Here is a 56,198-nt window from a genome sequence, read left to right as displayed (position 1 = left end):
ATAGCGAACGCCGGCCTGGGCGGCCAGGTGGATAACTTCTGTGAAGTCGTGCTTCTGGAACAATGCCAATAGCGCAGGCTTGTCGACGATATCCAGCGTCTGGAACTGAAAGCCCGACAAGGCACGCAGCTCCTTGAGCCGGGCGTGTTTGAGTTCCACGCTGTAGTAGTCGTTGAGATTATCGATGCCGACCACTTCAAGACCTTGCTCACACAAGCGCTTGACCGTATGAAAACCGATGAAACCGGCGGCGCCGGTGACCAGCACGGTCATGGCAGGCACGCGCTGATCAGCGCATTATTACGGGTCGTTCCCAATGTCAGCGTCATGCCTTGCTCCAGGTTGCAGTCAGTAAGGCCAGTGACGTCGTCGATACGTTCTGACGCCGCGCCTGTCAGGCGCAGCCGTCATTTCGCGGCCCTGCATACGGTGCCCGCCGGAATGTAAAAATAGCGTTATGGATTGATGTAGCTTTTATGACCATTGTCGGGTGGCGCGACGAATTCATTTGCCATTGGCGCGCGCCAATCTAAAGTGCATGCCAGCAGGAGAAGACTATGAACCGGGGTAAGGACGCAGCATCATGAGCACTGAGCAAGAAACGACTTTCGACGAACCACGCCTGAACAGCACGGAAATCCGCATTCTCGGTTCGTTGATCGAGAAACAGGCCACCAGCCCGGAAACCTATCCGCTGACCCTCAATGCCCTGGTGATTGCCTGCAACCAGAAAACCAGCCGCGAACCGGTGATGAACCTCACCCAGGGCCAGGTCGGCCAGAGCCTGCGCGCCCTCGAAGGTCGCGGGTTTACCAGACTGGTGATGGGCAGCCGGGCCGATCGCTGGGAACACAAGGTCGACAAGGCCCTGGAGCTGGTGCCGGCACAGGTGATTCTGACGGGACTGCTGTTTCTGCGAGGTCCGCAGACGGTCAACGAACTGCTGACCCGCAGCGGCCGCATGCATGAGTTCGAAGATGCCGAACAGGTCGTGCATCAACTTGAACGGTTGATTGCTCGCGGTCTGGCGTTGCTGATTCCGCGGCAGGCCGGGCAGCGGGAGGATCGCTATATGCATGCGCTGGGTGATCCGGCGGATATCGAAGCGATCCTCGCGGCGCGGCAAAATCCGGTCGAGCGTGGGGCCGGCAGCGGTGTTTCCGTGGAGCGGATCGAAGAGCTGGAGGCGCGCATTGCGGCGCTGGAAGAGCGGCTGGCACGGCTCGAATAAACCGACGGCACATTTGGCGAGTGGCGTACCTACTCGCCGTCCCAGTAATCCACGCCGTCAGACGGCCGGGCAATGGCGACGAAGCCCGACGCATTGCCCTCGGCATCGACCTTGAAGTCGTCCATCACCGCGTATTTGCCAGAATCAGGGTACTCGCAGATTTCCGGCGATTGCTGGGTGCTGACCGCCAGGTAGCGCAGCTCGCCGGTGCTGGTGTTGATGATCTGGTGTGCCGCTTCCGGACCGCCCGGCGGGCAGGCGATCACGTCACCCGCACGGATGGGAAAACGCTCGGCCCCGAGACGGATCTCCCCTTCCCCGGCCACCACATAAAACATTTCCTCATTGACCCGATGACTGTGAAACGGACTGCCACGCATCCCCGGTTCCAGCACGTACAAGCGATAGCCAAGCTTTTGCGCACCCAGTTGCTGACCGACGCGGGCCATCCGCTGCCGATAGCGCCCGGCCGTTTCACCGGTCGGCGCAAGAGCTTCGGGCAGCGGTTCAAGGTCGACCTGATTCAGGTTGAGAATGGCGGGATGCATGAAAACCTCGGGGCACGGTGTTTGTTGTCTGGATGGGCAAGTCTTTGCTTGCTGGCGAGCAGTATAGGCCGGGAAAAGTACTGCGACCGGCTCGAATCCGGGTCGCGGCAATCATGGGCAAGCCGCTCGTGTCTTGAGCCGGAATCAGACTGGGGGTGAAAGCGGTGAGAGGCAAGCTGGGTGCCCGCAGTCATCGACTTCCAGAGGATACGGCTCAATTATTCTCGTCATGGAATCAACGCCGCTTGAAACCCGGTGAATCGTGAGGCGACCGGAGAGGTCATCCGGTCGCTTGAGCTCAACCCGCCAATACCCGCGCCAATGTGGATTTGACCTTGCCCATGCCGTCATGCAGCGCCTGCTCGATCTCCGCCATGGTGATCACCGCTGTCGACTTGCCCGCTGCCGGGTTCACCACCAATGCCAGACAGGCGTAATCCAGTTCCAGCTCGCGTGCCAACGCTGCTTCCGGCATGCCGGTCATGCCGACGATGTCGCAGCCGTCACGCTCCAGGCGCGCAATCTCCGCCACTGTTTCCAGACGCGGGCCCTGGGTGCACGCATACACGCCATGGCTGCTGTAGCCGACGCCTTCAGCCGCCAGCGCCGCGATCAATTGCTGACGCAGCGATTCGCTGTAGGGATAGCTGAAGTCGATATGGGTGACCTGCTCCAGGTCATCGGCAAAATAGGTGTGTTCGCGGCCGCTGGTGTAGTCGATCAGTTGGTGCGGCACGCAGAAATGTCCGGTGCCCATGGCGGCATGAATCCCCCCTACTGCATTGACTGCAAGGATCGCCTCGGCACCGGCCTGCTTCAATGCCCAGAGGTTGGCGCGGTAGTTCACCTGATGCGGTGGAAAACGGTGCGGGTGCCCGTGACGTGCGAGGAACAACACTTCCTTGCCGGCATACTCACCGATCTGCACTTCGGCCGAAGGTGCGCCATAAGGAGTGTCCACCGCCAACGACTGACGAATGCTCAGGCCTTCGAGTTGAGTCAGGCCGGTGCCACCAATAATCGCGTAAACCGTCATAACGTGAAGTCCTTATTCAATCAGTTGAGCGTCTTTGAGCGCGCCAATGGCTGTCAGCCATCGCGGATCCTGACGGTATTCAGTGCTGGCGTACGACTGGCCACGCATGCGCGCGATGCGCTCGGACGGCTTGACCTTCAAACGCTGGGCGGCGCTCAGGGCGAGTTCCGCAGCGGCGCGGTCGTTGCACACCAGGCCCATGTCACAACCGGCAGACAATGCGGCTTCGATTCGGCTGGCAGCATCACCGACCACATGGGCGCCGGCCATCGACAGATCGTCGCTGAAGATCACGCCATCGAACTGCAATTCGCCGCGCAGGATGTCCTGCAACCAGCGACGGGAGAAGCCGGCGGGTTGGGAATCGACTTGCGGGTAAATGACATGGGCCGGCATGACGGCGGCCAATTGCTTGCTCAACCGGGCGAACGGCACCAGGTCGTTGGCGCGGATCTCGTCGAGGCTGCGTTCGTCATTCGGGATCGCGACGTGGGAATCCGCCTCGGCCCAGCCGTGTCCGGGGAAGTGCTTGCCGGTGGCCGCCATTCCCGCGCTGTTCATCCCACGGATAAATGCACCGGCCAACAGCGCCGCGCGCTCCGGATCACCTTCAAACGAACGGGTGCCGACCACGGCGCTGCGCTGGTAATCGAGATCCAGCACCGGGGCAAAGCTCAGGTCGAGGCCCACGGCCAACACTTCGGTAGCCATGATCCAGCCGCACTGTTCCGCCAGGTATTCGGCGTTCGGATTGTCGGCAATGGCGCGCATGGCCGGCAGTCGCACGAAGCCCTGGCGCAGGCGTTGCACACGACCGCCCTCCTGATCCACTGCCAGCAGCAGATCGGGGCGAATGGCACGAATCGAGGCGCTCAGTTCGCGCACCTGACGCGGGTGCTCGATGTTGCGGGCAAAAATGATCAGGCCACCCACTTCGGGCTGGCGCAACAATTGGCGATCCTCGGCCGTCAGCCAGGTACCGGCGACGTCCACCATCAACGAGCCTTGCAGGCCAGCAGTCATAGAGATTCCTTGATAACGATAAACCTGGCTCGCACGCATTCGCCGCCCTGGGCTGTGCCCTGCAGGTCGGCGATAAAAATGGGGAGCGGGTTCAGAACGAGAGTCGGCATGGGCGGCTAGCTTAGCGGATGTCAGCTGCCGCGCCCACCCGTGTGCGGTTAAACCTTGGCGGCAACCTGTGTCGATTTGCTGCGCGGACGCAACTGCGCAGTGGCCATGGCCGTGTCGGTCACCCCGGTTTCAGCACGCATGCCGGCCGCCAGGAACGGCACCATCAGGCGCATCACTTGCTCGATGGAGGTGTTGACGCCGAAATCGGTTTCGGCAATCGCACGCAAGGCCTTGATACCGGACATGCTGAACGCCGCAGCACCCAGCATGAAGTGCACACGCCAGAACAGTTCGATCGGCGGAATGCGCGGTGCGGCTTCGTTGACCAGCGTCATGTAGCGGCGGAATACCTTGCCGTACATGTCTTCGAGATACCGACGCAAGTGACCCTGGCTCTGGCTGAATGCCAGTCCCAGCAATCGCATGAAGATGGAGAGATCGTTGCCGCTGCGTGGCTGCACCACCAGGGCTTGCTCGACGAGGATTTCCAGCAGTTCTTCAAGTGTCGGCTTGTTCTCGGGCTTGGCCTGGCGTCGCTCCAGCTCTTTATCGAGGCTCAGGCAGAACGGTCCGAGAAAACGCGAGAATACGGCCTGAATCAGCGCCTTCTTCGAGCCGAAGTGATAATTCACAGCCGCCAGATTGACCCCGGCCTTGCTGGTGATTAAACGCAGTGAGGTTTCAGCAAAACCTTTTTCCGCGAACAACTGCTCCGCAGCATCGAGAATGCGTTCAACGGTTTCCGACTGGGCCATGGCTACTCCGCCTGACAAACACTTGTTTGAAACATACGTTTCAACCCTGGCCTTGTCAAGCCTGCCGGTTCGTTTCGGGAATGCTCGGTCAGCTATTTAACCATACATCTGCGCCGTGTTAATCAGCACGCTGAATGACCGTCCGGCGGCCGGAAAAAAATGGGGCATTGCCAAGATGCTTTCACTGTATATAATCCCAGTCACTGTATAAAAAGACAGAGCGATCAATATGCTAAAGCTGACGCCACGCCAAGCCGAGATTCTGGCCTTCATCAAACGCTGCCTGGAAGACAACGGCTACCCGCCGACCCGCGCGGAAATCGCTCAGGAACTGGGTTTCAAGTCGCCCAATGCGGCAGAAGAACACCTCAAGGCACTGGCTCGCAAAGGCGCCATCGAGATGACGCCAGGCGCCTCCCGCGGCATCCGCATCCCCGGCTTCGAAGCCAAGGCAGACGAGTCCACCCTGCCAATCATTGGCCGGGTCGCTGCCGGTGCGCCGATCCTTGCCCAGCAGCACATCGAAGAGTCCTGCAACATCAATCCTGCGTTCTTCCATCCTCGTGCTGACTATTTACTGCGCGTTCATGGCATGAGCATGAAGGATGTGGGAATTTTCGATGGCGACCTTTTAGCCGTCCATACCACCCGCGAAGCCCGCAACGGCCAGATCGTGGTGGCGCGTATCGGTGACGAAGTGACAGTCAAACGCTTCAAGCGTGACGGCAGCAAAGTCTGGCTGATTGCCGAGAACCCTGAATTCGCCCCTATCGAAGTGAACCTGAAAGATCAGGAGCTGGTGATCGAAGGCTTGAGTGTCGGCGTCATTCGCCGCTAAAGGAGGCTTTATGCAGTTCCAACACACATCACAGCAAGCCCAACTGCCGTTGTTCGAGGCTTTCATGGTGCAGCCGATGGCACCGATTCTGAAAGACGTGGTCGAGTCGCCCTGGAGCGCCGAACCCGAAGTTTTCAGTGAGCTGTCACTGCGTGGTGCGGCCGGGAACTGCCTGAGCCTTCTGGCACCGATCCTCAGGGAGTTGAGCGAGGATCAGGATGCGCGCTGGCTGACACTGATCGCCCCGCCCGCCAGCCTGACACAAACCTGGCTGCGAGAAGCCGGCCTGAATCGTGAACGTATTTTGCTACTGCAACCGCGCGGCACCCAAAGCGCACAACAGCTGACCTGCGAAGCCTTGCGCCTGGGTCGCAGCCACACCGTCGTCAGTTGGCTCAACCCGTTGAGCACCACGTCACGCCAACAGTTGATCAGCGCCGCCCGGACCGGTGACGCACAAAGCCTGAATATTCGACTGGGCTGAACGAAGAGTGAGCTGAGCAATGCGGGGCTTCTCCAGGGACAGAGAAGCCGATCAATAGCGGTATCAGTTAAATGCGACGAACGGGGATCAATGAAGAACCCGAGCACCCTCATTGGTATTGAAATCGCCTTCAACCAGGCGACCAGCCATCTGAACACCCACGCTCAACATCGCCTTGGCGACTTCTACGTGCTGGCCTTGCAGGAACGCCTTGGCATCCTCGGAGAAATCCAAAGTAACCAGAGAACCCTCGTCCTCAGCCCTGCGCAGCTCGATTCGGCCGTCTGGTAACTCGACAATTTCTAGAAAGGACGTTGGCATAAAGGTCTGTTCTCCACGAAAGGCGGGGATTATATAGGCATCGGCCAGGCTTCGCTCGGGATCTTGACCAGATGCCACCAGGAAGAGAAATTTCTGACAGCACGCTCATCCCTGAACGGACAGTCTCTCGCATCCGTCCATCGAACACTCAATCCCTCAGCACTCGTTCAAGCCTTCGCGAAACCGGATCGCCAGACCTTTGAGGTTCTGACGCCAACCCTCCAGTTCTTCCCGGCTCAACTCTTCGGGCGCGTCCTCTTCATCCAGATTAACGGCCAGGATCAACGGCTGTGTTACGTCGCCTTTGGGTTTGTGCGGAGCGCGGGGCGGCTGAAACAGCGCCGCATGCGCTGACAGTAGCTTGGCCAGCCAGGTTTCGGGGTTCTGCGCCAACTCGACCATCTCGGCCATTTCAGGAATGGCGATGGCCTCAAGCACTTCCCGGGTCAGCAGCATTTCCGCCCGAGGCGCATTGGCCTGCGGCAAGCGATAGAAACCAGCGATTTCATGGCACAGCCCCAGCAACGCGCCGTACAAGTGAAACAATGCCGATTCGCGCCCGGCCTGAATCAGCGCCAGGGAATTCATCGCCCGCCCCTCTTCGGCCTTCGCAAGCGCCTCAAGCGACAGGCCGGCGAAATAAATCTTCTGGTTGGTACGGGTATAGAGTTCGTGGGCCATGACGGCAGCCTCCACAACGAAATAATTGCTTCACGCAGGTCAGACAGTGTCGTGGATCACCCAAGCTCACCGCAAGCCCAAAACAAAAAGGCCGCATGAAAACCCGAGGGTTGTCATGCGGCCTTTTTGTGCCTGTGGCTTTTATGCTTTGGCTGCTGGACGCTTGTCTTCAACTGTCCACTTGCCGCCATCGTAGTACGCCTTCCACCCGGTCGGCTTACCGTCGACTTCGGTCTGAACGTACTGCTCTTTGGTTTTGCGGCTGTAACGGATTACTGCCGGGAGGCCGTCCGGGTCTTTCTTCGGCGCTTCACAGAGGAAATGATACTTCGGATCGATCTCATCCTTGTGCGGCACGATTTCCATGACCAGCGGAGCACGGGTCTCGCGGTTTTTCGGGAACTGGCTCGCCGCCAGGAACAGCCCGGAAGCACCGTCGCGCAGGATGTAGGTGTCGTTGACCTTTTCGCATTTCAGCTCAGGCATCTTCACCGGGTCCATCTTCGGCGGCGCCGCGTCACCGCTTTTCAGCAGTTTGCGGGTGTTCTTGCACGTCGGGTTGGTGCAACCGAAGAACTTGCCGAAACGGCCAGTCTTGAGTTGCATCTCGCTGCCACACTTGTCGCATTCCAGGCTCGGACCTTCATAGCCCTTGATGCGATAGGTGCCCTCTTCGATTTCGTAGCCGTCGCAATCCGGGTTGTTGCCGCAGATGTGCAACTTGCGCTTCTCGTCGAGCAAGTAAGCGTCCATCGCGGTGCTGCAGATAGGGCAACGATGCTTGCCGCGCAGAACCAGCGACTCCGATTCACCCTCGTCGTCCGCCGCGATCTCGTCGCCCGGCACCAGGTTGACGGTGGCCTTGCAGCGTTCTTTCGGCGGCAGGCTGTAACCCGAGCAACCGAGGAATACGCCAGTCGATGCGGTACGAATCTGCATCGGTCGGCCACAGGTCAGGCACGGAATGTCAGTCATCACCGGCTGGTTGGCACGCATGCCGTTTTCGGCGCTTTCGGCTACTTCGAGTTTTTTCTTGAAGTCGCCGTAGAACTCGTCCAGCACGTTTTTCCAGTCGCGTTCGCCCTGGGCCACGTCATCGAGGTTCTCTTCCATGCCGGCGGTGAAGCCGTAGTCCATGAGATTGGAGAAGCTCTCGGACAGACGCTCGGTGACGATGTCACCCATCTTTTCCGAATAGAAACGACGGTTGTGCAGCGCTACATACCCGCGGTCCTGGATGGTCGAAATGATCGCAGCATAGGTCGAAGGACGACCGATGCCGCGTTTTTCCATTTCTTTCACCAGGCTCGCTTCCGAGTAACGCGCCGGCGGCTTGGTGAAGTGCTGGGTCGGATCAAGCTTGATCAGCTTCATCACGTCGCCCTGGGCCATGTCCGGCAGCACGTCGTCATCGCCAGGCTTGGCGATTTGCGGCATGACGCGGGTGTAACCGTCGAACTTGAGGATGCGGCCCTTGGCGCGCAGCTCGAAATCCCCGGCACCGACAGTGACCGTGGTCGACAAGTATTGGGCCGGCAACATCTGGCAGGCGAGGAACTGGCGCCAGATCAGCTCGTAGAGCCGCTCTGCATCGCGCTCCATGCCCGACAGCTTGCTTGGCTCGGTGTTGGCGTCGGACGGACGAATCGCTTCGTGAGCCTCTTGTGCGCCTTCCTTGCTGCTGTAGACGTTCGGGGTTTCCGGCAGGTACTTCTTGCCGAACTCGCCTTCAATATAGGTACGCGCCATCGTCACGGCATCAGCCGAGAGGTTGGTGGAGTCGGTACGCATATACGTGATGTAGCCGGCTTCGTACAAACGCTGGGCCATCATCATGGTTTTCTTCACACCGAAGCCCAGGCGGTTGCTCGCGGCCTGTTGCAGGGTGGATGTGATGAACGGCGCCGACGGCTTGCTACTGGTCGGCTTGTCTTCGCGTTTGACGATGCTGTAGCTGGAGGCCTTGAGCTTCTCCAGCGCGGCCATGGCCTGGGCTTCGTTCAACGGTTTGAACGCCTCGCCTTTCTCACGAGCCACGTCGAAGCGCACGGTGGCGCCCTTCGCGGTGCCGAGGTCAGCGTGGACTTCCCAGTACTCTTCCGGGTTGAACGCACGTATTTCGCGTTCACGCTCGACCACCAGCTTCACGGCAACCGATTGCACACGACCGGCGGACAAGCCACGGGCGATCTTGGCCCACAGCAGTGGCGAAACCATGTAACCCACCACGCGGTCGAGGAAGCGACGCGCCTGCTGGGCATTTACACGATCGATGTCCAGCTCGCCCGGCTTGGAGAAGGCTTCCTGAATCGCCTTCTTGGTAATTTCGTTGAACACCACGCGCTTGTAGCGGCTGTCGTCACCCCCGATGGCTTCGCGCAGGTGCCAGGCAATGGCTTCCCCCTCGCGATCCAAGTCGGTTGCGAGATAGATGGTGTCAGCATCCTTGGCGAGCCGGCGCAGCTCTTCGATAACCTTTTCCTTGCCCGGGAGGATCTCGTACTTGGCTTTCCAGCCATGATCGGGATCGACACCCATGCGCGAGACCAGCTGCTTGCGCGCTTTCTCTTTCGGCGTGAGCACCGGACCTTCACCCGCGGCGGCCTTGCCGCGCTTGGCGGCTGGCTCTTTGCTGGCGCTAGCCGAACCGCTGGTGGGCAGGTCTCGGATATGGCCGATACTCGACTTCACCACGTATTGGTTACCCAGATACTTGTTGATGGTCTTGGCCTTAGCCGGGGATTCCACAATGACCAGCGATTTGCCCATGGATCAGAAAATTCCTGAATTCTAGAAGTGAAAGGCGGTTGGCGCCTGACGCGGCACCGCTATATATAGTGGCTACAAGGTGAGGTCAAGCGCAGGGTTGTGCGCGATCTCAGCTTATGCCTTCGAAAAAAGGCTCGGTTCGGCTTGCACCAAAGCAAAGCGTGGCACCTGTTCGCCGTCAACCTCGACCGACTCCAGGAACATGCTCAAGGGACGCACCCAAAAGCCGTAATCGCCATACAGGGCTTGGTAGAAGACCACTTCTTCTTCGGTTTCCGAATGCCGCGCAATGCTGAATACGCGGTACTGCGGACCTTTGTAATGTTGGTAGAGCCCAGGTTGTATCGGCATGGTTTGGCCCTCACTCAAATCTTTTCAAAATAAAAACAAAAATAAATCCGGAAAAACAAAAACCGGGGCACTTGGCCCCGGCTTCCATCAACGAAACGCTTAAACGCGTTCGAAGACGGTGGAGATGCCTTGGCCGAGACCAATGCACATGGTGGCTACCCCGAAGGTGCCGCCATTTTGCTTCATCACGTTCAGCAAAGTGCCGGAGATACGCGCACCGGAGCAGCCGAACGGATGACCCAGGGCGATCGCGCCGCCGTGCAGGTTAACCTTCTCGTTCATCTTGTCGAGCACTTTCAGATCTTTCAGCACTGGCAGGGCCTGCGCGGCGAAAGCTTCGTTGAGCTCGAAGAAGTCGATATCGTTGATGCCAAGGCCGGCGCGCTTCAGTGCTTTCTGTGTCGCCGGTACTGGACCATAGCCCATGATCGCCGGATCCACACCTGCCACGGCCATCGAGCGAATCACCGCCAGAGGCTGGATGCCCAGGTCCTGTGCACGCTGCGCCGACATCACGATCATGCACGAAGCACCGTCGGTGATCTGCGACGAAGTACCGGCTGTCACGGTGCCGCCCTTCGGGTTGAACGCTGGCTTCAATGCCGCCAGGCTTTCCAGGGTGGTTTCCGGACGAATGGTTTCGTCGTAGTCGAACAGTTTCAGGAAACCGTTCTCGTCGTAGCCCTGCATCGGGATGATTTCGTCTTTGAACTTGCCTTCCACGGTCGCCTTGTGAGCGAGTTGGTGGGAGCGCACGCCGAAAGCGTCCTGTTGTTCGCGAGTGATGCCGTGCATTTTGCCCAGCATTTCAGCGGTCAGGCCCATCATGCCCGAGGCTTTCGCCGCGTACAGGGACATGTGCGGGTTCGGATCGACACCGTGCATCATGCTCACGTGGCCCATGTGCTCGACGCCGCCAACCACGAACACGTCACCGTTGCCGGTCATGATCGCTTGCGCAGCCGTGTGCAGTGCGCTCATCGACGAACCGCACAGGCGGCTGACGGTCTGGCCGGCAGCGGTGTGCGGGATCTGAGTCATCAGGGACGCCATGCGGGCGATGTTCCAGCCCTGCTCCAGGGTCTGGTTCACACAGCCCCAGATCACGTCTTCGACTTCGTTCGGGTCGACCTTGACGTTGCGTTCCAGCAATTTGCTGATCAGGTGCGCCGACATGTCTTCAGCGCGGGTGTTGCGGTGCATGCCGCCCTTGGAGCGGCCCATCGGAGTACGACCGAAGTCGACAATCACGACGTCTCTAGGATTCAAGCTCATATATTCACTCTCACTCTAGTTGGGGGCGCTTAACCGAAGAAGCTTTGGCCGTTTTTGGCCATTTCGCGCAGCTTCGCGGTCGGGTGGTACAGCGCGCCCAAATCAGCGTACTGGTCAGCCAGGGCAACGAACTCTGCCACACCGATCGAATCGATGTAACGCAGCGCACCGCCACGGAATGGAGGGAAACCAATACCGTAGACCAGGCCCATGTCGGCTTCGGCAGCGGTTTCGACGATGCCGTCTTCCAGGCAACGCACGGTTTCCAGGCACAGCGGGATCATCATCCAGTTGATGATGTCTTCGTCAGTGACGTCGCGCTGTTCGAAAACGATCGGCTTGAGCACTTCCAGCACCGACGGATCGGCGACTTTCTTCTGCTTGCCCTTCTTGTCGGTCTCGTAGGCGTAGAAGCCCTTGCCATTCTTCTGGCCCAGGCGCTTGGCTTCGTAAAGCACGTCGACAGCCGAACGACGGTCGTCTTTCATGCGGTCCGGGAAGCCTTCAGCCATCACGTCACGACCGTGGTGGCCGGTGTCGATGCCGACCACGTCCATCAGGTACGCCGGGCCCATCGGCCAGCCGAATTTTTCCATGACCTTGTCGATACGGACGAAGTCCACACCGGCGCTGACCAGCTTGGCGAAACCGCCGAAATACGGGAACAGTACGCGGTTGACCAGGAAGCCCGGGCAGTCATTGACGACGATCGGGTTCTTGCCCATTTTCTTGGCGTAGGCAACGGTGGTGGCAACGGCCAGCTCGCTGGACTTCTCGCCACGAATCACTTCCACCAGCGGCATCATGTGCACCGGGTTGAAGAAGTGCATGCCGACGAAGTTTTCCGGACGCTTGAGGGCCTTGGCCAGCAAGGTGATGGAAATGGTCGAGGTGTTGGACGCGAGGATGGTGTCCTCTTTGACCTTGTCTTCGACTTCGGCCAGAACGGCTTGCTTGACCTTCGGGTTCTCGACGACCGCTTCGACCACCAGGTCCACGTGACCGAAGTCACCGTAGGACAGGGTTGGACGAATGCCGTTGAGGACTTCAGCCATTTTCGCCGCCGTCATGCGACCTTTATCAACGCGGCTCACCAGCAGCTTGGCGGCTTCAGCCAGGCCTTGCTCGATGCCATGCTCGTTGATGTCCTTCATCAGGATCGGCGTACCTTTGGAGGCCGACTGATAGGCGATACCGCCACCCATGATGCCGGCGCCCAATACGGCAGCCTGCTTCACGTCCCTGGCGATTTCGTCGTAGGCCTTGGCCTTTTTCTTCAGTTCCTGATCGTTCAGGAACAGACCGATCAAGCTCTGCGCGGCAGAGGTCTTAGCCAGTTTGACGAAACCTGCAGCTTCGACTTCCAGCGCTTTGTCGCGACCGAAGTTCGCGGCTTTCTGGATGGTCTTGATCGCTTCGACCGGTGCCGGGTAGTTCGGGCCAGCCTGACCGGCCACGAAACCTTTGGCGGTTTCGAACGACATCATCTGTTCGATGGCGTTGAGCTTGAGTTTTTCCAGTTTTGGCTGACGCTTGGCCTTGTAATCGAATTCGCCGGAGATGGCGCCTTTGATCAGGTTCAGAGCCGCTTCTGCCAGCTTCTCGGGAGCAACCACTGCGTCGACAGCGCCGACTTTCAGCGCATCTTCAGCACGGTTTTCCTTACCCGCGGCAATCCACTCGATGGCGTTGTCGGCACCGATGATGCGCGGCAGGCGCACGGTACCGCCGAAGCCCGGGTAGATACCCAGCTTGACTTCCGGCAGGCCGATTTTCGCGGTAGCGGACATGACGCGGTAGTCCGCCGCCAGGCACATTTCCAGACCGCCACCCAGGGCGATGCCGTTGATGGCGGCGACAGTCGGGACGTTGAGGTCTTCGAAATCGCTGAAAATCCTGTTGGCTTCGAGGTTGCCTGCAACAAGCTCTGCATCAGGCAGCTTGAAGTTCTCGACGAATTCGGTGATGTCGGCGCCGACGATGAACACGTCCTTGCCGCTGCTGACGATCACACCCTTGATCGAAGCATCTGCCTTGATGGCGTCTACGGCCTGACGCAGTTCGTTCAGGGTTAGACGGTTGAACTTGTTGACGGACTCACCCTTGAGGTCGAATTTCAATTCGACGATGCCACTTTCAAGAGCCTTAACCGTGATGGCTTTACCTTCGTAAATCATCAACTGATCTCCACGATATGGAAGCTGAACAGTACACGTCGGACGCAGGCGAATGGCTCGGCAGGGACGTTTATCGTCGATGCTACGCCAATCCACCCGGCACACCCGCCAACGCGATAGTCGGGATTCTGTAGGAGCGGTCTGCAATGCAAACGCCCGATTCATACGCCCGTTTGATTTGGGTACGCCACCTTCACGGAATTTCCGGCAATTGTCAATCGCCCAAAATACGGGTTGAAACGCGACTTTCCGGTCATTTCCGTACCACGAGCACCAGCAACACACGGATGCATGTGAAGCCATTCATAGAATCAATAGTTAGAAAAGTCGCCCTAATTCGCGGCAGCCTTTGTTTAAAGGGCTACGCTGGGCGTGAGATTGAGGAAAAAAATTGAACGCGTCGGCGAATGCCCGGCGTAAGATCAGCCCACAACGAATTACCGGCCTGCCTGGCCAACTCCAGCCCGATGATGAATGTCGGGCTTTTTATTGCCTGATGATGTGTTCCGCGTGATACGCAGGATCGCGTTTCAGGCCAATGCCTTGAGGGTGGCATCGATTTGTTGCAAAACCGTCGCTTCGCCCCTCTCGCCCCAATACAACGTGATCATCTGCTTGTCCGCTTCGACCTTGTAGACGTTGGCTGGCAATTTTTCGAAATGATTGAGCAGCGTTTGATCCTCGCAGACCTCCTGCCACTGATTCACCCACACACCCGGCGACTTCTGCCAATAACTCCAGCACGCTGGCTGATTGCCGCGACGCGGTCGATGGTACTGCGCACAGGGGCTCGGAGGTTCCTGACTGAGCCAGTGCGGCCACTCCTGAGGCGCCAGTTGCATGGCCAGCCCGATGCGCCGCGCCTCCATGCGCAGGGCCATGCGCCCGCTCTGACCACGGGACGGTCGCAGCCATGCCAGCGGGCTCAGCACCACCAACAGGATTGACACCACTATCCAGACCGTCATATCTGTACTCCCGATTCTTGATGAGCGCTTTGAGTCACTTTGAAAACAACGCGCTTGAAACCAGCCATACTTATCAATATTGCATCCTCAGGAGGAGCACCTCATGCCCTACCACCACATTCTGGTCGCTGTAGACCTGACCGAAGAGTGCGACCCTGTCATCCACCGTGCTCGCGAGTTGTCAGTGAGCAATGGCGCGAAGTTGTCCCTGGTGCACATTGTCGAGCCCATGGCCATGGCGTTCGGCGGCGACGTGCCGATGGACCTGTCGCAACTGCAACAGCAGCAGTTCGATCAGGCCAAGGAGCGACTGGACCGATTGATCGAGAAGTACCCGGAGCTCTCCAAGGAATACAGTCACCTGACCTACGGCCAGCCGCGCCAGGAGATTCATCACCTGGCCAAGGAACAAACCTGTGACCTGATCGTGGTGGGTAGTCATGGCCGGCACGGTCTGGCGCTATTGCTGGGTTCAACCGCCAACGACGTGCTGCACGGTGCGCCTTGCGATGTGCTTGCGGTGCGCCTGCAAAACAAAAGCTGACCCCCTCCTACAAAAAGCCCGGCATTCACGTCAGTGAAGCCGGGCTTTTTTATCGCAGGATCAATCAGGCATCCAGCTCCGCCCAACGCTCGACCATGACGTCGAGCTCAGCCTGCAACTGCTCCAATTGCGCGATCACCGCGGCGGTCTCGGCAGCAGGACGCTGATAGAAACCGGCATCGGCCATCTGGGCCTCAACGATTGCAATCTGCTGCTCCATGGCCTCGATCTGAGCCGGCAACATTTCCAGCTCACGCTGCAACTTGTAGCTGAGCTTTTTCTTCGCCACAGGCGCTTCGGTCACTGCCGCCACGGGTGCAGCCTCAGCCGTCACGACCGCCGACGTCAGGTCGGCCTTGCCGGACTTGCTCTCGGTCACGCCCAGCAGCCGCGGCGAACCGCCCTGGCGTAGCCAGTCCTGGTAACCACCGACGTATTCGCGAACCTTGCCTTCACCTTCGAAGACCAGGGTACTGGTCACCACGTTGTCGAGGAATGCCCGGTCGTGGCTGACCATCAGCACGGTGCCGTTGAAGGTCAGCAAGACCTCTTCCAGCAGTTCGAGGGTTTCCACGTCGAGGTCGTTGGTCGGTTCGTCGAGGACCAGCAGGTTCGCTGGCTTGCTGAACAGTTTCGCCAGCAACAGACGAGCGCGCTCACCACCCGACAGCGCCTTGACCGGCGTGCGGGCACGCTGCGGGCTGAACAGGAAGTCGCCGAGGTAGCTCAGCACATGACGGCTTTGACCATCGATGTCGATGAAGTCGCGACCTTCGGCCACGTTGTCGATCACGGTCTTTTCCAGGTCCAGCTGATGACGCAACTGATCGAAGTACGCCACGTCGATGCGCGTGCCCTCTTCCACTGTGCCGCTGGTCGGTTGCAGGCCGCTGAGCATCAGTTTCAACAGCGTGGTCTTGCCGGTACCGTTGGCGCCAAGCAGACCGATACGGTCGCCGCGCGTCAGGACCATCGAGAAATCCTTGATCAGGAACGGGCCGCCCGGGTGAGCGAAGCTCACGTTCTCGAGGACCATCACCTGCTTGCCGGACTTGTCAGCGGTGTCCAGCTGAATGTTGGCCTTGCCAGTGCGCTCACGACGCTCGCTGCGCTCGACGCGCAATGCTTTCAGGGCACGAACGCGGCCTTCGTTACGGGTGCGACGGGCCTTGATGCCCTGACGGATCCAGACTTCTTCCTGGGCCAGCTTTTTGTCGAACAGCGCGTTGGCGGTTTCTTCAGCGGCCAGCGAGGCTTCTTTGTGCACAAGGAAACTGGCGTAGTCGCCGTTCCAGTCGATCAGGCCACCGCGATCCAGTTCGAGGATGCGGGTCGCGAGGTTCTGCAGGAAGGAACGGTCGTGCGTGATGAACAGCACGGCGCCCTGGAAATCCTTCAGCGCTTCTTCGAGCCAGGCAATTGCACCGATGTCCAAGTGGTTGGTCGGTTCGTCGAGCAGCAGCAGATCCGGTTCGGACACCAGCGCCTGCGCCAGCAGGACGCGGCGACGCCAGCCGCCGGACAACTGGGACAGGGTCTTGTCGGCCGGCAACTGCAGGCGGCTCAACGTGCTGTCGACCAGTTGCTGCAAGCGCCAGCCATCACGGGCTTCGAGGTCGTGCTGGACGTGCATCAGTTTGTCCAGGTCGGCGTCGGTGACGATGTTCTGGCTCAGGTGGTGATACTGCGCGAGCAGCTCGCCGACACCGTCCAGGCCTTCAGCCACCACGTCGAACACGGTCCGCTCGTCGGCTACCGGCAATTCTTGCGGCAATTCGCCGATCTTGAGGCCGGGGGCGCGCCAGACGGAGCCCTCATCGGGCTTCTGATCGCCCTTGACGAGCTTCATCATGCTGGACTTGCCAGTGCCGTTGCGGCCGATGATGCACACCCGCTCACCACGGGCGATCTGCCAGGACACCTTGTCCAACAACGGCATAGCGCCGAAAGCAAGGGACACATCGCTGAATTTGAGCAGGGTCATGAGCTTCTCCAAAAACCGGGCGCGCATTCTACCTGACTTGAGGCTTCAGAAGGCCGGCAATTTCACCTTCGGGGCACTCTGCATGACAAATGTTGCGAACTGATGCTGGCGGGCCCGCAAAGCTTTCGCCTGCTGCTGGCAAAAGGCTAAGCTACAGTTAATTCAGTGTTGGCATCGTCAACGCTTGTCATGATTTCTCTGTTCGGACGTCTCATGCGCAGCCGCCTTTTTGGTCTTTTATCCAGTTTTCTTCTTTCTGCCACAGCCATCCAAACAGCACAGGCGGTGGACCTGTCTACCCAACGCCAATACTACGATGAAGCCAAGCGTGCCCTGGCCAAGGGTGATACAGGTCCGTACTTCCGTTACAGCCAGGCTCTCAGTGATTACCCGTTGGAGCCTTATCTTGCGTATGACGAACTGACCGCGCGTCTGAAAACCGCGAGCAATGCCGAAATCGAGAAATTCCTCGCCGAACACGGCGATCTGCCGCAAGCCAACTGGATGAAACTTCGCTGGTTGCGCTGGCTGGCCGATCGCGGAGACTGGGCAACTTTCGTCAAGTACTACGACCCCAAGCTCAATTTCACCGAACTGGACTGCCTGAACGCGCAGAATCAGATCGCGCGCAACCAGAAGACCGAAGGTTATGCCAACGCCGAAAAACTCTGGCTAACCGGTAAATCGTTGCCTGGGGCGTGTGATGGCTTGTTCGGGATCTGGGCCGCCGAAGGCCAACTGACCGAACAGAAACGCTGGGAACGCACCAAGCTTGCCGCCCAGGCGCGCAACTATCCGCTGGCCAACAGCCTGGTCAATGGCCTGACCACCCTCGCCCCTCGCGGTCGCTTGTTGGTGGATGTGGCGCAGAAACCTGAACTGCTTAATCAGCCGTCGCGCTTCACCCCGGCCGATGAGCCGATGTCTGACATCGTCAGCCTCGGCTTGCGCCGCCTGGCCAAGCAAGACCCGGACAAGGCGATGGCCTTGCTCGACGGCTATGCCAGCAGCATGCATTTCTCCCGTGATGAAAAAGTCGCGATCGCCCGGGAAATCGGCCTGACCCTCGCTCGTCGCTTTGATAGCCGGGCGCTGGACGTGATGACCAAGTACGACCCGGAATTGCGCGACAACACCGTATCCGAATGGCGCCTGCGCCTGCTATTGCGCCTGGCCCGCTGGGACGATGCCTATCAGTTGACTCGCCGCTTGCCACAAGACCTTGCGACCACCAACCGCTGGCGCTACTGGCAGGCCCGCAGCCTGGAACTGGCGCAGCCGCAGAACCCGCAAGCGCAGACGCTTTACAAAGGCCTCGCCCGTGAGCGTGATTTCTACGGCTTCCTCGCCGCCGACCGCTCGCAGCTGCCGTACTCGCTGAACAACAAGCCGCTGGTGCTTAGCCAGGCGCTGATCAACAAAGTGCGCAACACGCCAGGTGTACGTCGCGCCCTTGAATTTCACGCACGCGGGCAGATCGTTGACGGTCGTCGCGAGTGGTATTACGTCAGCCGCCACTTCAACCGTGACGAAATGGTCGCCCAGGCGAAACTGGCCTATGACCTGAAATGGTACTTCCCGGCGATCCGCACCATCAGTCAGGCGCAGTACTGGGACGACCTGGACATCCGCTTCCCGATGGCCCACCGCGAAACCCTGGTGCGCGAAGCCAAGGTCCGTGGCCTGCATTCGAGCTGGGTATTCGCCATCACGCGACAGGAAAGCGCCTTCATGGACGACGCCCGCTCCGGCGTCGGCGCCAGCGGCCTGATGCAACTGATGCCCGGTACCGCCAAGGAAACCGCGCGCAAGTTCAGCATTCCCCTGGCCTCGCCACAGCATGTGTTCGATCCCGACAAGAACATCCAGCTCGGCGCCGCCTACCTGAGCCAGGTGCACAGCCAGTTCAACGGCAACCGCGTCCTCGCCTCCGCCGCCTACAACGCCGGCCCGGGTCGCGTGCGCCAGTGGCTGCGCGGCGCGGATCACCTGAGCTTCGACGTCTGGGTAGAAAGCATCCCGTTCGACGAAACCCGCCAGTACGTGCAGAACGTATTGTCGTACTCGGTGATCTACGGCCAGAAGCTCAACTCGCCACAGCCGTTGGTGGACTGGCATGAGCGGTATTTTGACGATCAATAACCGGGAGCCGGTCATGCAGGAGCTGCCGCAGGCGGCGATCTTTTGATCGTCGCCTTGAGCCGCAAACAAAAATGCCCGCATCGATTGATGCGGGCATTTTTTTAAGCAAGATTAAAAGATCGCCGCCTGCGGCGGCTCCTACAGGTGGAGATCGAGTTCGGTCTTTCCATCATTGAACTGCAACGCCGCCAGCCGCGCATACAGCGCATTGCTCGCGATCAGCTCCTGATGGGTGCCCACTGCCACCAGTTTGCCCTGATCCATCACCGCGATCCGGTCGGCGTTTTTCACCGTGGCCAGGCGATGGGCGATAACCAGGGTGGTGCGGTTTTTCATCAAGCTGGGCAGGGCTTGCTGGATCAGGTGCTCGCTTTGGGCATCGAGGGCGCTGGTGGCTTCGTCGAGCAGCAGGATGGGCGCGTCCACCAGCAGCGCTCGAGCGATGGCCAGGCGTTGGCGCTGGCCGCCTGACAAACCGAGGCCACCGTCGCCGAGGTGAGTCTGGTAGCCGTTGGGCATTGCCTCGATAAAATCATGGGCGTAGGCAATCTTTGCCGCCTCCCGGACCTGTTCCAGGGTCGCTGTCGGGTTGCCGTAGCGGATGTTCTCTTCAATGCTGCCGAAGAACAGCGCAGGGTTTTGCGAGACCAGCGCAAAGCAACGGCGCAAGTCGAGCGGATCGAGCTGAGTCAGCGGCACGCCGTCGAGCAGAATGCGGCCTTCGGCCGGGTCGTAGAAACGCAGCAACAAGTCATACACCGTCGACTTGCCCGCGCCGGAAGGTCCGACCAGCGCCAGGGTTTCGCCAGCCTTGACGGTCAGACTCAAGCCATCGACGGCGTAGCTTTCAGGACGCGACGGGTAGGAAAAACGCACGTCTTGCAGCTCCAGGTTACCCGTCACTCGCTCCGGCAATGTCACCAGCCCCGTCGTCGGTGGCTGGATGATGTTTTCCGAGCGCAGCAATTCGGCAATCCGCTCGGCGGCGCCGGCAGCGCGCTGCAGCTCACCAATGACTTCACTCAACGTGCCGAACGCGCTGCCGACGATCAGGCTGTAGAACACGAACGCCGCCAGTTCACCTGCGGAAATCCGCCCGGCCATCACATCCATGCCGCCGACCCACAGCATGACGCCGACCGCGCCCAGCACCAGCACGATCACCAGGGTAATCAGCCAGGCACGCTGGAATATCCGTTTACGGGCGGTGTTGAACGCCTCCTCCACGGTCGCGGCAAACCGCTGTTCGTCCTGGACCTGATGGTTATAGGCCTGCACGGTTTTGATCTGGCCAAGGGTTTCAGACACGTAGCTGCCAATGTCGGCAATCCGGTCCTGGCTCAGGCGCGACAGGCTGCGCACCCGTCGGCCGAAGATCAGGATCGGCGCGATCACCAGTGGCAACGCCACAACGACGATGCTGGTGAGTTTGGGGTTGGTGATAAACAGCAACACAATCCCGCCGATCACCATCAGCAGATTGCGCAGAAACAGCGACAGCGAAGAGCCGATCACCGATTGCAGCAACGTAGTGTCGGCGGTCAGCCGCGACTGGATCTCGGAGCTGCGATTGTCTTCATAAAACCCCGGATGCAGGTAAACCAGATGGTTGAACACCTGACGCCGGATGTCGGCCACCACCCGCTCGCCAATCCACGACACCAGGTAAAAACGCGCAAACGTGCCGAGCGCCAGACCCAACACCAACAGCATGAACAGACCGATGGTCTGGTTGAGCAAATGCGGTGACTGGGTCATGAATCCCTGATCCACCAACAGCCGGATCCCCTGCCCCATGGACAAGGTAATGCCCGCCGTGACAATCAGTGCGAGCAACGCACCCAACGCCTGCCAGCGATAGGGCACAAGGAAACGGCTGGCCAGGCGAATCGCGCGGCGGTGACGGGCAGATAGCATCGGGGGGGGTCCAGTTCACACGTTTAGGGGTCGGCTATACCGCTCAATGGGGGGGAACTCTGTAAATCACAATGAGTCAGGTTAATTATGACCGCAAAGACCAGCCCCTAGACGCTATTGGTCTAAAGTCCGGGTGGCAACGTTACGGTATTTCTGGTGGACTGGCATTGCCGCTCAGAAGAGATCGCAGGGAGTTGTCACAGCCCGGTCACCTGGCGGTTCTACAGTAAGCACACAACCTGAAGAGGAGACAGGCCATGTCCTTGCAACACAGCAGCGATGACAAGATTCAAGTGATCCGCACACAGCCAGATCAGTCTCTGGGTTGCTCAATCATTGACGAAAAAGGCCGTGAAGTTCCGATCACTGAAAACATGATCCAGGACGCCTGCCGCGAACTGGAGAAGCGATTGGTCAAGCCTGCCAAACAAGATTGATATAGCCACCGTCTTCTTGACCCGGCCCTGATGGCCGGGTTTTTTGTGGGCGTTTTTTGCAGGTTTTGCGCACCCAATCGCGGGCAAACCCGCGATTGAGCCAACGCGGTCTTCAGACAGCCACAGCCCCCAACGCCGCCACAATCTTGCGCAACTGCGGCGAATCCCCCTCGATCCGCACCTGCAGCCCATCAATTTCCCGCCGTGATGGATAGTTCTTGCGCAGTCCGTCAAACGCCGCACGCTGCTCGCTCACACTGCCTACAAGACTGCGTCGGAAATCCGCGTCGTCGCGGCGCGGGTCGTACACGCCACGGCACAACATCGCCAGCGCCCAGGCAGGATCGCTCTCAGCGTTCAAGGTCACCTGAGACAACCACGGAGCCGGCAGCAAATCGCTCAAGCTGACCCGCGCCGGCTGCCCGAGAAATGCGCAGTACGCCTGATAGATCTGCGCTGTCCCGCGTTGTTTGCCGTCGAGGCTGTAACCGGCAATGTGCGGCGTGGCCAGCACGCAGAGGTCGGCCAGCGCCACATCGACCTCAGGCTCGCCCTCCCAGACATCCAGCACCGCTTGCAGGTCTTCGCGGTGCAGCAGAACGTCGCACAGGGCTGAGTTGTCCACCACCGGGCCGCGGCTGGCATTGATCAGCCAGGTGCCGGGGTTGAGCTGGTTCAAACGGTTTTTGTCGAACAGATGCCAGGTCGATCCGGCACCGTGTTTTTTCAACGGTGTGTGCAGACTGATGACATCGCACTGCTCGATGATTTGCTCAAGACTGACGAACTCCCCTCCTTCGGCGGCTTGCCGTGGCGGATCGCAGACCAGCACGTTCCAGCCCAGCCCTTGCAGAACCTTGACCAGTCGACCGCCCACTTCCCCGGCCCCCACCACGCCGTAAGTGCGCCGGGTGAGGTCGGCGCCTTCAATTTCGGCGAGGGTGAGCAAACTGCCCAGCACATAATCGACCACGCCACGGGCATTGCAGCCGGGGGCACTGGACCAGGTGATGCCGGCCTGCTGGAAGTAATCGAGGTCGAGGTGATCAGTGCCGATGGTGCACGTGCCGACAAAGCGCACCTTGCTGCCTTCGAGCAACGCGCGATTGACGTTGGTCACCGAGCGCACCAGCAACACATCGGCCTGTTCGACGGTAGTGCGGTCGATTGAACGTCCCGGCACCCGGCGGATTTCACCGAAACCTTCGAAGAAGGCATCGAGCAGCGGAATATTTTCGTCGGCAACAATCAGCATGGCAGGCTCCTTTGGCGGATCGGCAGTGTAGGCGGAGAAGGACGTGGTGGGCCAGCAGGCATTAATCCCCTGTGGCGAGGGAGCTTGCTCCCGCTGGACTGCGAAGCAGTCCTATGTGGTGAGTCTGTTGAAACCGAGGTGTTTGACTTGGGGCCGCTTCGCTGCCCAGCGGGAGCAAGCTCCCTCACCACAGGGGGGGAGTGTCGCAATGTTCGAAAAATGATTACAAATGGCTAACACAGGACTTTTCCTGACCATTGCGTCAAGGCGTAGAATGCGCCGGCTCGCGCCTCAATATCTCTGGACGTTTCGCCCTTGAATTCCGTAACTGACCGCCCCGCCGCCATTTCCATAAACCGCCCGGCCCGGGTTCGCCTCGAGCTGAAGAATCTGCTGAGCCTGGCGTTGCCGATCATGATCGCGCAGCTGGCCACCACCGCGATGGGCTTCGTTGATGCGGTGATGGCCGGTCGCGTCGGACCGCGGGATCTGGCGGCGGTGGCGCTGGGCAACTCGATCTGGGTCCCGGTGTTTCTGCTGATGACCGGCACTCTGCTGGCCACCACACCTAAAGTCGCCCAGCGCTTTGGCGCCGGCACGCACAGCGAGATCGGCCCGATCGTGCGGCAGGCGTTGTGGCTGGCGTTGGTGGTGGGCTTGATGGCGACCGGCATGCTGTTCAGCGCCGAACCGATCTTGCACCTGATGAAGGTCGATCCCGAACTGATCGGCCCGTGCATGCAATACCTGCACGGCATCGCCAGCGGTTTGCCCGCCGTCGCGTTCTACCATGTGCTGCGCTGTTTCAGTGACGGCCTGGGACGCACGCGCCCGGCGATGGTCCTGGGTTTGTGCGGGCTCGCGCTGAACATTCCGCTGAACTACATCTTCATTTATGGCCACTTCGGTGTGCCGGCCATGGGCGGCGTCGGTTGCGGCTGGGCTACGGCGATTGTGATGTGGGTGATGGCGCTGGGCATGGCCGGCTGGGAGCGCTGGGCGCCGGCGTATCAATCGAGCCAGTTATTCAGCCGTTTCGACTGGCCGCAGTGGTCAGTGATCAAACGCCTACTGGGCATCGGCCTGCCGATCGGCATCGCGGTGTTCGCCGAATCGAGCATCTTCGCGGTGATAGCCCTGCTGATCGGCAGCCTCGGCGCCACCGTAGTCGCCGGGCATCAGATCGCGCTGAACTTCAGTTCGCTGGTGTTCATGATTCCCTACTCGATCGGCATGGCCGTGACCGTACGAGTGGGTCAGGCGCTCGGTCGTCAGGAACCGCGCGAAGCCCGTTTCGCCGCAGGTGTCGGCATGGGCACGGCGCTGGCTTACGCGTGTATTTCGGCGAGCATAATGCTGTTGCTGCGCGAGCACATCGCGGCCATCTACACGGCTGACCCAACGGTGATTCGCGTGGCGGCGATGCTGATCGTTTACTCGGCGCTGTTCCAGTTTTCCGATGCGATCCAGGTCACGGCGGCCGGTGCGTTGCGTGGCTATCAGGACACACGGGTGACGATGATCCTGACGCTCTTCGCATACTGGGGCATTGGTTTGCCGGTGGGTTACGCGCTGGGGCTGACCGACTGGTTCGGCACACCGAGTGGCCCGAGCGGGCTGTGGCAAGGTTTGATCGTCGGCCTGAGCTGCGCCGCGCTGATGCTGTCGATCCGCCTGACGCGCAGTGCACGCAAGCGGATCCGCTACGGGCTGAGTTGACCCTGTGGGAGCCAGCCTGCTGGCGATTGCGGTGATTCAGTCAACAATGATGTTGAGTTTGAATCAGCTATCGCCAGCAGGCTGGCTCCCACCGTAGTTTTTTGTGGGTCAATCGGACTTCTTGCGGATCCAGTACAGGTAGGTGCCAGCCTCTTCGTGTTGCGCGACCAGTTCGTGGTCAAGGAACACACAGAACTTGGGAATGTCACGACGGGTCGACGGATCAGTGGCAACCACCTTGAGCAGGCCGCCGGGCGCGAGGTCACGGATGTGCTGGTGCAGCATCATCACCGGCTCGGGGCAGTTGAGGCCGGTGGCGTCGAGGGTGCCGTCTACCGGCGTATCAAGCATTTCACTCATGATTCACTCCTGTAACTGGCCGGCATTGTCGCGCATTGCCGGGTATTCGGTCATCTGTGGCATGACGCCATACCTGTTTAGGGACCGCGTACAGCCTTTTAACGGGACTTGGGTTTCTTCACGTCAAGCCGACGCAAATGGCACGTCACTTCTTCCCGGTCGTGATACAGCTGCTTGCAGCCAATTTCGACCCGGATTCCGCGCTCCTTGAACCCGTCGGCGATGCGCTCCAGCAAGCGTTTCACTTCAGCGTAACGCTGTTTCATCGGTAACTTGAGGTTGACCACCGCTTCGCGGCAATGGCCCTCGCCGATCCACTCCTCCAGCATTGCGGCGTTGCGCGCCGGTTTCTCGACGATGTCGCAGACCATCCAGTCCACCGGCTGGCGGGGCTTGTAGGTGAAGCCGTCGGCCATCAAATGTTGCACCAGACCGGTGTCCATCAGGCTTTGCGCCATTGGACCGTTGTCGATGGCGGTCACCAGCATGCCGCGGTTGACCAGTTGCCAGGTCCAGCCGCCCGGCGCTGCGCCGAGGTCGACGCCGGTCATGTCGCTGTGCAGGCGCTCGTCCCACTGGTCGCGCGGGATAAAGTGGTGCCACGCCTCTTCCAGCTTCAAGGTCGAGCGGCTCGGTGCCTCGCGGGGAAACTTCAGGCGCGGAATGCCCATCGGCCACATTGCCGAGTTGTTCGACTCGGCCAGCCCCATGAACACTTCGCGACCGCTTTTGAACGTCAGCAGCAGGCGCGGCTTGTTCGCATCTTCCACCAGTTTGCCGGCCGCCATCAGCGCCTTGCGCAGGTGCACTTCGAACTTCTTGCAGAAGTTCGACAGTTCCTTGCCATCGTTGGTATCGACCATTTCCAGCCACAGGCTGCCGCACAGCGGGAAGTCTGCCATGTGCGCGAGGATCACACTGATACGGTCGGTTTCGGGCAGGTCGATGAAAATCCCGCGTGCCCACTGGCGCGGAAAAATCAGATCGGCAAAACGCTGACCGCGCATCAGGCGCTCGGCGCCGTCTTCTTCGGTGCAAATGAATTCGGCGCAGGCGCTGGCGGTCTTGGCCTTGGCATAACCGGCGACGTTCAGCCGCGCAGCGTGTTCGGAAATCTCGGAACAGACTTCGCCTTCGAAGCCCGGCCGGCAATGCATAAAGAGGGTGTTCATTCTTACTCCTGGGCAGTTGGCGAAGAATTCAGCCACTGCACGATGCCCAGGCTTGCGTTGAAGCAAAGCCTGTCACGAAAACCGGCGCATGATAGCCGAGTTCGGAACCTCGGACTTGTCCATAGAGTCCAGTTATTAGCCTTAACGCCTAAACAGGGCTAGGTTAAAGCTCTGTTCGTCCCGTCAGTCCGTAGCCGTGCGGACCCAAAGGAGTCATTTCAATGCCGTCCCTCGATAGCCTGAAAACCCTTAAAACCCTGCAAGTCGACGACAAGATCTACCATTACTTCAGTCTGCCCGATGCAGCCAAGAGCCTCGGTGATCTCGACAAACTGCCAATGTCGTTGAAAGTGTTGCTGGAAAACCTGCTGCGCTGGGAAGACGAAAAAACCGTCACCGGCGCCGACCTCCGGGCGATTGCCGCCTGGCTCAAGGAACGTCGCTCCGATCGCGAAATCCAGTACCGCCCTGCCCGGGTATTGATGCAAGACTTTACCGGCGTGCCCGCCGTGGTCGACCTGGCCGCCATGCGCGCCGCCATGGCCAAGGCCGGCGGTGACCCGCAGCGCATCAATCCGCTGTCGCCGGTGGATCTGGTGATCGATCACTCGGTGATGGTCGACAAGTTCGGCAGCGCAAGCGCCTTCGGACAGAACGTCGACATCGAAATGCAGCGCAACGGCGAGCGTTATGCCTTTCTGCGCTGGGGCCAGAGCGCCTTCGACAACTTCAGCGTGGTGCCGCCCGGCACGGGGATTTGCCACCAGGTCAACCTCGAATACCTCGGCCGCACCGTCTGGACCAAGGATGAGGACGGTCGCACCTATGCGTTCCCCGACACGCTGGTCGGCACCGACTCCCACACCACCATGATCAACGGCCTCGGCGTGCTCGGCTGGGGCGTCGGCGGGATCGAAGCGGAAGCCGCGATGCTCGGCCAACCGGTGTCGATGCTGATTCCGGAGGTGATCGGTTTCAAACTCACGGGCAAGTTAAAGGAAGGCATCACCGCCACCGACCTGGTGCTGACCGTCACCCAGATGCTGCGCAAGAAAGGCGTGGTCGGCAAATTCGTCGAGTTCTACGGCGACGGTCTTGCCGACCTGCCGCTGGCCGACCGAGCGACCATCGCCAACATGGCCCCGGAATATGGCGCCACCTGCGGTTTCTTCCCGGTGGATGACGTGACGCTGGAATACCTGCGCCTGTCCGGCCGGCCGCTGGAAACCGTGAAACTGGTCGAGGCTTACAGCAAGGCACAAGGTCTGTGGCGCCTGCCCGGCAAGGAGCCGGTGTTCACCGACAGCCTGGCGCTGGACATGAGCAGCGTCGAGGCCAGCCTCGCCGGGCCGAAACGCCCACAGGACCGGGTGTCGCTGCCCAATGTCGCGCAAGCGTTCAGTGATTTCCTCGGTCTGCAGTTCAAGCCCACCAGCAAGGAAGAAGGCCGCCTGGAAAGTGAGGGCGGTGGCGGCGTCGCGGTAGGTAACGCGGATTTGGTCGGTGAAACGGACTATGAGTACGACGGCCAGACCTATCGCTTGAAAAACGGCGCGGTGGTCATCGCCGCGATCACCTCGTGCACCAACACCTCCAACCCCAGCGTGATGATGGCTGCAGGGCTGGTGGCAAAAAAAGCCGTGGAGAAAGGCCTCACGCGTAAACCGTGGGTCAAGAGTTCGCTGGCCCCAGGCTCGAAAGTGGTCACCGACTACTACAAGGCCGCCGGCCTGACTCAGTATCTGGATCAACTCGGTTTCGACCTTGTCGGTTATGGCTGCACCACCTGCATCGGCAACTCGGGCCCGTTGCCGGAGCCGATCGAAAAAGCCATCCAGAAAGCCGACCTGACCGTCGCCTCGGTGCTCTCGGGCAACCGCAACTTCGAAGGCCGGGTGCATCCGCTGGTGAAAACCAACTGGCTGGCCTCTCCACCGCTGGTGGTCGCTTATGCATTGGCCGGAACGGTGCGCATTGATATCAGCAGCGAACCGCTGGGTAACGACAAGGACGGCAACCCTGTTTACCTGCGGGATATCTGGCCAAGCACCCAGGAAATCGCCGACGCGGTGAATCAGGTCAACACCGCGATGTTCCACAAGGAATACGCCGAGGTGTTTGCCGGCGATGAGCAATGGCAGGCAATTGAAGTGCCGCAGGCGGCGACGTATGTCTGGCAGGATGATTCGACTTACATCCAGCACCCGCCGTTCTTCGACGATATCGGTGGCCCGCCGCCCGTGGTCAAGGACGTCGCAGGTGCCCGAATCCTCGCGCTGCTTGGCGATTCGGTGACCACCGACCACATCTCCCCGGCCGGCAACATCAAGTCCGACAGCCCGGCGGGCAACTACTTGCGCGCGAAAGGAGTGGAACCGCGGGACTTCAACTCCTACGGTTCCCGCCGCGGCAACCATGAAGTGATGATGCGCGGCACCTTCGCCAACATCCGCATACGCAACGAAATGCTCGGAGGAGAGGAAGGCGGCAACACGATTTACATTCCCACCGGGGAACGAATGGCGATCTACGATGCGGCCATGCGTTATCAGGCCTCGGGCACCCCGCTGGTGGTCATCGCCGGGCAAGAATACGGCACCGGGTCAAGCCGGGACTGGGCGGCCAAGGGCACTAATCTGCTGGGTGTAAAAGCAGTCATCGCCGAAAGCTTCGAGCGGATTCACCGTTCCAACCTGGTGGGCATGGGCGTGTTGCCGCTGCAGTTCAAACTGGATCAGAACCGCAAGAGCCTGAACCTCACGGGCAAGGAAACGCTGGATATCATTGGTCTGACGGGAGTGGCGTTGACGCCGCGGATGAACCTGACGCTCATCATCACCCGCGAGGACGGCAGCCGCGAGAAAGTCGAGGTGCTGTGCCGGATCGATACGCTCAATGAAGTGGAGTACTTCAAAGCGGGAGGAATTTTGCATTACGTGTTGCGGCAGTTGATTGCGTCTTGACTGCCTGCTGACAAAAGACACCGCCTTCGGGCGGTGTTTTTGTTTGTTGGGGTACGTCCATATAATCACCCTCCTCAAACCATCACCTGCCCTGTGGCGAGGGGATTTATCCCCGCTCGACTGCGAAGCAGTCGCAAACTTTGTGATGCGGTGTGCCTGAAATACCATGCACTCAGATTTAGGGCCGCTTCGCGCCCCAACGGGGATAAATCCCCTCACCACATTTGTTTTGCGTCACATTAAGGACTTCACATGCTCGCCCTGCCATGGATTCATCTGGCCCTGCTCTCATTTGGCTACGGCCTGGCCCTGACTTATGGCCACCTCGGCTGGCTCGCCGGAATCTCCGTTGCGCTATTGCTGACCGCCGGTTTCGCCGCACGCCAACAACACGTGCGCATAGGCCGCTACCTCGGCCACGCGCTGTTCATTTTCATGGCGCTGGCACTGGCCATGCATTGGCTTCCCGGTTTCTACAACGGCCGCGGTATCAATCCGCAACGCTTCACCGACGATGCCGTGCGTTTTTCCATGTACCTGAACCTGGACAAACCGCTGATTGGTTTCTGGCTGTTGCTGGTCTGCCCGTGGATTGTCGGCCAGCGTTCGCTGCGGCTTGGCATTTTTGCCACCGCGATGGGACTGACACTGAGTGCCCTGCTGGCGCTCGGCGGCGCGCTGTTGCTGGGCGTGATCAGTTGGGCCCCCAAATGGCCCGATCAGGCCTGGTTGTGGCTGTTCAACAATCTGCTGCTGGTCACGCTGGTAGAGGAAGCGCTGTTTCGCGGCTACATCCAGGGCGGTCTGAGCCGACACCTCAAACACCTGCCTTATGGCGAAAACCTCGCACTGCTGCTCGCCTCGCTATTGTTTGGTCTGGCGCATCTGGCTGCCGGCTGGCAATGGGTGTTACTGGCGACCCTGGCAGGTGTCGGCTATGGTCTGGCCTACCGTTTCGGCGGATTGGCGGCAGCCATCGCCACGCATTTCGGCTTGAACCTGCTGCATTTCGGCCTGTTCACCTATCCGATGCTGGCGGGCTGACGCAACGGTCGTTTTGCGACGCGCCGCTGATTATTGAAATAAAAATTCAATAAACCCCTGACCATGCCGACAACCTCTCAAAGCCTTGCGGATTGAAAAAAGCCATGCGTAACAACCAGCCCATCACACAACGCGAACGGACCTTTCCGGCTCAGCAACGGTTGATTTCCACCACCGATGCCAAGGGCGTGATCACCTACTGCAACGACGCGTTCGTCGAAATCAGTGGGTTTTCCCGCGAGGAACTGATCCGTGCGCCGCATAACCTGGTTCGTCACCCCGACGTACCGTCTGCGGTATTCGCGCACATGTGGGGCACGTTGAAACAAGGCTTGCCATGGATGGGCATTGTCAAGAATCGCTGCAAGACCGGCGACCACTATTGGGTCAACGCCTACGTCACACCGGTTTTCGAAGGCAACCAGGTGATCGGTTACGAGTCGGTGCGGGTCAAGCCCACCGCCGAACAGATCCAGCGTGCCGAAGCGCTCTACCAACGCATCAACCAGGGCAAGTCAGCGATTCCTTCCACCGATAAATGGCTGCCGGTGCTTCAGGACTGGCTGCCGTTCATTCTGGTCAGCCAGCTGAGCTTCATGATCGGCGCCACACTCAACTCCCAGTGGGGCTTCGCCCTGGCTGCGGGCCTTTCGGTGCCGTTGGGCCTGCTGGGTTTGAGCTGGCAACAGCGCGGCCTCAAGCGCTTGCTGCGCCTGGCCGAACAGACTACATCCGACCCGCTGATCGCGCAGATGTACACCGACAGCCGTGGCGCCCAGGCGCGCCTGGAGATGTCGATCCTCAGTCAGGAAGCCCGCCTGAAAACCTGCCTGACCCGTCTGCAGGACACTGCCGAGCACCTGAGCGACCAGGCGAAACAGTCCGACACCCTCGCGCACAGCAGCTCCACCGGCCTGGAACGTCAGCGCGTCGAAACCGAACAAGTGGCCACCGCCGTCAACCAGATGGCCGCCACCACGCAGGAAGTCGCCAGCCACGTGCAACGCACCGCGGACGCGACTCAGGAAGCCAATCGCCTGACCGGTCGCGGCCGCGACATCGCCGGGGAAACCCGCGAAGCCATTCAGCGACTGTCGGAAGTGGTCGGCGAAACCGGCATGACCGTGACCCAACTGGCCAAGGACAGCGATGAAATCGGCGGCGTGGTCGACGTGATCAAAGGCATCGCCGACCAGACCAACCTGCTGGCGTTGAACGCGGCAATCGAAGCGGCCCGGGCCGGTGAGATGGGCCGTGGGTTTGCGGTGGTGGCTGACGAAGTTCGTCAACTGGCGCAACGCACCAGCGAATCCACCGGGCAGATTCACGCCCTGATCGCCAAGCTCCAGCAAACCGCGAGCTCAGCGGTGCAAACCATGGAAGCCGGGCATCGCCAGGCGGAAGAAGGTGTGGCGCGGGTACTGGAAGCGGATCAGGCGCTGGTCGGGATCAGCGAAGCGGTGGCGCACATTACCGACATGACCACCCAGATCGCAGCCGCGACCGAAGAGCAAAGCTCGGTGGCCGAAGAAATCAGCCGCAACATCAGCAACATCTCGCAACTGGCTGACCAGACGTCGGAACAGGCGCAGCACTCGGCGTTGTTGAGTGAAGAGCTGACGAAGACGGCGAATACTCAGTATTCGCTGGTGGAGCGGTTTAACCGCTGATTGATGCTGGAAAGACAAAAACCCGGACGGCGAAAGCTTCCGGGTTTAATGAGATGGTCAGCCTGACCGAGAAGCCCTGCAGGTTTACGCTTGCAGGGCTTTTCTCGTTTTCGGCGGAGGATCTCTCATGAACACGATGACGCTTCTCGGTATCGACATTGGCAAACACAGTTTCCACCTGCATGGCCAGGACGCCAAAGGTCATCAGGTATTGCGCAAGAAAACCAACCGCGGCCAATTGCTCAGCACATTGGCCCAGTTACCGGCCTGCACGGTGGTGATGGAGTCGTGCGGCGGCGCCCACTGGCTGGCTCGACAGATCGGTGCATTGGGCCACGAGGTGAAGCTGATCGCCCCGCAGTACGTCAAACCGTTCGTCAAAGGCAACAAAAACGACTTCATTGATGCCGAAGCGATTTGCGAGGCGGCGAGCCGCCCCGCGATGCGCTTCTGCTCGATCAAAACCGCAGAGCAGCAAACGCTTTCAGCCCTGCATCGTGTCCGAGATTCCTTGATTGGCCATCGCACCGTCGCGACCAACCAGATTCATGGCTTTTTACTGGAATTCGGCATCAGCCTGCCCATTGGCGCAACTGCATTGCACCGCTTGCCGGCGCTGCTGGACGACCCACAACACCCGGTTCCATTGCGTCTGAAGGGCGTGGTGATGCGCCTCCATCATCAAATTCAACTGCTGAATGATGAAATCAAGGACATCGAGTCCGATCTAAAGCAACAGTTGAAAGAAGACGATGCCGGAAGTCGTTTGCAGAGTATTCCTGGCATCGGCCCCATCACCGCCAGTGCGGTATTGGCCGATGTAGGCGATGCGTCGAACTATCGAAGTGGACGCGATTTTGCCGCTTCGCTAGGGCTGGTGCCGAGGCAATATTCGACGGGCGGAAAAACAGTGCTTCTGGGGATCAGCAAGCGCGGCGACAAGCACATCCGCCAACTGCTAGTGCAGGGCGCGCGATCCATCATGCAGCATATCGATAAGCGGGAAGACGCCATTGGGCCTTGGGTTCGGGAGCTTCTGACGCGTCGACACTCCAATGTCGTCGCGTGCGCGCTGGCGAACAAACTGGCGCGAATCGTGTGGGCGGTACTGGCCAAAGGCGGCCAGTACGACCCACATCCGAACGTTTGAACGTACAGCTTTACCACCGGCTTTTGCGACGTCACTGACTGATGACAGTAAACGGCAAACGGCCCGACTGAGAACCTGGCAATAAAATCAGCTTTAGAGGCTGAGGGAGAGGCTGAGGGTTTTTTCAGGACAGTCGGGAGCGGCTACTCATCGAGGGCCGAGCGTTGTTGACGCAACACTCACGACGAGCCCGAATACATTAGCGCAAGCCAGCTTTACCGAAAACAGCCCATGAGGTTGCAGGAGATGGGCTGACCATACATTTTATCGTCACTCTGAAAGTGATGTTGCCTGTCTGGGCCTCATCGCGGACAAACCCCTCCCACAGGGTTATGCATCTCGCCGCAGGAATTCGGCAACCTTGCCCGCCGCAGCCGCCAAATGCTGCTCATGGGTAAACCCCGAAGCCTTCAACGGTTTCAAATCATGATCCCCCGCTACCAGCCAGAACACTTCGATACTCGGTGACAACGTGTAAGCCTCGACCGCCTCGCGATTGCCCAACGCATCCCGCTCCCCCTGAACAAACAATGCCGGCGTCTTCAGCCCAGCCAAATGCTCGACCCGAGGCTTCTCCGGTTTACCCACCGCATAAAATGGATACCCCAGGCACACCAACGCATCCACCTCCAGCTCATCGGCTAACAGGCTCGCCATCCGCCCCCCCATGGACTTGCCGCCAATCGCCACACGCCCAGTGACATGGCGTCGCACCACCGCATACACCTCTCGCCAGCATTCCAGCAGTTTCGGCGCCGGGTTCGGCGGGCGCTTACCCCCCTCGACACGCCGTTGCGCCATGTACGGAAACTCAAAGCGCAGCACGTTGACGCCAAGCGCAGCAAGGCGCGCAGCCATGTCGTTCATCCAGGCGCTGTCCATGGGCGCACCGGCGCCATGGGCGAGAATCAGCGTCGTCGATGACGGCGCCGCGGCGGCGCTCCACAGCCAGCCATGTTCGGCTACACACTGCGCCCATTGATCCCCGTCAATACTGGCCTTGTGCTCTTTGTCCATGCTTGCCTCGCTTTTAGTCTGCCTATAACTCCAGGCGAAGGAAGCGTCTGCCTTGCGACTTGCTCGCAAAGACAGGCCTTCACTTCGGCTGAACCGTGGATGGGGAACCATGAACACTTCTATCAGTACCGCCTACAACTACAAGGTGGTCCGCCAATTCGCCATTATGACGGTGGTGTGGGGCATCGTCGGCATGGGGCTCGGGGTTTTTCTCGCGGCTCAATTGGTCTGGCCTGAACTCAACTTTAATTTGCCGTGGACCAGTTTCGGCCGGTTGCGCCCGCTGCACACCAACGCGGTGATCTTTGCCTTCGGCGGTTGCGCCCTGTTCGCCAGTTCGTTCTATTCGGTGCAACGCACCTGCCAGACACAGCTGTTTGCGCCGAAAATCGCTGCGTTCTGCTTCTGGGGCTGGCAGCTTGTGATTCTCCTGGCGGCCATCAGCCTGCCGCTGGGTTACACCAGCTCCAAGGAATACGCCGAGCTGGAATGGCCGATCGATATCCTGATCACCATCGTCTGGGTCGCCTACGCCATCGTGTTCTTCGGCACACTGGCCCAGCGCAAAACCAAGCACATCTACGTCGGCAACTGGTTCTTCGGTGCGTTCATCATCACCGTCGCCATCCTGCACATCGTCAACAACCTTGAGTTGCCAGTGAGTTTCACCAAGTCCTACTCGGTGTACGCCGGCGCGACCGATGCCATGGTGCAGTGGTGGTACGGGCACAACGCCGTAGGCTTTTTCCTCACCGCCGGTTTTCTCGGAATGATGTACTACTTCGTGCCGAAACAGGCCGAGCGTCCGGTGTATTCCTATCGCTTGTCCATCGTGCACTTCTGGGCGCTGATCACCCTGTACATCTGGGCCGGTCCGCACCACTTGCACTACACCGCGCTGCCGGACTGGGCACAGTCGCTGGGCATGGTGATGTCGCTGATCCTGCTGGCGCCGAGCTGGGGCGGGATGATCAACGGGATGATGACGCTCTCGGGCGCCTGGCATAAGTTGCGCAGCGACCCGATCCTGCGCTTCCTGGTGGTATCGCTGGCGTTCTACGGCATGTCGACCTTCGAAGGTCCGATGATGGCGATCAAGACCGTCAACGCCCTCTCCCACTACACCGACTGGACCATCGGCCACGTTCACGCCGGTGCGCTTGGCTGGGTGGCGATGATTTCCATCGGCGCGCTGTACCACATGATCCCGAAAATCTTCGGTCGCGCGCAGATGCACAGCATCGGCCTGATCAACGCGCACTTCTGGCTCGCGACCATCGGCACCGTTCTGTACATCGCATCGATGTGGGTCAACGGCATCGCCCAGGGCCTCATGTGGCGCGCCGTCAACGAAGACGGCACGCTGACCTACTCCTTCGTCGAAACCCTGGTGGCCAGCCACCCAGGCTTCGTCGTGCGACTGGTGGGCGGCGCGATCTTCCTCAGTGGCATGTTCCTGATGGCTTACAACACCTGGCGCACCGTGCGGGCCTCGCAGCCTGCCGAAGCCGCCGCTGCCGCGCAGATCGCCTGAGGAGTCCGCCATGAAACACGAAACAATCGAGAAAAACGTCGGCCTGCTGATGTTGCTGATGGTGTTCGCCGTGAGCATCGGCGGCCTGACCCAGATCGTCCCGCTGTTCTTCCAGGACGTGACCAATAAACCGGTGGAAGGCATGAAGCCCTACACCGCGTTGCAACTGGAAGGTCGCGACATTTACATCCGCGAAGGCTGCGTCGGCTGTCACTCGCAGATGATCCGGCCGTTCCGCGCCGAGACTGAACGCTACGGTCACTACTCGGTCGCCGGCGAAAGCGTCTGGGATCACCCGTTCCTGTGGGGCTCCAAGCGTACCGGTCCGGACCTGGCCCGTGTCGGCGGCCGCTACTCCGAAGACTGGCACCGCGCGCATTTGTACAACCCGCGCAACGTGGTGCCGGAATCGAAGATGCCTGCCTATCCATGGCTGGTGGCCAATCAGCTCGACAGCAGCCACACCGAAACCAAGATCAAGGCAATGCGCACCCTTGGCGTGCCGTACACCGACGACGACATCGCCGGTAGCGTCGAATCGCTCAAGGGCAAGACCGAAATGGACGCATTGGTCGCCTACCTGCAAGTGCTCGGCACTGCCATCAAGAGCAAGAGGTGAGCCCCATGATCTTTGAAATGAGCAGTGGAATGATCCGCGGCCTGGGCACGGTCGTGGTGTTCGTGGCCTTCGTCGGCCTGACGTTGTGGGTGTTCAACAGCAAGCGCAACCCGGAATTCGCCGAAGCGCGTTTGCTGCCGTTCGCCGATGAACCCCTGGCCGACGACGCCACCCAAGAACCTGAAACAAGGAGTACCCGGTCATGACCACTTTCTGGAGTACGTGGATCTGCGTACTGACCATCGGCAGCCTGATCGGCCTGACCTGGCTGCTGATCGGCACCCGCAAGGGCGAAACCAAGGGCAGCGTCGACCAGACCATGGGCCACAGCTTCGACGGCATCGAGGAGTACGACAACCCGCTGCCGCAGTGGTGGTTCATGCTGTTCGCCGGCACGCTGGTGTTCGCCGTAGGTTATCTGGTCTTGTATCCGGGCCTGGGCAACTGGAAAGGCGTCCTGCCGGGTTACGAGGACGGCTGGACCGGCGTCCACGAATGGGAAAAGGAGATGAACAAGGCCGATGCGAAGTTCGGACCGATCTTCGCCAAATTCGCCGCCATGCCGGTGGAAGAAGTGGCCAAGGACCCGCAAGCGCTGAAAATGGGCGGCCGCCTGTTTGCGTCGAACTGCTCGGTGTGCCACGGCTCGGATGCCAAGGGCGCTTTTGGCTTCCCGAACCTGACCGACAGCAATTGGCGCTGGGGCGGCAACGCCGAGATGATCAAGACCACGATCATGGGTGGGCGCATGGCCGCGATGCCGGCCTGGGGTGAAATCCTTGGGGATGCCGGCGTGAAAAACGTTGCCGCCTATGTACGTCATGACCTGGCCGCCCTGCCATTGCCGGCTGACAGCGGCGCCGATCTGCAGGCCGGACAGCAAGCGTTCAGCACGATGTGCGTAGCCTGTCATGGTGCAAACGGCAAAGGCACTGAAGCCATGGGCGCGCCGAATCTGACGCAACCGGCCGGGTTCATCTACGGGACAAGCCTGGCGCAACTGCAACAAACCATTCGCCATGGCCGTCAGGGCCATATGCCGGCGCAGAACGAACTGCTCGGCAACGATAAGGTGCAACTGCTGGCCGCTTATGTGTACAGCCTGTCCCACGGTCTGAATACAGAGCGTTTGCAGGCCGAAGGCAAAAGCGAATAATTCTTCACAGCTCTACTGCCGCATTCTCCCCGGATGCGGCAGCTCCCTGCCCCTTTGCGACCCATTGTCGCACCCTCCGTTAGTCCTCCTTTCGGTTCACCGGAATCGGGTCTAAGCTTCCCCCGATGCGGACTGGCATGAGCCGGTTCCAGGTCGACCCAACCCGATGTGTTCGACGAATCTGCTCGATGACAGGCCGCAAAGGCTGGTAGATACCGGCTGTCGTGCCAATTGCCGTCGGTCACTCGATCGTTGTGTTTGAACACACCCCGTTACAACTGACCTGACCCCCTCACCACTTTCGTTCGCTGCGACATTTTGTCCGAGGGCGATTTTGTCCTTACGCGGCGCATGGAAAGGCCGCAGAATCAGCTTTTGAAAGCATTGACCCAGGTCATGGCGCGTTGCAATGACCCCCTGCTTTCTCCATACTTGCGGCCGATTTTTACTCCTAATAAAACACCCAAACCGTGGAACCTTAGAATGAGCACAGCAATCAGTCCGACTGCTTATAACTATAAGGTAGTCCGCCAGTTCGCCATCATGACGGTGGTCTGGGGGATCCTTGGCATGGGGCTCGGTGTCTTCATCGCCTCACAGCTTGTATGGCCGGAATTGAACTTCGGTCTGCCGTGGACGACTTTTGGACGCTTACGCCCGCTGCACACCAACCTGGTGATTTTCGCCTTCGGTGGTTGTGCACTGTTTGCCACTTCTTATTACGTCGTGCAGCGAACCTGCCAAACGCGACTGATTTCCGACAGCCTCGCAGCCTTCACCTTCTGGGGTTGGCAAGCGGTGATCGTCGGCGCCATCGTTACCTTGCCGCTGGGTTACACCACCACCAAGGAATACGCTGAGCTGGAATGGCCTTTGGCTATTCTGCTGGCCATCGTCTGGGTCACCTACGGTCTGGTGTTCTTCGGCACCATCACCAAGCGCAAGACCAAGCACATTTATGTGGGTAACTGGTTCTACGGTGCCTTCATCGTCGTGACGGCGATGCTGCACATCGTCAACCACGCGTCCCTGCCGGTCAGCTTCTTCAAGTCCTACTCGGCCTACGCCGGTGCGACGGATGCGATGATCCAGTGGTGGTACGGGCACAACGCGGTGGGCTTCTTCCTGACCACCGGCTTCCTGGGGATGATGTACTACTTCGTTCCGAAGCAGGCCGAGCGTCCGATCTACTCCTATCGCCTGTCGATCGTGCACTTCTGGGCGCTGATCACCCTGTACATCTGGGCCGGTCCGCACCACTTGCACTACACCGCACTGCCAGACTGGGCGCAGTCCCTGGGCATGGCGATGTCGATCATCCTGCTGGCTCCGAGCTGGGGCGGCATGATCAACGGCATGATGACCCTGTCGGGCGCCTGGCATAAGCTGCGCACCGACCCGATCCTGCGCTTCCTGGTCGTGTCCCTCGCGTTCTACGGGATGTCGACCTTCGAAGGCCCGATGATGGCCATCAAGACCGTCAACTCGCTCTCGCACTACACCGACTGGACCATCGGCCACGTACACGCCGGTGCCTTGGGCTGGGTAGCGATGATCTCGATCGGCGCGATCTACCACATGATCCCGAAACTGTTCGGTCGTGCGCAGATGCACAGCGTCGGCCTGATCAACGCGCACTTCTGGCTCGCGACCATCGGTACCGTCCTGTACATCGCTTCGATGTGGGTCAACGGCATCACCCAGGGTCTGATGTGGCGTGCAATCAACGACGACGGCACCCTCACCTACTCGTTCGTTGAAGCGCTGCAAGCCAGCCACCCCGGTTTCATCGTTCGCGCCCTGGGCGGTGCGTTCTTTGCCAGCGGCATGCTGTTCATGGCCTACAACGTATGGCGTACCGTACGTGCCTCGAACCCGGCTGAAGCCGAAGCCGCCGCTCAGATTGCTGTAGTTGGAGCTCACTGATGAAGCATGAAGCAGTCGAGAAGAACATTGGCCTGCTGGCCTTCTTCATGGTTATCGCCGTCAGCATCGGCGGCCTGACCCAGATCGTTCCGCTGTTTTTCCAGGACGTCACCAACAAGCCGGTCGAAGGCATGAAGCCCCGTACCGCCCTTGAGCTGGAAGGCCGCGACATCTACATCGCCAACGGTTGTGTCGGCTGCCACTCGCAGATGATCCGCCCGTTCCGTGCTGAAACCGAACGTTACGGCCATTACTCCGTCGCCGGTGAAAGCGTCTGGGACCACCCGTTTCTGTGGGGTTCCAAACGTACCGGTCCGGACCTGGCCCGTGTTGGCGGTCGTTACTCCGACGACTGGCAGCGTGCGCATTTGTATAACCCGCGCAACGTGGTGCCTGAGTCGAAAATGCCGGCCTACCCGTTCCTCGTGGAAAACAAGCTCGACGGCAAAGACACCGCCAAGAAAATGGAAGTCTTGCGCACGCTCGGCGTCCCTTACACCGACGAAGACATCGCCGGCGCTCAGGATGCTGTGAAGGGCAAAACCGAAATGGACGCGCTGGTGGCCTATCTGCAAGGCCTGGGCACCATCATCAAAAGCAAACGGTGATTTAGATGGATATCGGGATGATTCGTGGCCTGGGCACCGTTGTCGTGATGGTGGCCTTCATCGGTCTGGCGTTGTGGGTGTTCAGCCCCAAGCGCAAGTCGGAGTTTGAAGACGCGACCTTGCTGCCTTTCGCGGATGATCCCGAAGCCATCAAGCACGTCGAGCAAGCTTCTAGGAGTAACAAAGAATGACTACGTTCTGGAGTCTGTACGTCACAGTCCTCAGTCTCGGCACCATCTTCGCCTTGACCTGGCTGCTGCTGTCCACCCGCAAGGGCCAGCGCGCCGAGCAAACAGAAGAAACGGTTGGCCACTCCTTCGACGGGATCGAGGAGTACGACAACCCGCTGCCGAAATGGTGGTTCATGCTGTTCGTGGGCACCATCATTTTCGCCCTGGGCTACCTGGTGCTGTACCCGGGCCTGGGCAACTGGAAAGGCCTGCTGCCAGGTTACAACTACCTCGATAACGAGAAGCAGACCGCGTTCGCCAATGGCCAGACCGGCTGGACCGGCGTTCACGAGTGGGAAAAGGAAATGGCCAAGTCGGACGCCAGGTTCGGTCCGATCTTCGCCAAATTCGCTTCCATGCCAATCGAGGAAGTCGCCAAGGACCCGCAAGCCCTGAAGATGGGTGGCCGTTTGTTCGCCTCCAACTGCTCGGTCTGCCACGGCTCCGACGCCAAGGGCGCCTACGGCTTCCCGAACCTGACCGACGCCGACTGGCGCTGGGGCGGTGAAGCGGAAACCATCAAGACCACCATCATGGGTGGCCGTCATGCGGTCATGCCGGCGTGGGCTGAAGTGATCGGCGAGCAAGGCGTGGCGGACGTTGCTGCGTTCGTCCTGACCAACCTCGATGGCCGCAAGCTGCCGGAAGGCACCAAGGCCGACCCGGTTGCCGGTCAGAAACTGTTCGCTGCCAACTGCGTGGCGTGCCACGGTCCGGCCGGCAAAGGTACGCCAGCAATGGGCGCACCTGACCTGACCCACCCGGCGGCGTTCATCTACGGTTCGAGCTTCGCTCAACTGCAGCAGACCATCCGTTACGGCCGTCAGGGCCAGATGCCTGCGCAGGAACAGCTGCAAGGCAATGACAAGGTTCACCTGCTGGCCGCTTACGTCTACAGCTTGTCTCACGGTGAGAAAGCTCCGGCGGAAGATGCTCAGTAAGGCAAACGCCTGATGCAAAAAAAGGCCCCGCCAGTGATCTGGCGGGGCCTTTTTTATGGGCGATTGGCCTACGTTGATGCCACCGGCACTGTCGCTATCAGCTCACGTTTCTGCCACTGGTTGTTGTCGACCGCATAGACGTGCAGGTTTTTACGATCCTCGGAAAAACTGGCGATCAGATAAGTCTGCTGGGATGCACTGCCGCTGATGAAACCCGGCACACTGCCCGTGTACCACATGGAGCCGCCACTCCCATGAAGATGACCGGCGAACATTGCAGTCACTTCATATTTATCGATCATCTCCCTGAACCGTTTTTCTTGACTCCAGTCGCCCATGAAATCATTGGGTTTATGCATGTTCAGGAGAATGATTTTCCCCTGCGCGCGTGCCTGCTGAAGGTCGCGCTCAAGCCAATCAAGTGCCGGGGTAATTTCAAAAACCGTCGGGCGGACAAAAGTGCCTGAAGAGAATTTCACCGAGTACGTCGGCTCGTTATGTAACTGCACCAGGTGCACATCGCCATAATCCTTGGAGTACGCAAGGCTGCCGTAATAAATAGTGCTCGGCCATGAAGCCCGTGCCGCCAGATCCATACTTCCGGCCTTTCCCCAATAGCGCTTCTTCAGATCCTCAATGCTTCCAGCGGCGCAATTATTCAGAAAACAATCATTCACGTTATTTTGATAATCATGATTACCCAGCCCGTAGTCATAAGCCCCTTGAAGTTTGGTATCCAGCGTCTGCTGGACATAGGAACGCTCACCTGCATGACCGAAGGCGGTCATATCGCCATTGATCATCACGGGCACCGCCGTGCTCCCGCCCTCGTGCCGCCTGAACTCGGCAATACTGTCGTACTGTGTTTCCACCAGCCATTTCGCGCGCTGCTCCAACGCTGTAGCTGATTCGGTTTCACCTCTGTCCGTTTTATCCGTCCACGGATACTGTGGATCAGAAGCGAAGACCATATGACGCGGCGCACCTTCAAATGAATGCGCGAGCGATGCCAGCGACAGGGTCCACATGCACGCAAGTAATCTTGCACACTTTTTTATGTTCATAGAATTCCATTTCCACTTAAACACTATTGAATTTAAATAAAGCACATAAAATTTCGATCAAATACAAAACAAAAGCAACTACCAAAACAAACACAAAGCATTTCCCACAACAAAACTCGCCACCCACGACACGCTTATATCTTGAATTCTTTACTTAATGGAAAACACCCTTCGATAGAGTATAAATTTCCTGCAACTTGATGATTGGTTTAAACACCAACACGAGCAAACGCTATAGTTAATTCAACACAAGGAAGTCATTACATGAACACTAAAACAACCACCCAGAACTCCTGCAATGTTAACCCCGCCGTACCGAGTGAAGATCCGCCACAGACTGAAGTTGTTAGCGAAACAACTGTACTGAAGCGCCGTGCAAGGTCGGCAGACACCGCGAACAGCGCTGATCGACCAAAACCCCACGGAACCGGGCTGGACAAGCTGGGGGGCGGCAATCTCCTTTTAGAAGAGGACTGAGTTTTGCTGATGGATTGCAGCGCCGGCGCTGCAATCCATCAGGGTGTGTAGTGTTCACCGAGGCAGAGTACGATTCGTCTATAGTCAATTGACCTGCATCATGCTTTGTTACATTTGCTACACCATTCGTAAATTTTCCCCAACGCGACCAAAGGTCGCACCCTTGAGCTAGAGCGACAGGCGTATCATTGCGCCACTGCAACACCTCTTTTTGACCGCGGTCGGCATGCACTGACCGGGGCATTTTTCCACTGCCGTGGGATGCAACCGATGAGCAATCAGATTCCGGTACACGACGTTACCCCGCCTGCCAAAAACGCGAACAACAGCGTCGACCTCTACGCCTCTCGAGAAAAGATCTACACCCGAGCCTTCACCGGCCTGTTCCGCAACCTGCGGATGATGGGCGGAGCCTTTTTGTTTCTGTTGTATTTCGGCACGGTGTGGTTGAACTGGGGCGGCCATCAAGCCGTCTGGTGGAACCTGCCAGAACGCAAATTCTTTATTTTTGGCGCCACTTTCTGGCCCCAGGACTTCATCCTGCTCTCGGGCATTCTGATCGTCAGCGCCTTCGGCCTGTTTTTCATTACCGTGTACGCCGGTCGCGTCTGGTGCGGCTATACCTGCCCGCAGAGCGTGTGGACGTGGATTTTCATGTGGTGCGAAAAGGTCACCGAAGGCGACCGCAACCAGCGCATCAAGCTCGACAAGGCGCCGATGAGCGCCAACAAGTTCCTGCGCAAACTCAGCAAACACTCGATGTGGCTTTTGATCGGCTTCGCAACCGGCATGACCTTCGTCGGTTATTTCTCGCCGATCCGCGAGCTGACCATCGACTTCTTCACCGGCGCGGCCGATGGCTGGTCATATTTCTGGGTCGGTTTCTTCACCCTCGCCACTTACGGTAACGCCGGCTGGTTGCGCGAGCAGGTGTGCATCTACATGTGCCCGTATGCGCGCTTCCAGAGCGTGATGTTCGACAAGGACACGCTGATCGTCTCCTACGATCCGCGTCGCGGTGAAGCCCGTGGCCCGCGCAAGAAAGGTGTCGACTACAAGGCCCTGGGCCTGGGTGACTGCATCGATTGCACCATGTGCGTCCAGGTCTGCCCGACCGGCATCGACATCCGTGACGGCCTGCAAATCGAATGCATCGGCTGTGCGGCGTGCATCGATGCCTGCGACAGCATCATGGACAAGATGGATTACCCGCGCGGCCTGATCAGCTACACCACCGAGCACAACCTGTCCGGACAGAAAACCCATAAACTGCGCCCGCGCCTGATCGGCTATGCCCTGGTGTTGCTGGCCATGATGGGATTGCTGGCGGGCGCGTTTTTCATGCGTTCGCTGGTGGGTTTCGACGTCAGCAAAGACCGCGTGCTGTACCGCGAGAACGCCGAAGGACGGATCGAAAACGTCTACAGCCTGAAAATCATGAACAAGGATCAGCGCGACCACACTTACGTGCTGGAAGCCGCCGGCCTGCCGGACCTGAAGCTGCAAGGCAAACGCGAGATCAAGGTCGCCGCCGGCGAGATTTTCAGCCAGCCGGTCGAACTGTCCATTGCCCCGGAAAAACTGCCATCGAGTACCAACGAGGTGAAATTCATCCTCAAGGACGCCGATGACGAAAGTATCCACGTTGAAGCCAAGAGCCGTTTCATCGGCCCACAAATTCGTTGAGAGAAGTGATCATGCCCGCAGCAAACGCCGCAAGTCCCTGGTACAAGCACCTTTGGCCGTGGATCATCATCGCCATCCTCGCCTGTTCGGTGACGCTGACCTTGTCCATGGTAACGATCGCGGTGAACAACCCGGACAACCTGGTCAACGACAACTACTACGAGGCCGGCAAAGGCATCAACCGCTCCCTCGACCGCGAGCTGCTGGCACAGACCCTGCTCCTGCGCGCCAGCGTGCACCTGGATGACGTGACCGGCGAAGTCGATCTGCGCCTGAGCGGCAACAGCCAGCCGAAAACCCTGGAGCTGAACCTGATCTCGCCGACCCAGCCGGAGAAGGATCGCAAGATCACCCTCACCCGCAGTGAAACCGGACAGGGCCGCTACATCGGCCAGTTGAGCGACAAGGTCGATGGCCGCCGCTTCGTGGAACTGCTGGGCACTCAGGACGACCACATCTGGCGTATGTTCGAAGAAGAACTGGTCAGCCATGACAAGGAACTGCTGCTGGGCGACGAACCGCTGCAAGGCGCTGAAGACCTGAAGAAATAAATGTGCGAATGCGATCAAATGTGGCGAGGGAGCTTGCTCCCGCTGGGGGGCGAAGCGCCCCCAAAACCTGCAAACCGGTCCTTTCAGTCTTAGCGAGTGCGCCGACTTGCGACTGCTACGCAGCCGAGCGGGAGCAAGCTCCCTCGCCACAATGGTTTTCATGGCAACACACATGACCACGCCACTCCCCTGCTACCACTGCGCCCTGCCCGTCCCGGCCGGCAGCCGCTTCACCGCTGTCGTCCTCGGAGAAACCCGCGAATTCTGCTGCCCGGGTTGCCAGGCCGTGGCCGAAGCGATTGTCGCGGGTGGACTGGAAAGCTATTACCAGCATCGCAGCGAAGCCTCGGCCAACCCCGAAGCGTTGCCGGTACAGTTGGTGGACGAGCTGGCGCTGTACGACCGCGCCGACGTGCAAAAGCCGTTCGTGCGCCACGACGGCGAGCTCGCCGAAACCACCCTGTTGATGGAAGGCATCAGCTGCGCGGCATGCGGCTGGCTGATCGAGAAGCACCTGCGCGGCTTGCCGGCGGTGGCGGAAGCGCGGCTGAACCTGTCCAACCATCGCCTGCACGTGCGCTGGGCCGATGCGCAATTGCCCCTGAGCCAGGTGCTCAGCGAACTGCGGCACATCGGCTACGCCGCACACCCCTATCAGGCCGACCGCGCCAGCGAACAACTGGCCAGCGAAAACCGTCTGGCCCTGCGCCAACTCGGGGTCGCCGGGCTGCTGTGGTTCCAGGCGATGATGGCGACCATGGCCACCTGGCCGGAATTCAACATCGACCTCAGCCCCGAGCTGCACACGATCCTGCGCTGGGTCGCACTGTTCCTCACCACGCCGATCGTGTTCTACAGCTGTGCGCCGTTCTTCAAAGGCGCGATGCGCGATTTACGCACCCGCCACCTGACCATGGACGTCTCGGTGTCGCTGGCGATTGGCAGCGCCTATGTCGCCGGGATCTGGACGTCGATCACCGGGGTCGGCGAGCTGTATTTCGATGCCGTCGGCATGTTTGCGCTGTTCCTGCTCGCCGGGCGTTATCTGGAGCGGCGCGCCCGGGAGCGCACCGCCGCCGCCACGGCACAACTCGTCAATCTGCTGCCCGCCTCATGCCTGCGGCTAAGTGCCGACGGCCAGAGCGAGCGCATCCTGCTCAGCGAACTGCATGTCGGCGACCACGTGCTGGTGCATCCCGGGGCGATCCTCCCGGCCGACGGCAAGATCCTCGACGGCCAGTCAAGCATCGACGAGTCGCTGTTGACCGGCGAATACCTGCCGCAACCGAGAACCCTCGGCGATGCCGTTACCGCTGGCACCCTGAACGTCGAAGGCGCGCTGACCGTAGAAGTCCTCGCCCTTGGCCAGGACACCCGGCTGTCCGCCATCGTCCGCCTGCTGGACCGCGCTCAGGCCGAGAAACCTCGCCTGGCAGAGATCGCCGACCGCGCCGCGCAATGGTTCCTGCTGCTGACGCTCATCGCATCTGCCTGCATTGGCCTGCTTTGGTGGGAACTGGATTCCTCGCGAGCCTTCTGGATTGTCCTGGCGATGCTCGTCGCGACCTGCCCGTGCGCCTTGTCCCTCGCCACGCCGACCGCCCTCACCGCCGCCACCGGCACGCTGCACAAGCTGGGGCTTTTGTTGACGCGCGGCCATGTGCTCGAAGGTCTGAACCAGATCGACACGGTGATTTTCGACAAGACCGGCACACTCACCGAAGGGCGCCTGACGCTGCGTTCGATCCGCCCCCTCGGTGCACTCGACAGCGATCGATGCCTGAGCCTGGCCGCCGCCCTCGAGAACCGATCCGAGCACCCGATCGCCCGGGCATTCGGCCGCGCGCCGCTGGCCGCCGAGGAAGTCCACAGCACACCGGGGCTGGGCCTGGAAGGCGTGGTCGGCGAGCAGCGCCTGCGCATCGGCCAACCGGGTTTTGTCTGTGCACTCAGCAACGCCGCCGTACCGCTGATGCCCGATGAGGCCGGTCAGTGGCTGCTGCTCGGCGACGGTCAGGGACCACTGGCGTGGTTCGTCCTCGATGACCGTTTGCGCGCCGATGCGCCGGCGTTACTGGACGCCTGCAAGGCGCGCGGCTGGCGGACACTGCTGTTGTCGGGCGACACCTCGCCCATGGTCGCCAGCGTCGCCGCGGAACTGGGCATCGACGAGGCCCGCGGCGGTTTGCGCCCGGACGACAAATTGCAGGTCCTGCAGCAGCTGCACAAGGAAGGTCGCAAGGTATTGATGCTCGGTGACGGGGTCAACGATGTGCCGGTACTGGCCGCCGCCGACATCAGCGTCGCCATGGGTTCGGCCACCGATCTGGCGAAAACCAGTGCCGACGCCGTGCTGTTGTCCAACCGCCTCGACGCGCTGGTGCAGGCCTTCAGCCTCGCCCGGCGTACCCGTCGGGTTATCATCGAGAACCTGCTGTGGGCCGGCCTGTACAATGGCCTCATGTTGCCGTTCGCCGCCCTCGGCTGGATCACGCCGGTGTGGGCCGCGGTCGGCATGTCGATCAGTTCGTTGACCGTGGTGCTGAACGCCCTGCGCCTGACTCGCCTGCCGAGCACGCCGGCCGCCAGCGCCACGCCAGAAACCCGCCCGCTGCCGGCCTGAGCCGCGCGGGCATGGAGCCTTCCCATGCCAGCTCTCTACGTGATGATCCCGGCCGCGCTGCTGATCGTGGCCATCGCGGTCTACATTTTCTTCTGGGCGGTCGACAGCGGTCAGTACGATGACCTCGACGGCCCCGCCCACAGCATCCTGTTCGACGACCAGGACCCGAATCACACCGCGGCGGTCGATGAGGCCAGCGGCCACCCGGTCAAACCGGACGACAAGGCGCCCCCGCATGTTTGAGTTGGCGCCACTGCTGGTGTCTGCGGTGATCCTCGGCCTGCTCGGCGGCGGCCATTGCCTGGGTATGTGCGGCGGCTTGATGGGCGCGTTGACCCTGGCGATTCCCAAGGAACAACGCAGCCGACGCTTTCGATTGCTGCTGGCCTACAACCTCGGGCGAATTCTCAGCTACGCCACTGCCGGCCTGCTGATCGGCCTGGCGGGTTGGGCGGTGGCGAACAGCCCGGCAGCGATGTTCATGCGCATCCTCGCCGGATTGCTGCTGATTGCGATGGGGCTTTATCTTGCCGGCTGGTGGAGCGGACTGACCCGCATCGAAAGCCTCGGGCGCGGTCTGTGGCGGCATATCCAGCCTGTCGCGAACAAACTACTGCCGGTGTCGAGCGTGCCCCGCGCCTTGTTGCTCGGCGCGCTCTGGGGCTGGCTGCCCTGCGGGCTGGTTTACAGCACGTTGCTGTGGTCAGCGAGCCAGGGTAATGCGCTGGACAGTGCATTGCTGATGCTCGCGTTCGGCCTTGGCACCTGGCCGGTGTTGCTCGCGACGGGGCTGGCGGCCGAGCGCGTTACGGCGCTGTTGCGCAAACGCAGCGTGCGCATGACCGGAGGACTGCTGGTCATGCTGTTCGGCATCTGGACCTTGCCTGGACCGCATCAACATTGGCTCATGGGGCACTGAACCGTGGCGAGGGAGCTTGCTCCCGCTGGGGCGCGAAGCGGCCCCAAAAAAAAGGACTGCTGCGTATTCCAGCGGGAGCAAGCTCCCTCGCCACAAAAACCAACCACCGCCCCCCATCGCCGTTGATGCAAATCAAGATGCCCCAACGCCGCCTCCCATAGACTTGCCGACACTGCCAGCCTATCCGGGGGAATGCCCGCATGATGCTCGACGCCATTCGTTGGGATACCGATCTGATCCGCCGCTATGACCTGGCGGGACCGCGCTACACCTCCTACCCGACCGCCGCGCAGTTCGATGGTCATATCGGCTCCTTCGACCTGCTCCATGCGTTGCGGGAAAGCCGCAAGGCCCTGCGCCCGTTGTCGCTGTATGTGCACGTGCCGTTCTGCGCGAACATTTGTTACTACTGCGCCTGCAACAAAGTCATCACCAAGGATCGCGGCCGAGCCCTGCCCTACCTGCAACGCCTGGAGCAGGAAATCCAGCTGATCGCCTGCCACCTCGACCCGGCGCAAAAGGTCGAACAACTGCACTTCGGCGGCGGCACGCCGACCTTTCTCAGCCATGACGAATTGCGCCAGCTGATGGCCCAGTTGCGCAAAAGCTTCAATCTGCTGGACGACGACACCGGCGACTACGGCATCGAGATTGACCCGCGCGAAGCCGACTGGTCGACCATGGGCCTGCTCCGTGAACTGGGTTTCAATCGCGTCAGCATCGGTTTGCAGGATCTCGACCCGGCCGTGCAACGAGCGGTGAATCGCCTGCAAAGCCTGGAAGAAACACGGGCGGTGATCGATGCCGCACGGACCCTGCAATTCCGCTCGATCAACATTGACCTGATCTATGGCCTGCCCAGACAGACACCCGACAATTTCGCCCGCACCGTCGAAGAAGTGATCAACCTGCAACCGGACCGGTTGTCAGTGTTCAACTATGCGCACTTGCCGGAGCGCTTCATGCCGCAACGGCGAATCAACAGTGACGAGCTACCGACGCCGGCGCAGAAACTGGAGATGCTCCAGCGCACCATCGAACAACTGACCGCCGCCGGCTATCGCTATATCGGCATGGACCACTTCGCCCTGCCCGACGATGAGCTGGCGATTGCCCAGGAAGAATCGACCCTGCAACGCAATTTCCAGGGCTACACCACCCACGGTCATTGCGATTTGATCGGGCTGGGCGTCTCGGCCATCAGTCAGATCGGCGACCTGTACTGCCAGAACAGCAACGACCTCAACCAGTACCAGAACGCCTTGGCCTCCACGCAACTGGCGACCAACCGCGGCCTGCTGTGCAACGCCGACGACCGTGTCCGGCGGGCGGTGATCCAACAGTTGATTTGCCGTTTCAACGTGGAATTCACCGAGATCGAGCAGGCCTTCAACATCGACTTTCGCGGTTACTTCGGCAAGCTGTGGCCACAGTTGCAAGGCATGGCCGCAGACGGGCTGATCGAATTGAACAATGACCGCATCAACGTACTGCCCGCCGGACGATTGCTGGTGCGTTCGGTGTGCATGGTGTTCGATGCCTACCTGGAGGAACAGAACCGCCAACGGTTTTCGCGAGTGATCTAACGCTTCATCGCCCCTCACCGCGCTGTGACAAAACGGCACAGCGCTGGCCTGATTGTCTTCCCGTGAGTTACCCTTACGTCTTATGTGTGTTTTCCCACAAGGATTTAAGAAAATGTCCGAGCCAGTAAAGCTGCGTGCTCATAACCAGGCCCATTGCAAGGATTGCAGCCTGGCTCCCCTCTGCCTGCCACTTTCTCTGAATCTGGAAGACATGGATGCGCTGGACGAGATCGTTAAACGTGGTCGCCCGTTGAAAAAGGGCGAATTCCTGTTCCGTCAGGGCGACGTTTTCGATTCCGTGTATGCAGTACGCTCTGGCGCCCTGAAAACGTTCGGCCTCAGCGATGGCGGTGAAGAACAGCTCACCGGCTTCCATTTGCCGAGCGAACTGGTCGGGCTGTCGGGCATGGACACGGAAAAACATCCGGTCTCGGCGCAAGCACTGGAAACCACCTCGGTCTGTGAAATTCCGTTCGAACGCCTCGACGAACTGGCGCTGCAACTGCCGCAGTTGCGCCGTCAGCTGATGCGCGTGATGAGCCGAGAAATCCGCGACGATCAACAAATGATGTTACTGCTGTCGAAAAAAACCGCCGACGAGCGCATTGCCACGTTCCTGGTGAACCTGTCGGCACGCTTCCGCGCTCGCGGATTCTCGGCCAATCAGTTCCGCCTGAGCATGTCGCGCAACGAAATCGGTAACTACCTGGGCCTGGCGGTGGAAACCGTGTCACGGGTGTTCACGCGCTTCCAGCAAAACGAACTGATCGCCGCCGAAGGCAAGGAAATCCATATCCTTGACCCGATCCAGCTCTGCGCCCTGGCCGGTGGCTCGATCGAAGGTTGATTGCGACGATGGCGGCTGAGCGAAACGGTTCTGCCGCCGGTATACTGCGACGTTTGCAGCCTGCCAGGACAACTCGACGATGGTCTTCGACTCCTTCGACATAAAATCCCTGATCCGCCCTGTGATCGACTTCCCGAAACCGGGTGTCATCTTTCGCGACATTACCCCGCTGTTCCAGTCGCCCACGGCCCTGCGCCTGGTGATGGACAGCTTTGCCCACCGTTACGTCGAGGCTGACTTCACCCACATCGGTGCCATGGATGCCCGTGGTTTCCTGATCGGTTCGGTGCTGGCCTATCAGTTGAACAAGCCGCTGGTGCTGTTCCGCAAACAAGGCAAACTGCCGGCCGACGTGCTGGCCGAGGGCTATGCGACCGAGTACGGCGAAGCCTTCCTTGAAGTGCACGCCGACAGTCTTTGCGAAGGCGATTCGGTGGTGATGTTCGATGATTTGATCGCCACCGGCGGCACGCTGATTGCGGCGGCCAACCTGATTCGGCGTATGGGTGCGCGGGTGCATGAAGCGGCGGCGATCATTGATTTGCCGGAGCTGGGTGGGTCGCAGCGACTGGAAGACATGGGGATTCCTGCTTTCTGCCTGACGCAGTTTGCGTTGAGCGATCAGTAAGCCGAGTCTGGAAGGATGCCCATCGCGGGCAAGCCCGCGATGGGGCCAGCCGCCACACCGCCAACTACAACCCCATCTGCTTGCTGATGATCTCGTTCATCACTTCCCGCGTCCCGCCGCCAATCGAAAGAATCCGATTATCGCGGTACAGCCGCTCCACCAGACTCTCGCGCATATAGCCCAGGCCACCGAGAATTTGCACCGCATCCGTGGTAATCCGGTCCGCCGTGTCCGTCGCAAAATTCTTGGCCATGGAAATTTCCTTGATCACGCTCTGCCCGGCAGCCATTTTCGCCGCCTGCCGGTAGGTGAATTCCCGTGACACTTCCAGCGCCGTCGCCATTTCCGCAAGGCGATGCTTGAGCACCTGAAACTTGCCGATGGGTTTGCCGAACGCTTCGCGCTGACGCGCCCACTTCAGGCTTTCCTCCAGCGCCAGCTGCGCGGTCATGTTGGCCATCAGCGCCAAAGCCAGGCGTTCACTCTGGAAGTTGCCCATGATGCAGGCGAAGCCCATGTTTTCGGCGCCGATCAGATTGCCTGCAGGTACGCGGCAATCGTCGAAGAACAGCTCGGCCGTGTCAGACGCCCACCAGCCCATTTTCTTCAATTGGCGGCCGACGGTGAAACCCGGTGTGCCCTTCTCGATCAACAGCAGGCTGATACCGCCGAAACCCGGTTCGCCGGTGCGCACCGCGACGGTGTAGTAATCCGCGCGCACGCCACTGGTGATAAAGGTTTTGCTGCCGCTGACCCGATAGCAGTCACCGTCACGCATGGCGCGGGTTTGCAGGTTGGCCACATCGGAGCCGCCGCTGGGCTCGGTGACAGCCAGTGCGCTGATCTTTTCGCCGGCCAGCACGGGCGGCACGACGCGATCCCGGACCTCGGGCCTGGCCCATTTGAGGATCGGCGGCAAGCCGATGTCCAGCGAGCCTAACCCGGCGACCAATCCACCGGAGCCGCAGCGCATCAACTCTTCGCTGGCGGCGATTTTGGCGAACAGATCACCTTCGTGGCTGCCCCCCAGGGCTTCGGGGTAACCGATCCCCAGAATCCCTGCCGCACCGGCCTTGAGGTAAAGCTCGCGGGGAAAGCTCTCGGCCTCTTCCCACTGGTCGATGTCCGGAAGAATCTCACGCTCGACGAAACGTCTGACGCTGTCACGGACCAATTGGTGGCTGGGGTCGAAGTATTCCTGAAAGGCAGGCATCGGCGAACTCCACTGAGGGGTCCAGCGAAGTTAACCGAGCGCTTGCTTGGTTTTCAATAGGGAGATGGGTGGAGCATGAAAAAGATCGCAGCCCTCGGCAGCGCCTACAGGGTGCACACAAAATTCTGCAGGCGCTGCCAAAGGCTGCGATCTTTTGACTTTGATGTGGTTACAGCGCTATCGGCTTACGCCCGGCAAACGAATGCGCCAACGTCCCGCCATCCACCAGCTCCAGCTCGCCACCCAACGGCACGCCGTGGGCAATGCGCGAGGCGATCAGGCCTTTATTGTTGAGCAACTGGGCGATGTAGTGCGCCGTGGCTTCACCTTCGACCGTCGGGTTGGTCGCCAGGATGACTTCGGTAAACGTGCCCGCCTCTTCTATCCGTGCCAGCAACTGCGGAATCCCGATGGCTTCCGGCCCGAGCCCGTCAAGCGGTGACAGATGGCCCTTGAGGACGAAGTAGCGCCCCCGGAAACCGGTCTGCTCCACCGCGTAGACGTCCATCGGACCTTCCACCACGCACAGCAAGGTGTCGTCGCGACGGGTATCGGCGCATTGCGGGCACAGGTCGTCTTCGGTCAGCGTGCGGCACAAACGGCAGTGCCCCACGCCTTCCATGGCCTGGCTCAACGCCGACGCCAGGCGCGAGCCACCGCTGCGATCACGTTCGAGCAGTTGCAATGCCATGCGCTGGGCAGTTTTCTGACCGACACCTGGCAAAATTCGCAGGGCATCGATCAGTTGGCGAATCAAAGGGCTGAAGCTCATGGGGAAACGTCCGACAAAACAACGAGACGCGGTTTATACCCGCGCCTCGTATGAGCGTCAATTATTCAGTCCTGCGCGACCCGCACCACCAGTTTGCCGAAGTTGCGTCCTTCCAGCAGACCGATGAACGCCTCGGGTGCGTTCTCAAGACCATCGACCACGTCTTCACGGAATTTTACCTTGCCGTCGCGCACCCACGGCGCCATGGCGCTGACAAACTCCGGCTGGCGATCACCGTAGTCATCAAAGACGATGAACCCCTGGATGCGCACACGCTTGGTCAACAACGTGCGCTGCAATTGCGGCAGGCGATCCGGGCCGGTCGGGGCTTCGTGGGCGTTGTACGACGCGATCAAACCACAGAGCGGAATGCGAGCCTTGGGGTTGAGCAACGGCACCACCGCGTCGAATACCTTGCCACCGACGTTCTCGTAATAGATGTCGACGCCCTGGGGACACGCCAGCGCCAGGTCATTGGCGAAGTCGGGGCTCTTGTGATCGATGCAGGCATCGAAGCCCAACTCATCCACCACATAACGGCACTTGTCCGCGCCACCCGCCACACCGACCACACGCAGGCCCTTGATCTTCGCCACCTGACCGACCACCGAACCCACGGCACCGGACGCCGCAGCGACCACGAGGGTTTCGCCGGATTTGGGCTGGCCGATGTCCATCAATCCCATGTACGCGGTCATGCCCGGCATGCCGAGCACACCCAGCGCCATCGATGGGCTCGGCAGCCCGGACGGCACCGGAATGATGTTGCGGCCGTCGCTGATGCTGTGGCTCTGCCACCCGGTAGCGCCGACGACCAGATCACCTTCGTGAAACTTGGGATTCAGCGAACGCTCGACCCGGCTGACAGCCCCGCCGGTCATCACCTCGTCGATTTCCACCGGCGCCGCGTAGGACGGAGCGTCACTCATGCGCCCTCGCATGTAGGGGTCCAGTGACAGAAACAGGGTCTTGAGCAATACCTGACCGTCGGCCAGGTCCGGCAGCGCTTCCCGTTCCAGGCGGAAATTCTCTGGCGTCGGTGCACCCACCGGGCGCGAGGCCAGAACGATACGTTGGTTGAGGGTCAATGCTTCAGGCATGTGAGCGTCTCCTTTGATCGATGAATTCGGCGGTATAGGGGAGCAGACCTTTGTGCCGGTGTCGCGTTCGATGTTTCTGCTTTTCATTGTGGCGAGGGAGCTTGCTCCCGCCAGGTCGCGAAGCGACCTCAAAAAAGGGACTGCTGCGCCCGAGCGCGGACCGGTCCGCGAGGAGCAAGCTCCCTCGCCACAGGGATTTACAAAATCAGGCAGAAACAAAAATGCCAGGCGCAATGCCTGGCATTTTTTAGCTCATCCTACGCGCCCTGGCGAATCAGAATGGCAGTTTCATGCCCGGTGGCAATTGCATGCCAGCGGTCATACCGGACATTTTGTCCTGGCTGTTGGCTTCGATCTTGCGCACGGCGTCGTTGACGGCGGCGGCGAACACGGCCTCCAGCATTTCCTTGTCATCTTCGCTCAGGCCTTCGACCAGGCTTGGATCGATGGTCACGCGCTTGACGTCGTGACGACCGGTCATCACCACAGTGACCATATCGCCACCGGCTTTACCGGTGACTTCGGCGTTGGCCAGTTCTTCCTGCATCTTGGCCATTTTTTCCTGCATCTGCTGCGCCTGCTTCATCAGGCCGGCCATGCCACCTTTCATCATGGGAATCACCTCAAAAGTACTTGGATAAAAACAGCGCCCCGGCCCTTGCGGCCGGACGCCTTCAGTTATTAGCCCTGACTGGCCAGGGCTTCGACAGGTTCAATAGTATCGTTACGGACCACCGCACCGAACTGCTGCATCATTTGCTGGATGAACGGATCACCGTGAATCGACTCCTCTGCCTCGCGCTGGCGGTTGGCGCGGCGCCGGGACGCAGCCTGGGCCGGGGTTTCCTGCTCGGGCTTGATCAGCTCCATGCTCAGGGTCAGCGTGCGCCCGTGAAACTGGTTCAACGCATCGTTGAGACGACGCTGCTGCGTCGCGTTAAACAATGCGCTGTGGGCCGGATCCAGGTGCATCAGCCAATGGTCGCCCTCCACGGAGATCAGCGTGCAGTTGGCGGCGATGCTGCCGGTCATACCGGAAATCGGCAGTTTCGGGAACAGCTCCAGCCATTGCAGGGCCAGGCCGGTAGCAGGCATGGCGGCTGGCTCAGGCTCGGGCTCCGGTGCTGGTTCGGCAGTATGTTCACTCGCCAGTTCATCGAGGTAGCTGTAAGCCGAATCCATGTCCGGCTCGATGTAATCCTCGTCCAGCGGCGGCTCGTCGTCGGAGTCGACGCCCGGGGTAGCGGCGTCGACGTCGGCCACGGACGGCTCGGGGATAGGCGCAGCGGCCCACTCCGGCGCGTCTGGCACAACGCTGTCAGGCGTCGGCAACGGCATCGGGGGCAATTCGGGTTGTTCGCCGGCTGTTTCCAGCACCGGCTCGACGGCTGGCTGCTGAACGACTTCGGGCTCCACCGGGTCGTTCCATGGCAGATCGACGACGGCTTCAACCGCGACGGGCTCGGGCACGATAACCGGGTCAGGCACGACAACGGGCGCGACCGGCGCGGGAGCGGGAGCGGGAGCTGGAGCTGGAGCTGGAGCTGGAGCAACTGCCGCAGCGACGGGTGCAACTGCCGCAGCGACTACCGGCGCAACAACCGGCGCGGCAGCCACTGAGTTTGCGGAATCAACTGTGGCCTGGCTGATCCCCACTGGCTTTAGCGGTTGCCTCGGTGCGTCTTCGGTGTCTGCGGGCCGGAACGCCAGCATTCGCAGCAGGACCATTTCAAACCCACCACGCGGATCCGGCGCCAGCGGCAAGTCGCGGCGGCC

General features: G+C 60.1%; 53 protein-coding genes (2 of these 53 cut by a window edge). 28 read left to right on the top strand and 25 right to left on the bottom strand.

Annotated elements, in window-relative coordinates:
- Nucleotides 1–273, bottom strand: partial view of an NAD-dependent epimerase gene (locus ACM6IQ_RS10245; RefSeq protein ID WP_017337568.1) — the beginning only. It extends 705 nt beyond the left edge of the window; 273 of the gene's 978 nt are visible here — the first part of the coding sequence; it begins with the start codon at nt 271–273; its stop codon lies beyond the left edge, outside the window.
- Between the two features lie 310 nt (nt 274–583).
- Here ACM6IQ_RS10245 and ACM6IQ_RS10240 point away from each other — a divergent pair, with 310 nt between their 5' ends.
- Nucleotides 584–1,231 carry a YceH family protein gene (locus tag ACM6IQ_RS10240; RefSeq protein ID WP_414878654.1) on the top strand — a complete coding sequence of 216 codons (648 nt, stop codon included), beginning with the start codon at nt 584–586 and terminating at the stop codon, nt 1,229–1,231.
- A gap of 29 nt (nt 1,232–1,260) precedes the next feature.
- On the opposite strand, the gene ACM6IQ_RS10235 is transcribed toward ACM6IQ_RS10240, so the two are convergent.
- The 4 genes from ACM6IQ_RS10235 to psrA all read right to left on the bottom strand — a co-directional run bounded on the left by ACM6IQ_RS10235 (nt 1,261) and on the right by psrA (nt 4,704).
- Nucleotides 1,261–1,779 (bottom strand): cupin domain-containing protein, encoded by a 519-nt coding sequence (locus ACM6IQ_RS10235; RefSeq protein WP_414878653.1) that lies wholly within the window; start codon nt 1,777–1,779, stop codon nt 1,261–1,263.
- 298 nt (nt 1,780–2,077) lie between these two features.
- Nucleotides 2,078–2,815, bottom strand: coding sequence for an S-methyl-5'-thioinosine phosphorylase (locus ACM6IQ_RS10230; protein WP_017337565.1), 738 nt, complete (start codon nt 2,813–2,815; stop codon nt 2,078–2,080).
- Between the two features lie 12 nt (nt 2,816–2,827).
- A complete protein-coding gene (gene nagZ / locus ACM6IQ_RS10225; protein ID WP_174602651.1) occupies nt 2,828–3,826 on the bottom strand; it encodes a beta-N-acetylhexosaminidase in 999 nt (332 codons plus the stop codon).
- A gap of 170 nt (nt 3,827–3,996) precedes the next feature.
- Complete coding sequence (gene psrA, locus ACM6IQ_RS10220) at nt 3,997–4,704, bottom strand: transcriptional regulator PsrA (RefSeq protein WP_017337563.1); 708 nt, start codon at nt 4,702–4,704, stop codon at nt 3,997–3,999.
- A gap of 229 nt (nt 4,705–4,933) precedes the next feature.
- On the opposite strand from psrA, the gene lexA reads away from it, so the two are divergent.
- Together lexA and sulA are read left to right on the top strand one after the other, a co-directional pair.
- Nucleotides 4,934–5,542 carry a transcriptional repressor LexA gene (gene lexA, locus ACM6IQ_RS10215; protein WP_007944149.1) on the top strand — a complete coding sequence of 203 codons (609 nt, stop codon included), beginning with the start codon at nt 4,934–4,936 and terminating at the stop codon, nt 5,540–5,542.
- A gap of 10 nt (nt 5,543–5,552) precedes the next feature.
- A complete protein-coding gene (gene sulA / locus ACM6IQ_RS10210; RefSeq protein WP_414878652.1) occupies nt 5,553–6,026 on the top strand; it encodes an SOS-induced cell division inhibitor SulA in 474 nt (157 codons plus the stop codon).
- A gap of 87 nt (nt 6,027–6,113) precedes the next feature.
- Here sulA and ACM6IQ_RS10205 read toward each other — a convergent pair whose 3' ends face one another.
- The 7 genes from ACM6IQ_RS10205 to ACM6IQ_RS10175 all read right to left on the bottom strand — a co-directional run bounded on the left by ACM6IQ_RS10205 (nt 6,114) and on the right by ACM6IQ_RS10175 (nt 14,568).
- Entirely contained in the window at nt 6,114–6,347 is a 234-nt protein-coding gene (locus tag ACM6IQ_RS10205; RefSeq protein WP_017337561.1) for a hypothetical protein, read from the bottom strand.
- Between the two features lie 156 nt (nt 6,348–6,503).
- Nucleotides 6,504–7,028: a DUF6586 family protein gene (locus ACM6IQ_RS10200; protein WP_017337560.1), complete on the bottom strand. Its 525-nt coding sequence runs from the start codon at nt 7,026–7,028 to the stop codon at nt 6,504–6,506.
- A 141-nt stretch (nt 7,029–7,169) separates the two neighbouring features.
- A complete protein-coding gene (gene topA, locus ACM6IQ_RS10195) occupies nt 7,170–9,797 on the bottom strand; it encodes a type I DNA topoisomerase (protein WP_017337559.1) in 2,628 nt (875 codons plus the stop codon).
- Between the two features lie 114 nt (nt 9,798–9,911).
- Entirely contained in the window at nt 9,912–10,148 is a 237-nt protein-coding gene (locus ACM6IQ_RS10190; protein ID WP_017337558.1) for a DUF1653 domain-containing protein, read from the bottom strand.
- A gap of 99 nt (nt 10,149–10,247) precedes the next feature.
- On the bottom strand, nt 10,248–11,423 hold the full coding sequence (fadA, locus tag ACM6IQ_RS10185) for an acetyl-CoA C-acyltransferase FadA (protein WP_008028488.1): 1,176 nt from the start codon (nt 11,421–11,423) through the stop codon (nt 10,248–10,250).
- A gap of 29 nt (nt 11,424–11,452) precedes the next feature.
- The gene (fadB, locus tag ACM6IQ_RS10180; protein WP_017337556.1) at nt 11,453–13,600 is read right to left on the bottom strand and encodes a fatty acid oxidation complex subunit alpha FadB; all 2,148 of its coding nucleotides are present in this window, start codon (nt 13,598–13,600) and stop codon (nt 11,453–11,455) included.
- Nucleotides 13,601–14,130: 530 nt separating this feature from the next.
- Complete coding sequence (locus ACM6IQ_RS10175) at nt 14,131–14,568, bottom strand: hypothetical protein (RefSeq protein WP_414878651.1); 438 nt, start codon at nt 14,566–14,568, stop codon at nt 14,131–14,133.
- A gap of 103 nt (nt 14,569–14,671) precedes the next feature.
- Here ACM6IQ_RS10175 and ACM6IQ_RS10170 point away from each other — a divergent pair, with 103 nt between their 5' ends.
- A complete protein-coding gene (locus tag ACM6IQ_RS10170; RefSeq protein ID WP_017337554.1) occupies nt 14,672–15,112 on the top strand; it encodes a universal stress protein in 441 nt (146 codons plus the stop codon).
- Between the two features lie 64 nt (nt 15,113–15,176).
- Here the strand turns inward: ACM6IQ_RS10170 and ACM6IQ_RS10165 are convergent, their stop codons facing one another.
- Entirely contained in the window at nt 15,177–17,096 is a 1,920-nt protein-coding gene (locus ACM6IQ_RS10165) for an ATP-binding cassette domain-containing protein (RefSeq protein WP_017337553.1), read from the bottom strand.
- Between the two features lie 213 nt (nt 17,097–17,309).
- On the opposite strand from ACM6IQ_RS10165, the gene ACM6IQ_RS10160 reads away from it, so the two are divergent.
- Complete coding sequence (locus ACM6IQ_RS10160) at nt 17,310–19,238, top strand: transglycosylase SLT domain-containing protein (protein WP_017337551.1); 1,929 nt, start codon at nt 17,310–17,312, stop codon at nt 19,236–19,238.
- 138 nt (nt 19,239–19,376) lie between these two features.
- Here the strand turns inward: ACM6IQ_RS10160 and ACM6IQ_RS10155 are convergent, their stop codons facing one another.
- Entirely contained in the window at nt 19,377–21,155 is a 1,779-nt protein-coding gene (locus ACM6IQ_RS10155; protein ID WP_414878650.1) for an ABC transporter transmembrane domain-containing protein, read from the bottom strand.
- Nucleotides 21,156–21,412: 257 nt separating this feature from the next.
- Between ACM6IQ_RS10155 and ACM6IQ_RS10150 the strand changes: the two genes are divergently transcribed.
- Complete coding sequence (locus ACM6IQ_RS10150) at nt 21,413–21,592, top strand: PA1571 family protein (RefSeq protein ID WP_017337549.1); 180 nt, start codon at nt 21,413–21,415, stop codon at nt 21,590–21,592.
- Between the two features lie 112 nt (nt 21,593–21,704).
- Here ACM6IQ_RS10150 and pdxB read toward each other — a convergent pair whose 3' ends face one another.
- On the bottom strand, nt 21,705–22,847 hold the full coding sequence (pdxB, locus tag ACM6IQ_RS10145) for a 4-phosphoerythronate dehydrogenase PdxB (RefSeq protein WP_414878649.1): 1,143 nt from the start codon (nt 22,845–22,847) through the stop codon (nt 21,705–21,707).
- A 315-nt stretch (nt 22,848–23,162) separates the two neighbouring features.
- Between pdxB and ACM6IQ_RS10140 the strand changes: the two genes are divergently transcribed.
- The gene (locus tag ACM6IQ_RS10140; protein WP_414878648.1) at nt 23,163–24,566 is read left to right on the top strand and encodes an MATE family efflux transporter; all 1,404 of its coding nucleotides are present in this window, start codon (nt 23,163–23,165) and stop codon (nt 24,564–24,566) included.
- 108 nt (nt 24,567–24,674) lie between these two features.
- Here ACM6IQ_RS10140 and tusA read toward each other — a convergent pair whose 3' ends face one another.
- Nucleotides 24,675–24,926: a sulfurtransferase TusA gene (tusA, locus tag ACM6IQ_RS10135; protein WP_017337546.1), complete on the bottom strand. Its 252-nt coding sequence runs from the start codon at nt 24,924–24,926 to the stop codon at nt 24,675–24,677.
- Nucleotides 24,927–25,024: 98 nt separating this feature from the next.
- Nucleotides 25,025–26,098: a 23S rRNA (cytidine(2498)-2'-O)-methyltransferase RlmM gene (gene rlmM, locus ACM6IQ_RS10130; protein WP_017337545.1), complete on the bottom strand. Its 1,074-nt coding sequence runs from the start codon at nt 26,096–26,098 to the stop codon at nt 25,025–25,027.
- A gap of 221 nt (nt 26,099–26,319) precedes the next feature.
- On the opposite strand from rlmM, the gene acnA reads away from it, so the two are divergent.
- From acnA to ACM6IQ_RS10115, 3 genes are all read left to right on the top strand, one after another.
- Nucleotides 26,320–29,061 carry an aconitate hydratase AcnA gene (acnA, locus tag ACM6IQ_RS10125; protein WP_414878647.1) on the top strand — a complete coding sequence of 914 codons (2,742 nt, stop codon included), beginning with the start codon at nt 26,320–26,322 and terminating at the stop codon, nt 29,059–29,061.
- A 252-nt stretch (nt 29,062–29,313) separates the two neighbouring features.
- Nucleotides 29,314–30,105 carry a CPBP family intramembrane glutamic endopeptidase gene (locus tag ACM6IQ_RS10120; RefSeq protein WP_017337543.1) on the top strand — a complete coding sequence of 264 codons (792 nt, stop codon included), beginning with the start codon at nt 29,314–29,316 and terminating at the stop codon, nt 30,103–30,105.
- Nucleotides 30,106–30,209: 104 nt separating this feature from the next.
- Nucleotides 30,210–31,775, top strand: a complete 1,566-nt coding sequence (locus ACM6IQ_RS10115; protein ID WP_414878646.1) for a methyl-accepting chemotaxis protein — start codon at nt 30,210–30,212, stop codon at nt 31,773–31,775.
- Here ACM6IQ_RS10115 and ACM6IQ_RS10110 read toward each other — a convergent pair.
- Nucleotides 31,765–31,980: a hypothetical protein gene (locus ACM6IQ_RS10110; protein ID WP_414878993.1), complete on the bottom strand. Its 216-nt coding sequence runs from the start codon at nt 31,978–31,980 to the stop codon at nt 31,765–31,767. The two genes, ACM6IQ_RS10115 and ACM6IQ_RS10110, sit on opposite strands and share 11 nt — an antisense overlap.
- Here ACM6IQ_RS10110 and ACM6IQ_RS10105 point away from each other — a divergent pair.
- Nucleotides 31,903–32,925, top strand: a complete 1,023-nt coding sequence (locus ACM6IQ_RS10105) for an IS110 family transposase (RefSeq protein WP_414878645.1) — start codon at nt 31,903–31,905, stop codon at nt 32,923–32,925. The two genes, ACM6IQ_RS10110 and ACM6IQ_RS10105, sit on opposite strands and share 78 nt — an antisense overlap.
- Before the next feature lie 330 nt (nt 32,926–33,255).
- On the opposite strand, the gene ACM6IQ_RS10100 is transcribed toward ACM6IQ_RS10105, so the two are convergent.
- Complete coding sequence (locus ACM6IQ_RS10100; RefSeq protein WP_017337541.1) at nt 33,256–33,942, bottom strand: alpha/beta family hydrolase; 687 nt, start codon at nt 33,940–33,942, stop codon at nt 33,256–33,258.
- Nucleotides 33,943–34,051: 109 nt separating this feature from the next.
- Between ACM6IQ_RS10100 and ccoN (ACM6IQ_RS10095) the strand changes: the two genes are divergently transcribed.
- From ccoN (ACM6IQ_RS10095) to ccoP (ACM6IQ_RS10060), 8 genes are all read left to right on the top strand, one after another.
- Nucleotides 34,052–35,476: a cytochrome-c oxidase, cbb3-type subunit I gene (gene ccoN / locus ACM6IQ_RS10095; RefSeq protein WP_017337540.1), complete on the top strand. Its 1,425-nt coding sequence runs from the start codon at nt 34,052–34,054 to the stop codon at nt 35,474–35,476.
- Nucleotides 35,477–35,486: 10 nt separating this feature from the next.
- Nucleotides 35,487–36,095, top strand: a complete 609-nt coding sequence (gene ccoO / locus ACM6IQ_RS10090) for a cytochrome-c oxidase, cbb3-type subunit II (RefSeq protein ID WP_017337539.1) — start codon at nt 35,487–35,489, stop codon at nt 36,093–36,095.
- Between the two features lie 5 nt (nt 36,096–36,100).
- Nucleotides 36,101–36,301, top strand: a complete 201-nt coding sequence (locus ACM6IQ_RS10085; protein WP_017337538.1) for a cbb3-type cytochrome oxidase subunit 3 — start codon at nt 36,101–36,103, stop codon at nt 36,299–36,301.
- The gene (ccoP, locus tag ACM6IQ_RS10080) at nt 36,298–37,251 is read left to right on the top strand and encodes a cytochrome-c oxidase, cbb3-type subunit III (protein WP_017337537.1); all 954 of its coding nucleotides are present in this window, start codon (nt 36,298–36,300) and stop codon (nt 37,249–37,251) included. The genes ACM6IQ_RS10085 and ccoP (ACM6IQ_RS10080) overlap by 4 nt, the downstream gene beginning before the upstream one ends.
- 483 nt (nt 37,252–37,734) lie before the next feature.
- A complete protein-coding gene (gene ccoN / locus ACM6IQ_RS10075; RefSeq protein WP_017337536.1) occupies nt 37,735–39,177 on the top strand; it encodes a cytochrome-c oxidase, cbb3-type subunit I in 1,443 nt (480 codons plus the stop codon).
- Nucleotides 39,177–39,785, top strand: a complete 609-nt coding sequence (gene ccoO, locus ACM6IQ_RS10070; protein ID WP_017337535.1) for a cytochrome-c oxidase, cbb3-type subunit II — start codon at nt 39,177–39,179, stop codon at nt 39,783–39,785. Before ccoN (ACM6IQ_RS10075) ends, ccoO (ACM6IQ_RS10070) begins: the two co-directional genes overlap by 1 nt.
- A gap of 5 nt (nt 39,786–39,790) precedes the next feature.
- A complete protein-coding gene (locus tag ACM6IQ_RS10065; RefSeq protein ID WP_003175465.1) occupies nt 39,791–39,976 on the top strand; it encodes a CcoQ/FixQ family Cbb3-type cytochrome c oxidase assembly chaperone in 186 nt (61 codons plus the stop codon).
- Nucleotides 39,973–40,956, top strand: a complete 984-nt coding sequence (gene ccoP, locus ACM6IQ_RS10060; RefSeq protein ID WP_414878644.1) for a cytochrome-c oxidase, cbb3-type subunit III — start codon at nt 39,973–39,975, stop codon at nt 40,954–40,956. The genes ACM6IQ_RS10065 and ccoP (ACM6IQ_RS10060) overlap by 4 nt, the downstream gene beginning before the upstream one ends.
- A 68-nt stretch (nt 40,957–41,024) precedes the next feature.
- On the opposite strand, the gene ACM6IQ_RS10055 is transcribed toward ccoP (ACM6IQ_RS10060), so the two are convergent.
- On the bottom strand, nt 41,025–42,020 hold the full coding sequence (locus ACM6IQ_RS10055; protein ID WP_414878643.1) for a metallophosphoesterase family protein: 996 nt from the start codon (nt 42,018–42,020) through the stop codon (nt 41,025–41,027).
- A 264-nt stretch (nt 42,021–42,284) separates the two neighbouring features.
- On the opposite strand from ACM6IQ_RS10055, the gene ACM6IQ_RS10050 reads away from it, so the two are divergent.
- The 9 genes from ACM6IQ_RS10050 to ACM6IQ_RS10010 all read left to right on the top strand — a co-directional run bounded on the left by ACM6IQ_RS10050 (nt 42,285) and on the right by ACM6IQ_RS10010 (nt 51,337).
- Entirely contained in the window at nt 42,285–42,497 is a 213-nt protein-coding gene (locus ACM6IQ_RS10050) for a hypothetical protein (RefSeq protein WP_414878642.1), read from the top strand.
- 270 nt (nt 42,498–42,767) lie between these two features.
- Nucleotides 42,768–44,183, top strand: coding sequence for a cytochrome c oxidase accessory protein CcoG (ccoG, locus tag ACM6IQ_RS10045; RefSeq protein ID WP_017337532.1), 1,416 nt, complete (start codon nt 42,768–42,770; stop codon nt 44,181–44,183).
- 11 nt (nt 44,184–44,194) lie between these two features.
- Nucleotides 44,195–44,734, top strand: coding sequence for a FixH family protein (locus ACM6IQ_RS10040; RefSeq protein WP_017337531.1), 540 nt, complete (start codon nt 44,195–44,197; stop codon nt 44,732–44,734).
- A gap of 172 nt (nt 44,735–44,906) precedes the next feature.
- Nucleotides 44,907–47,357 carry a heavy metal translocating P-type ATPase gene (locus tag ACM6IQ_RS10035; protein ID WP_017337530.1) on the top strand — a complete coding sequence of 817 codons (2,451 nt, stop codon included), beginning with the start codon at nt 44,907–44,909 and terminating at the stop codon, nt 47,355–47,357.
- A gap of 24 nt (nt 47,358–47,381) precedes the next feature.
- Complete coding sequence (gene ccoS, locus ACM6IQ_RS10030) at nt 47,382–47,600, top strand: cbb3-type cytochrome oxidase assembly protein CcoS (RefSeq protein WP_017337529.1); 219 nt, start codon at nt 47,382–47,384, stop codon at nt 47,598–47,600.
- On the top strand, nt 47,593–48,276 hold the full coding sequence (locus ACM6IQ_RS10025; RefSeq protein WP_017337528.1) for a sulfite exporter TauE/SafE family protein: 684 nt from the start codon (nt 47,593–47,595) through the stop codon (nt 48,274–48,276). Before ccoS ends, ACM6IQ_RS10025 begins: the two co-directional genes overlap by 8 nt.
- 203 nt (nt 48,277–48,479) lie before the next feature.
- A complete protein-coding gene (gene hemN, locus ACM6IQ_RS10020; protein WP_031318621.1) occupies nt 48,480–49,862 on the top strand; it encodes an oxygen-independent coproporphyrinogen III oxidase in 1,383 nt (460 codons plus the stop codon).
- A gap of 112 nt (nt 49,863–49,974) precedes the next feature.
- Nucleotides 49,975–50,709: a fumarate/nitrate reduction transcriptional regulator Fnr gene (fnr, locus tag ACM6IQ_RS10015; RefSeq protein WP_017337526.1), complete on the top strand. Its 735-nt coding sequence runs from the start codon at nt 49,975–49,977 to the stop codon at nt 50,707–50,709.
- 79 nt (nt 50,710–50,788) lie between these two features.
- Nucleotides 50,789–51,337 carry an adenine phosphoribosyltransferase gene (locus ACM6IQ_RS10010; RefSeq protein ID WP_414878641.1) on the top strand — a complete coding sequence of 183 codons (549 nt, stop codon included), beginning with the start codon at nt 50,789–50,791 and terminating at the stop codon, nt 51,335–51,337.
- A 64-nt stretch (nt 51,338–51,401) separates the two neighbouring features.
- On the opposite strand, the gene ACM6IQ_RS10005 is transcribed toward ACM6IQ_RS10010, so the two are convergent.
- The 5 genes from ACM6IQ_RS10005 to dnaX form a co-directional block, all read right to left on the bottom strand.
- Nucleotides 51,402–52,550 (bottom strand): acyl-CoA dehydrogenase family protein, encoded by a 1,149-nt coding sequence (locus tag ACM6IQ_RS10005; RefSeq protein WP_414878640.1) that lies wholly within the window; start codon nt 52,548–52,550, stop codon nt 51,402–51,404.
- A 169-nt stretch (nt 52,551–52,719) separates the two neighbouring features.
- Complete coding sequence (gene recR, locus ACM6IQ_RS10000) at nt 52,720–53,322, bottom strand: recombination mediator RecR (protein ID WP_017337523.1); 603 nt, start codon at nt 53,320–53,322, stop codon at nt 52,720–52,722.
- Nucleotides 53,323–53,387: 65 nt separating this feature from the next.
- A complete protein-coding gene (locus ACM6IQ_RS09995; RefSeq protein WP_017337522.1) occupies nt 53,388–54,422 on the bottom strand; it encodes an NADP-dependent oxidoreductase in 1,035 nt (344 codons plus the stop codon).
- A 274-nt stretch (nt 54,423–54,696) separates the two neighbouring features.
- On the bottom strand, nt 54,697–55,035 hold the full coding sequence (locus ACM6IQ_RS09990) for a YbaB/EbfC family nucleoid-associated protein (protein ID WP_008028561.1): 339 nt from the start codon (nt 55,033–55,035) through the stop codon (nt 54,697–54,699).
- 68 nt (nt 55,036–55,103) lie between these two features.
- A protein-coding gene (gene dnaX / locus ACM6IQ_RS09985) for a DNA polymerase III subunit gamma/tau (RefSeq protein ID WP_414878639.1) crosses the window boundary here: on the bottom strand, nt 55,104–56,198 show its 3' portion. It continues 999 nt past the right edge of the window; the window shows 1,095 of its 2,094 coding nt (coding positions 1,000–2,094); its start codon lies off the right edge, out of view; it ends in the stop codon at nt 55,104–55,106.

It is taken from the genome of Pseudomonas sp. IT-P100 (assembly GCF_949767185.1).
Lineage (GTDB): Bacteria > Pseudomonadota > Gammaproteobacteria > Pseudomonadales > Pseudomonadaceae > Aquipseudomonas > Aquipseudomonas fluorescens_B.
Note: the sequence above shows the minus strand (reverse complement) of the source record. Positions and strands in the feature narration are given on the sequence as shown.

Bases quoted from the DNA above. Each gene is read 5' to 3' on its own strand.
- ACM6IQ_RS10240 (WP_414878654.1), top strand. From the start codon at position 584: ATGAGCACTGAGCAAGAAACGACTTTCGACGAACCACGCCTGAACAGC.
- ACM6IQ_RS10235 (WP_414878653.1), bottom strand. From the start codon at position 1,779: ATGCATCCCGCCATTCTCAACCTGAATCAGGTCGACCTTGAACCGCTG.
- ACM6IQ_RS10230 (WP_017337565.1), bottom strand. From the start codon at position 2,815: ATGACGGTTTACGCGATTATTGGTGGCACCGGCCTGACTCAACTCGAA.
- psrA (WP_017337563.1), bottom strand. From the start codon at position 4,704: ATGGCCCAGTCGGAAACCGTTGAACGCATTCTCGATGCTGCGGAGCAG.
- lexA (WP_007944149.1), top strand. From the start codon at position 4,934: ATGCTAAAGCTGACGCCACGCCAAGCCGAGATTCTGGCCTTCATCAAA.
- sulA (WP_414878652.1), top strand. From the start codon at position 5,553: ATGCAGTTCCAACACACATCACAGCAAGCCCAACTGCCGTTGTTCGAG.
- ACM6IQ_RS10205 (WP_017337561.1), bottom strand. From the start codon at position 6,347: ATGCCAACGTCCTTTCTAGAAATTGTCGAGTTACCAGACGGCCGAATC.
- ACM6IQ_RS10200 (WP_017337560.1), bottom strand. From the start codon at position 7,028: ATGGCCCACGAACTCTATACCCGTACCAACCAGAAGATTTATTTCGCC.
- topA (WP_017337559.1), bottom strand. From the start codon at position 9,797: ATGGGCAAATCGCTGGTCATTGTGGAATCCCCGGCTAAGGCCAAGACC.
- ACM6IQ_RS10190 (WP_017337558.1), bottom strand. From the start codon at position 10,148: ATGCCGATACAACCTGGGCTCTACCAACATTACAAAGGTCCGCAGTAC.
- fadA (WP_008028488.1), bottom strand. From the start codon at position 11,423: ATGAGCTTGAATCCTAGAGACGTCGTGATTGTCGACTTCGGTCGTACT.
- fadB (WP_017337556.1), bottom strand. From the start codon at position 13,600: ATGATTTACGAAGGTAAAGCCATCACGGTTAAGGCTCTTGAAAGTGGC.
- ACM6IQ_RS10175 (WP_414878651.1), bottom strand. From the start codon at position 14,568: ATGACGGTCTGGATAGTGGTGTCAATCCTGTTGGTGGTGCTGAGCCCG.
- ACM6IQ_RS10170 (WP_017337554.1), top strand. From the start codon at position 14,672: ATGCCCTACCACCACATTCTGGTCGCTGTAGACCTGACCGAAGAGTGC.
- ACM6IQ_RS10165 (WP_017337553.1), bottom strand. From the start codon at position 17,096: ATGACCCTGCTCAAATTCAGCGATGTGTCCCTTGCTTTCGGCGCTATG.
- ACM6IQ_RS10160 (WP_017337551.1), top strand. From the start codon at position 17,310: ATGCGCAGCCGCCTTTTTGGTCTTTTATCCAGTTTTCTTCTTTCTGCC.
- ACM6IQ_RS10155 (WP_414878650.1), bottom strand. From the start codon at position 21,155: ATGCTATCTGCCCGTCACCGCCGCGCGATTCGCCTGGCCAGCCGTTTC.
- ACM6IQ_RS10150 (WP_017337549.1), top strand. From the start codon at position 21,413: ATGTCCTTGCAACACAGCAGCGATGACAAGATTCAAGTGATCCGCACA.
- pdxB (WP_414878649.1), bottom strand. From the start codon at position 22,847: ATGCTGATTGTTGCCGACGAAAATATTCCGCTGCTCGATGCCTTCTTC.
- tusA (WP_017337546.1), bottom strand. From the start codon at position 24,926: ATGAGTGAAATGCTTGATACGCCGGTAGACGGCACCCTCGACGCCACC.
- rlmM (WP_017337545.1), bottom strand. From the start codon at position 26,098: ATGAACACCCTCTTTATGCATTGCCGGCCGGGCTTCGAAGGCGAAGTC.
- acnA (WP_414878647.1), top strand. From the start codon at position 26,320: ATGCCGTCCCTCGATAGCCTGAAAACCCTTAAAACCCTGCAAGTCGAC.
- ACM6IQ_RS10120 (WP_017337543.1), top strand. From the start codon at position 29,314: ATGCTCGCCCTGCCATGGATTCATCTGGCCCTGCTCTCATTTGGCTAC.
- ACM6IQ_RS10115 (WP_414878646.1), top strand. From the start codon at position 30,210: ATGCGTAACAACCAGCCCATCACACAACGCGAACGGACCTTTCCGGCT.
- ACM6IQ_RS10105 (WP_414878645.1), top strand. From the start codon at position 31,903: ATGAACACGATGACGCTTCTCGGTATCGACATTGGCAAACACAGTTTC.
- ACM6IQ_RS10110 (WP_414878993.1), bottom strand. From the start codon at position 31,980: ATGACCTTTGGCGTCCTGGCCATGCAGGTGGAAACTGTGTTTGCCAAT.
- ACM6IQ_RS10100 (WP_017337541.1), bottom strand. From the start codon at position 33,942: ATGGACAAAGAGCACAAGGCCAGTATTGACGGGGATCAATGGGCGCAG.
- ccoN (WP_017337540.1), top strand. From the start codon at position 34,052: ATGAACACTTCTATCAGTACCGCCTACAACTACAAGGTGGTCCGCCAA.
- ccoO (WP_017337539.1), top strand. From the start codon at position 35,487: ATGAAACACGAAACAATCGAGAAAAACGTCGGCCTGCTGATGTTGCTG.
- ACM6IQ_RS10085 (WP_017337538.1), top strand. From the start codon at position 36,101: ATGATCTTTGAAATGAGCAGTGGAATGATCCGCGGCCTGGGCACGGTC.
- ccoP (WP_017337537.1), top strand. From the start codon at position 36,298: ATGACCACTTTCTGGAGTACGTGGATCTGCGTACTGACCATCGGCAGC.
- ccoN (WP_017337536.1), top strand. From the start codon at position 37,735: ATGAGCACAGCAATCAGTCCGACTGCTTATAACTATAAGGTAGTCCGC.
- ccoO (WP_017337535.1), top strand. From the start codon at position 39,177: ATGAAGCATGAAGCAGTCGAGAAGAACATTGGCCTGCTGGCCTTCTTC.
- ACM6IQ_RS10065 (WP_003175465.1), top strand. From the start codon at position 39,791: ATGGATATCGGGATGATTCGTGGCCTGGGCACCGTTGTCGTGATGGTG.
- ccoP (WP_414878644.1), top strand. From the start codon at position 39,973: ATGACTACGTTCTGGAGTCTGTACGTCACAGTCCTCAGTCTCGGCACC.
- ACM6IQ_RS10055 (WP_414878643.1), bottom strand. From the start codon at position 42,020: ATGAACATAAAAAAGTGTGCAAGATTACTTGCGTGCATGTGGACCCTG.
- ACM6IQ_RS10050 (WP_414878642.1), top strand. From the start codon at position 42,285: ATGAACACTAAAACAACCACCCAGAACTCCTGCAATGTTAACCCCGCC.
- ccoG (WP_017337532.1), top strand. From the start codon at position 42,768: ATGAGCAATCAGATTCCGGTACACGACGTTACCCCGCCTGCCAAAAAC.
- ACM6IQ_RS10040 (WP_017337531.1), top strand. From the start codon at position 44,195: ATGCCCGCAGCAAACGCCGCAAGTCCCTGGTACAAGCACCTTTGGCCG.
- ACM6IQ_RS10035 (WP_017337530.1), top strand. From the start codon at position 44,907: ATGACCACGCCACTCCCCTGCTACCACTGCGCCCTGCCCGTCCCGGCC.
- ccoS (WP_017337529.1), top strand. From the start codon at position 47,382: ATGCCAGCTCTCTACGTGATGATCCCGGCCGCGCTGCTGATCGTGGCC.
- ACM6IQ_RS10025 (WP_017337528.1), top strand. From the start codon at position 47,593: ATGTTTGAGTTGGCGCCACTGCTGGTGTCTGCGGTGATCCTCGGCCTG.
- hemN (WP_031318621.1), top strand. From the start codon at position 48,480: ATGCTCGACGCCATTCGTTGGGATACCGATCTGATCCGCCGCTATGAC.
- fnr (WP_017337526.1), top strand. From the start codon at position 49,975: ATGTCCGAGCCAGTAAAGCTGCGTGCTCATAACCAGGCCCATTGCAAG.
- ACM6IQ_RS10010 (WP_414878641.1), top strand. From the start codon at position 50,789: ATGGTCTTCGACTCCTTCGACATAAAATCCCTGATCCGCCCTGTGATC.
- ACM6IQ_RS10005 (WP_414878640.1), bottom strand. From the start codon at position 52,550: ATGCCTGCCTTTCAGGAATACTTCGACCCCAGCCACCAATTGGTCCGT.
- recR (WP_017337523.1), bottom strand. From the start codon at position 53,322: ATGAGCTTCAGCCCTTTGATTCGCCAACTGATCGATGCCCTGCGAATT.
- ACM6IQ_RS09995 (WP_017337522.1), bottom strand. From the start codon at position 54,422: ATGCCTGAAGCATTGACCCTCAACCAACGTATCGTTCTGGCCTCGCGC.
- ACM6IQ_RS09990 (WP_008028561.1), bottom strand. From the start codon at position 55,035: ATGATGAAAGGTGGCATGGCCGGCCTGATGAAGCAGGCGCAGCAGATG.